The following is a 43,592-nucleotide window of genomic DNA, read 5'->3' as shown; positions in this document are numbered from 1 at the left end:
ACGTCGGCGAAAGGGAGTTATCCACAGGGACCGATCATCCGGCGAAGTCTTCCTGGGGTGGGGCCAAACCAGGCTAAACTATTGACGGCCAAAAGAAAACCGGTTTAAATAGCGGGTTCCGCGAAAACCAATTCTGTAAACCTCCGGCCATTGCCGCTTCAGCGATGATCGTGCGGTTAATTTTCGATCAGTCGATCAAGTGAGAGCAACATGAAACGTACTTACCAACCTTCCGTTACCCGTCGCAAGCGCACCCACGGCTTCCGCGTTCGCATGAAGACCGCAGGTGGCCGCAAGGTCATCAACGCACGTCGCGCGAAGGGCCGCAAGCGCCTCGCCATCTAAGGCAGGCGAGCGGATTGCGCGCTCCGTCTATGCCAGGCGAAGCCCGCGGTGAAGCGGGAGCTGCTGGGGCGCCGCAACAGGGCTCGGTTCCGTTGCGAGCGCAAGCCGCCTTCCCCAAAGCCGCAAGGCTACTGAAAACGGATGAATTTTCATCCGTTTTTCGTTTGCGCCCGTGGCGCCGCACCGCGCACTTCGTGGTGTACGGCCGGCCCACCGGCAATGACGCTCGCTTAGGTCTCGTGATCGGCAAGAAGTATGCGCCGCGCGCGGCCACGCGTAATCTGGTGCGTCGACTTGCGCGCGAAGCCTTCCGGCTGCGTCGCGCGGAGTTCGGCGGTTGGGATGTGCTGTTGCGTCTGCACACGCGCTTCGACAAGAAGGCTTTGCCGAGCGCCTCGTCGCCGCCGTTAAGGGCGCTGTGCCGCAGCGAAATAGAGGCGCTGCTCGATAAAGCAGCGCGCGAAATTGTCCGTCGCGAGTCGCCGCCCGCGGAAGCGCCCAAGACGGAATGACGCTCACGTGACTGCCCGCTTTGCAGTACAGGCCGCTCCGGCAGCCATGCTGCGCGGGCGTCGCCCGGTACTCCACGTTGCGCGGCGCTGTTAGGCCGCACCAGTCATGCAAACGGTACTCATCGCTTTATTGCGTTTCTATAAGGTTGCCGTCAGCCCCATGCTCGGCAACCGGTGCCGTTTTTACCCTTCCTGTTCTGATTACGCGCGCGAAGCAATCCAGTATCATGGCGCCGCGCGCGGGACTTATCTCGCCGCCAGGCGTATTTGCCGCTGCCACCCGTTTTCCGCGGGCGGCATCGATCTCGTCCCGCCTCCTACTTCTGAAAAGCGCTGACGCGCCGTTCCATCGACACTGAGACAACGCATGGATATCAAACGCACCGTCCTATGGGTCATCTTTTTCATGTCAGCGGTCATGCTGTTCGACAACTGGCAACGCGACCACGGACGCCCGTCGATGTTCTTCCCGAGCGCCAACCCGACCAAGACCGTCGGCAGCGCCGCTCCGGGAACCACGACGCCGGGAACCCAATCCGCCGATCTGCCGGCCACCAACGCAGCGCCGGGCAATGCGCCGGCTGCCGCGGCCCAGGGCCAGTTGATCAGCTTCAGCACCGACGTCTATAACGGCGAGATCGACACCCGAGGCGGCACGCTGTCGAAGCTGTCGCTTGTCAAGCAAGGCAACGGCAAGCAGCCCGATCTGGTCATCACGCTGTTCGACCGTACCGCGAACCATACGTATCTGGCGCGCACCGGTCTGCTCGGCGGCGATTTCCCGAACCACACCGACATCTTCACGCCGGTGGCGAACCAGCCACACGATCTGACGGGCGACGCCAAGTCGTTCCAGCTCAGCCTCGAGTCGCCGGTCAAGGGCGGCGTGAAGGTCATCAAGACCTACACGTTCACGCGCGGCAGCTATGTGATCGGCGTCGACACGAAGATCGAGAACGTCGGGACCGCACCGGTCACGCCGTCGGTCTATATGGAACTGGTGCGCGACGACACGCCGGTGGAAACGCCGCGCTTCTCGCACACGTTCATCGGACCGGCTGTCTACACCGACCAGCACCACTTCCAGAAGATGACGTTCAGCGACATCGACAAGAACAAGGAAGACTTCGTCAATTCGGCCGACAACGGCTGGATCGCGATGGTGCAGCATTACTTCGCGTCGGCGTGGATTCCGCAGCAGGGTGCGAAGCGCGACATCTATGTCGAGAAGATCGATCCGACGCTCTATCGCGTCGGCGTCAAGCAACCGGTGGCGACCATCGCCCCGGGCCAATCGGTCGATGTGTCCGCGCGCCTGTTCGCCGGTCCGGAAGAAGAGCGCATGCTCGAAGGCGTCGCCCCGGGTCTGGAACTGGTCAAGGACTATGGCTATGTGACGATCATCGCGAAGCCGCTGTTCTGGCTGCTCGAAAAGATCCACAGCTATGTCGGCAACTGGGGCTGGTCGATCATGCTGCTAACGCTGCTGATCAAGGCCGTGTTCTTCCCGCTGTCGGCCGCAAGCTACAAGTCGATGGCGCGCATGAAGGCGATCACGCCACGCATGCAAGCCCTGCGCGAACGCTTCAAGGGCGATCCGCAGAAGATGAACTCGGCGCTGATGGAGCTGTACAAGACCGAGAAGGTCAATCCGTTCGGCGGCTGTCTGCCGGTCGTGATTCAGATTCCGGTGTTCATCTCGCTGTACTGGGTGCTGCTGTCGTCGGTTGAAATGCGCGGCGCGCCGTGGATTCTCTGGATTCACGATCTGTCGCAACAGGATCCGTTCTTCATCCTGCCGGTGCTGATGGCCGTCTCGATGTTCCTGCAGACCAAGCTGAACCCGACGCCGCCGGACCCGGTTCAAGCCAAGATGATGATGTTCATGCCGATCGCGTTCTCGGTGATGTTCTTCTTCTTCCCGGCCGGTCTGGTGCTGTATTACGTGGTGAACAACGTGCTGTCGATCGCCCAGCAGTACTACATCACGCGGATGATGGGTCAGTCGAAGACGAAAGCGGCCTGATTGATGTCTTGCCTGCGGCGGGCGGCGGTAGCGCCCGCTGGCTGACAGGCAGAAGCAGAAGCTGGCTGTAAAGAAGCCGCCCGGTTTGCGCCGGGCGGCTTTTTTTATGACTCGGCCGATGGGCCCTTATCTTTCGATGCGTCTTCAGGCGCGGCGCCGGCTTCCTGTTGCGTGCCGCCGTCAAATTCAGTGATCAGTTCTTCCACCAGATTGCGCTGCTTCGGCGACAAACCCGCGAACCGGTTAGCCATCTGCGTAACCAGCTCGATCGTTTCTGGCGTCATCGGATATTTCTCGCCACGGGCAAGCGGTTTAGTCTTGCCGGACGGCGCGGGCCCATAGTGCAGCCAGTGAACGTCCTTTTGCAGCCACGTCGCTAAAACCTGCAACTTATCGCGCTTTGGAATCGTCGTACCCGCGAGCCATTTGTGCGCGGTTTGCGGTGAGACGGCAGGGCCACTGCTATAAAGCAGATTGAATTCCCTGGCCAAATCAGTCCCACCCTTAATATCTTTGGGGAGTGAGTCTTTCAGCCGTTTGGCGAAAGCTGCTTTTTCTTTGGAGGTCGGCATGGGCCCGATTGTGCAATTCGGCGCATAATCAGTGGACAACCAAACACGCAACTTTATAGCTCTAATAAGCTATTTTTAGCCTGAAATCGCCACCTAATAACGCGTTTCGCGATTTCTTCGATTACCATCTTTTCCTTGTGCAGAGCGCGTTTTAGGCATTCTGCTGCGTCGATTAGTCGCAAATTCATCTTAGGCTATCTTAGCTTGTGCGAGATAAATCCTTATTTGTCTTATGAAACTCGGGCCGCACCAGGAATCAGGCCCTGATCCAGAGCCAGAGAATGCTCCGCGTTACAATGCCCGGCGCCCGCTCCTGCGCATTCAATCCCTTCTGATAGCCTCGCTCCCATGCTCTCCACCGATTCCGATCCGATCGTCGCCATTGCCACCGCACCCGGCCGAGGCGGAATCGGGGTCGTGCGGATTTCGTGTGGCCGTGCCGGGGAAGCCGCCGCACAACCGCTGATGCAAGCCCTCACGGGCCAGGCGCTGGCGCCGCGTCACGCGAGCTATGTGCCGTTCCTCGACGACGCCGGCAACGCGCTCGACCGCGGCATCGCGCTGTACTTCCCCGCGCCGCACTCTTACACCGGCGAGCATGTGGTCGAGCTGCAAGGCCACGGCGGTCCGGTCGTGCTGCAACTTGTGCTGCAGCGGTGCATCGACGCCGGCCGTGCGTTCGGTCTGCGTCTGGCCGAGCCGGGCGAATTCACGCGGCGCGCGTTTCTCAACGACAAGCTGGATCTGGCGCAAGCGGAAGCCGTCGCCGATCTGATCGAGGCCAGCACCGAGGCCGCCGCACGCTCGGCGGGCCGCTCGCTCGACGGCGCGTTTTCGCGCGACATCCACGCGTTGGTCGAAGAAGTCATCACGCTGCGGATGCTGGTCGAAGCGACGCTCGATTTCCCGGAGGAAGAAATCGACTTTCTCGAAGCCGCCGACGCCCGCGGCAAGCTCGCGCGGATCCGCGAGCGCCTCGCGCACGTGCTGAGCGAAGCGCGCCAGGGCGCGTTGCTGCGCGAGGGTTTGTCGGTGGTGCTGGCGGGACAGCCGAACGTCGGCAAGTCGTCGCTGCTGAACGCGCTCGCCGGCGCGGAGCTGGCCATCGTCACGCCGATCGCCGGCACGACGCGCGACAAGGTCGCGCAAACGATCCAGATCGAAGGCATTCCGCTGCATGTGATCGACACGGCCGGCCTGCGCGATACGGAAGATGAAGTGGAAAAGATCGGCATTGCGCGCACGTGGAGCGAGATCGAACGCGCGGACGTCGTGCTGCATCTGCTCGATGCGCGAACCGGCATGACCGCCGAAGACGGAACGATCGCTGGCCGTTTCCCGAGCGGTGTGCCGGTGGTGCGCGTGCTGAACAAGACGGATCTGACCGGGCTCGCGCCGACCGTGATACCGCTGGACGCGGATCTGGATCTCAGCGAAGTACGGCTGTCGGCGAAACAGGGCGATGGTGTTGCGTTGCTGCGCGAGGAATTGCTGCGCATCGCCGGTTGGCAGGCCGGCGCGGAGAGCGTCTACCTCGCGCGCGAGCGGCATCTGATTGCGCTGCGCGCGGCCCAGGAACATCTGGCGACGGCTGCGGCGCACGCCGATCAGAATGCTCAAGCGCTGGATCTGTTCGCCGAGGAGCTGCGGCTCGCGCAGGACCAACTGAACTCGATCACCGGGGAATTCAGCTCGGACGATCTGCTCGGAGTGATTTTCAGCAGGTTTTGTATCGGCAAATAACCTGTTGCCAAGCGACGCCAAAGCTCCACAAGTCAGGCCGTCTAAAAGACTTATACCATCTGAGTTTTCCTCCAACTTTCACCAAGCTTCCGTAATAAACAGCAACGAGCTCTTGGCACACAAAAGCGGACTCCCCGAAATCGCGTGTGCCACAGACAACCCTGATCCGCAGCCAACCCCTGTACAAAAACACAGTATATGAGTCTACAATGACCCGCAACTGTCGCCAAGCTATGGCAACCCAACATATCGCATGACGAGGCAGGAGCCGCCTATGTTGAATAGCAAGCCCATCACAGCGCTGCACCACCACACATTCGAGAGCATTAAACAGGTAACCGAGGACGGCGCAGAGTTTTGGTTCGCGCGAGACCTTGCGCCTCTGCTTGACTACCCTCAGTGGCGCAACTTTGTGCCGGTGCTGGAGAGGGCGCGTGAAGCCTGTCGCCAAAGTGAACAACAGGTGGAATACCATTTTGCGGACATTCGCAAAATGGTCGAGATCGGCTCCCGTGCACAAACCCAGACTGAAGAAAAGCTGCGGCGCGAGGCGGTCAAGGGTAAGCAGCACGCTAACCAGACGCACTTCGAGGTTGGCAGCAAGGTGCGCCAGACGATCCAGGAGCTTGGCGGAACCATGCCCGAAAATCTGCCGACTCCGGAAACAAGCATCAAGCAGGTTGAGCAAGCGCAGAAGAAGCTGAAGAAATGAAACCCGGCCTTGATGGCTGACGATCAAACCGCGCCCACATCGAACCAACCGCCGAACCCGGCTTCGCTTGAGCGCCAGTCCGCGATGCGCGTTACCCAGCGCGGTACGCACGGAAACTCTAGTCATTCCTTTGGTACACAAAAGACAGCCGGTCTAAAATCACCGCTGCCCGCGCATCACCGATCCGCCATGCCCAAACTAGCCGCCCCCCTCACCGAATCGCAGATTCGCGCGCTCGAACCGCGCGCCACCCGGTATTGCGTCGCAGACGGCAACGGCCTCGTCATCGAAATCATGACGACGGGCACCAAGGTCTGGCGCTTCCGCTACTCACTGAACGGCAAGCGCCAACCGCTCGTCACGATCGGCGACTACCGGATGATTTCGCTGCGGGTCGCGCGCGCCAAGGCGCAGAAGTACGCCGACATGGTCGCGAGCGGCGCCTCGCCGGTGGCGACGGCGCGCCGCGACCGCGGTGTGGAGAGCAAGGTCGAGGTGCTGCGCGAGGGCGCGGAGCTCTATCTCGCGACGGAGATGGCCGGCAAGTCGGCGGAGTATCAACGCACCACGCGGCGCGCGCTCGAAAAAGATGTTCTCCCCGCCATTGGCGCGAAGCCGATCAAAGCCGTAACGGACGACGACATCCGCGCGATATGCGATCAGATCAAAAGCCGCGGCTCGCCCAAAATGGCGCTGCACACGCGCAACGCGGTCAAGCGGCTCTATGAGTACCTGATCGTCAGGCAACTCGCTACGGCCAATCCGGCGGAACTCATCCCGGCCCGCTTCATCGCGACGCCGGACAGCCGCACCCGCGTGCTCGCGCCAGACGAAATGGGCACCATGCTGCGGGCGATCTATGCATCGAACATTCGACGTCCATTGAAATTGGCTTTGCACCTGCTCGTGCTGACGATGGTGCGGAAATCGGACATCGTCGAGGCCGCCTGGTCCGAATTCAACCTCAACGCAGCGCGCTGGACGATCCCCGCCGCGCGGATGAACAAGGGCCGCGAGCATGTGGTGTATCTCTCGCATCAGGCGGTCGCCCTGCTCCGCGAGCTTCAGGACACGAAGACCAGCCGGAATTTCGTATTCCCGAGCGTGAGGGGCGACGATCGGCCGATCGCCAAAAGTACACTCAACCAGGCCGTCAAATCGCTCGGACTCGACGTGGAGCATTTCGTCCTACATGACTTTCGACGTACCGCCGCGACCCACTTGCGCGAAATGGGGCAGCCTTCGGACGCGATTGAAAATGCGCTGGCGCATACCGTCAAAGACATCCCGGGCGGAGACGGCCACACTGAGCATGCCGCGGAACGGCGTCGAACCTTGCAACTGTGGGCGGATTTTGTCGACGCCCAGATCGAGAGCAGCCGACAACACGTGTTCGCCTAAGTACGGGAAGTGCGGCAGGTGTCGCAAACGCTGCAGGGGCAGGTATCTTGCCCGTAGCCTCAGTGCGCTTCGGCATCGGCCAGCGGTACGTTTGATGGTACACAGTTAAATAAACGTCATCCACAAACACCTGTCTAGAAAAAGAAAACCAACTTATTCACTAGGTTCTCAGTCGCCCTGCGTCGCGCCCCGCCAGCCCATTCACATCGATCCCGCCGTGCGGCCAGCCACCCCACCAAAGCGTCCTTTTTTCCCGCCGTTCATCGCCTAAACTAAAGCATCCATGCACGTCGGGACGGAGGCTCGCATGTCTGAATCATTAATGGCTTATTTGTTGGGACCTTTGGTAATGCTGGTAGTCGGTGTGGCTATCTGGGCCGCGTCCCACTATCGCCAGAAGACGAAGCCGGAGCGCCTCGAGCGCTGGCTCGACACGCACTATGCGGAGTGGTTGCACCATAAGCACTGATTAGAGACACCCAACAAGACAAGGCCGTCGCACCTGCGACGGCCTTTTTCGATGGTGCGCGCGAGCATCCAGGCTGCGCGCGCCAGCGCACGTCACTGGCCAGATTTACCAGCCCGGTTGAGGCTGCTGCGGATACTCATATTGTCCGGGCGGCGGCGCACCGCACGCGACGTATGCGCGCTGGTACTGGTCATAGCAGTATCCCGGCGGCGGCCCCGCATACACGGGGGCCGGCTGATACACCGGCTGCGCATAGACCGGCTGCTGGTAAGCAACCACCGGCGCCGGATTCAACGCGGACGTCACCACCGCGCCCAGCACGGCACCACCGATCAGCGCACCGACCACATCCCCGCCATTGCCATGAGCCGACGCCTGACCCGCTACGCTCAGGCTCCCAACCATCAACAACGCCACCGCAATCTTTTTCATGTTTCGCTCCCGCCGTTCAGGCATGGAGCAGATTGTGTAGGGCCCGTGCGGAAATAGATGCTGCAGTTGGTAACCGGGCATTACGGGTGTAACGCCGGGTGTGGGCAGGCGCCACATCGAACGCCATCCATTCCCACGATCAATGTAAAATTCGCCGCATGACCCGTCGGACAAATCCGACGACCCGCAAAGCTTTCCGATCCATCGACCCCGAGACCTACAAGTCGACATCGGGCGTCGAGACCAAACCAAAAAGTTAAGGGGCGTGCGCGTGAAACAATGGACCATCCGGCAACGGATTCTGTGCAGCTTCGGGATCGTGCTGATCGTGATGCTGGCAATGGCAACCGTCACTTTCGAGCAACTCGGCGGCATTGACCGCGACGCGAAGAGCCAGCAGCAGGACTCGATGCCCGGCCTCTACTACGCGACCGCCATGCGCGGGGCCTGGCTCGAGAACTACACCGTCACGCAACGTCTCATCTATGTCGACGCGGACCCCGATTCCGTCAAGCGCGACACCGCGCGCCTCGTAGAGACACAGCAAACGGAGCAAACGCTGCTCAACGATTACAGCGGGACCCTCTTCCGTCAGGACGACCGTGACATCTTCAACGACTTCCGGCAGCAACACACGCAATACCTGCCGATCCAGGCGTCGCTGATGGCCGCCCTGCCGACCTCGAAAGAGAACGCCGTGCGCATCTTCAACACGCAGCTCACGCCGATCTGGGAAACCGGCCGGCTCTCCCTGCGCAAGCTGGTGGACGAAAACAAGACCTACGCTGACCAGTCCGCCGAAAGCATCCGCAACTCGGTGGAGACGACCCGTATCGTGCTGCTCGTGATGCTGCTGATCGCCGCCGTCGCCGCCTTGCTGGCCGGTTACTGGCTGCTGCGCGCGGTCACCACGCCGATGGCGAAGGTGCTGCAAGTCGTCGACATCATGCGCACGGGCGATCTCACGCAACGTCTGCAACTGAACCGCGCGGACGAAATCGGCGCGCTCGAAGCGGGTTTTAACCGCATGACCGACGAACTCACCGCGCTGGTCGGCCAGGCGCAGAAGTCGGCGGTCCAGGTCACCACGTCGGTGACGGAAATCGCCGCGACCTCGCGCGAGCAGCAAGCCACCGCGAACGAAACCGCGGCGACCACCACCGAGATCGGCGCCACGTCGCGCGAAATCTTCGCGACCTCGCGCGATCTGCTGCGCACGATGAACGAGGTCTCCGAAGTGGCCGGCCAATCGGCGGCGCTCGCCGGCACCGGCCACGCCGGTCTCGCCCGCATGGAAGACACCATGCGCCTCGTGATGGAAGCGGCCGGCTCGGTCAATGCGAAGCTCGCGATCCTCAACGAGAAAGCCAGCAACATTAACCAGGTCGTTGCCACCATCACCAAGGTCGCGGATCAAACCAACCTGCTCTCGCTGAACGCGGCGATCGAAGCAGAAAAGGCAGGCGAATACGGCCGCGGCTTCGCGGTCGTGGCAACCGAAATTCGCCGCCTCGCCGATCAAACCGCCGTGGCGACCTACGACATCGAACAGATGGTCAAGGAGATCCAGTCGGCGGTAGCCGCGGGCGTGATGGGCATGGACAAGTTCTCCGAAGAAGTGCGGCGCGGCATGCTCGACGTGCAGAACGTGGGCGGCCATCTCACACAGATCATCCAGCAGGTGCAGGCGCTCGCGCCGCGCTTCTCGATGGTCAACGAGGGCATGCAGACGCAGGCTACCGGCGCCGAGCAGATTACCCAGGCACTGACGCAGCTCTCGGAGGCCGCGCAGCAGACAGCGGAATCGCTGCGCCAGTCGACCCAGGCCATCGACGATCTGACCCACGTCGCCAATAATCTGCGCACCGGCGTGTCGCGCTTCAAGGTGGTGGCCTGACGCGCCGCGGCGGGCTCGTTCAGACACGCACGTTGAAGCAAACCGCCCGCACGCCACACCATCCACTCCACCCAAGCTCACGCCGATGCTCTTCATCCTCTTCACGCTCGATAGCGAACGCTACGTGATCGACGCGACGCAGGTGGAGCGTCTGATGCCGCTCGCGCCGCAGTCGCCGCCCAAGACGATTCCCGGCGCGCCGTCGTGGGTCGCGGGCGTGCTCGACCACGAAGGGGCGCCGTTGCCGGTGATCGATCTGCCCGCGCTCGCGCTCGGCCGCCCCGCCGCGCAGTTGATGTCGACGCGCGTCGTGCTGGTGCGCTATCCCCATGCGGGCACCGTGCGCTTGCTCGCGCTCCTGCTCGAAGGCGCAACGCGCACCATCCGCCTGCGCGTCGACGCGTTTCACGATGCCGGCATCGACACGCCGCACGCGCGCTATCTGGGCCCGGTCGCGAGCGAAGCAGGCGGTCTGGTGCAATGGATTCGCGTCGAGCATCTGCTGCCCGACGCTGTCAAAGCGCTGCTGTTTCCCGAGGCGCACGCATGAACGCGCATCACGACAACGCGCCGCTCTATCGACGCTTCGTCGATCTGCTGCATCGAACCATCGGGCTCGATGCAGCCTCGCTCGGTCATAACGCGATCGAGCGAGCAATCGATCAGCGCGCTGCCGCCTGGTGCGCGAACGGTCACGCCGGCGCCACGCTCGCCGACTACTGGGACGCAGCGCAGGCATCGCCCGCCATCGTGCAGGCGCTGGTGGAAACGGTGGTGGTGCCGGAGACCTGGTTTTATCGCGACGCCGATGCGTTCAGAGCGCTCGCGCGTCTCGCGCACGAACGCCTTGACGAGCGCGGCACCGCGCTGCCGTTGCGGATTCTGAGCCTGCCCTGCTCGACCGGCGAAGAACCGTACACAATCGCGATGACGCTGCTCGACGCCGGCATCGGCGCCGCGCACATGCGCATCGACGCAATGGATATCAGCGAACGCTCGCTGGCCGTCGCGCAGCGCGCCGTGTACAGCCGCAACTCGTTTCGCGGCAATGCGTTTCCGTTTCGCGACGCCCACTTCACGCGTACAGAAGACGGCTGGCGCCTCGCGCCGCGCATCGTCGACGCGGTCCGGTTTTCGCGCGCCAACCTGATGCAACTCGATGCCACGGCGCTCGGCGTCTACGACTTCGTGTTCTGCCGCAACGTGCTGATTTACTTCGGCCGCGACGCACAACAGGCAGCCTTGCATGCGCTCAACGACGTGCTGGCCGAAAACGGCACACTGTTCGTCGGACCTGCGGAAACGGGGCTGCTGATGCGTCATGGCATGCAGTCGGCGAAGATTCCCCTGGCGTTCGCGTTCCACCGCGCCGCGCCCGCTGAAGCGCAGCTTGGCGGCGGGCACACCGCGCCGCTCGCCAGCGCCGCCGCACTCGCAATGACGCATTCGCCGGTGCCCGCGCTCGCGCCGCCGCAAGTGTTCTCAGCGGAGCCTTTCGCGTGGCCCGATCCGGTGGCGCGCACGTCGTTCAGCGCTGGCTCAACGCACTCGCCGTTGAACGGAATTTCTCCGCGCACGCCGTCGGATGGTATTTCGCAGCACACGCGGTCGAATGACGTTTCGCAGCACAAGCCATTGAACGGTATTTCGCAGCGCACGCCGAAACCGTCCGGGACCGTTCCGCAGCTGCACGACCTGACGAAGCCGCAGATCACCTCGCCGACCAACACCGCACGCAACACGCTGCAAGCCGCGCATGCGCTGGCCGATGCGGGCCGACTGACGGAAGCCGCGAACGCGATCAACGTCTATCTGGAACAACACGCACCGCACGCCGAGGCGTTCTATCTGCTCGGTGTGCTAGCCGACGCCAGCGGCGATACGAACCTCGCACGCAGCCAGTATCGCAAAGCGCTCTATCTCGACCCGCAGCACGGCGAAGCGCTCGCGCATCTGGCGACGCTGCTGGAACTCGAAGGCGATCGCCACGGCGCGCGTCTGTTGATGGAGCGCGCATTGCGCGCACAGGGAGCGCAACGTGGTTGAGGACCGCACGGTGACCTTCGACGATTGCTGGAACCGCATCGGCGTACGCGGCGATTCGTCGTGCGAACGGCTGGCCGAATACGTGCGCTGCCTGAATTGCCCGGTGTTCGAAACGGCCGCGGCCAAATTGCTGGAGCGTCCGATTACGCTCGTGGATCTCTCGCAGCATGACGCCGACACGCCGGCGCTACAGCGACGACATGATCCGCAAGGAGCGAGTGAGTCGTTCCTCATCTTCCGTATCGGCGGCGAATGGCTCGCCCTGCCGACGCCGATCTTCAAGCGAATCGTGCAGACGCGGCCGATTCATACGTTGCCGCACCGGCAGCATCGCGCGGTGCTGGGCGTGGTGAATGTGCAGGGCGACTTGCTGGTATGCCTGTCGCTTGCGCATCTGCTGGGTTTCGAGGCCGACACCAGCGCGGACAATGATCAAACGCGTCACGAACTGCCGCGTTTGCTGGTGGTTTCGCGCGCCGAAGAGCACGCGGTGTTGCCCGTCGATCAGGTCGACGGCGTGCATCGGATCGCGCTCTCCACCTTTCGCCCGCCGCCCGCGACGCTCTCGCACGCGGCCGCTGCGCATACGCGCGCCGTGGCCCCGTGGCGCGGCATGACGGTCGGCCTGCTCGACGCCGACGCATTGTTCGATACCTTGAACCGGAGTCTCGGATGACGGACGACCCGCGCCGCCCGTCGCTGATCGATCTCTTCCGCGAAGAAGCGCGGACCCAGGCCCGCGTGCTCAACGACGGCCTGCTCACCCTCGACCGCGCACCACGCGACGCCGCCGCACTCGAAGCCTGCATGCGCGCCGCTCATTCGCTGAAGGGCGCGGCGCGTATCGTTGGTGTGCAGGTCGGTGTCGAACTCGCCCACGCGATGGAAGATTGCTTCGTCGCAGCGCAGGAAGGGCGCGCGTCGCTCGACGCCGCCTGGATCGATGAGTTGCTGCGCGGTGTCGATATCGTTGCGCGCATCGGCAATGACGAGGACGAGTCGGCGCGTGACGCGGTCAGCGCGTGCGTGGCGTCGTTGCAAGCGCGTATGGCGCGTGTCGTGCCGCATGGGGCGGCAGTGCCGCAGGCTGCTGCTATGCCTGCCGCGAGTCTTGCGCGCGTTGCCGGGCCTGCATCTGCATCCAGCGTGGCCGCCAAACCGCGCACCGCATCCGCCGACGCTGACCATGACGCCGCATTCAATCTGCTAGCCCACGCCCTGCGCGCCGAAGCGACGCCCGCCTCAGCCGCACCGGCCAGCACGACTGCGGGTGGGTCCAAGTCCGCCTCTGCAATTCAATCTGCTTCTGCAAGCGCCTCGGCGTCCGACTCTGCAACCCCACCGGCTCCTGCAAGTGCCTCTGCGTCGTCGGCCGCAACCGCATCCACCTCGACCGAAACAAGCCGCCAAGCAACAGACCCCGGCCGCATGCTGCGCGTACGCGCCGACAACCTCGACCGGCTGCTCTCCTTATCCGGCGAGTCGCTGGTCGAATCGCGCTGGCTCAAACCCTTCGCGCAGTCGATGCTGCGCGTCAAGCGCGTTCAACGTGACGGTTCGCGCGCGCTCGATCAGTTGCACGAAACGCTCGCCGACCTGAAGCTCGACCCGCGCGCGCACGCCGCGCTCGAAGAATTGCGCCGCCTCGCCGCGGAATCGCAGCATCTGCTCGCCGAGCGTCTGGCCGATCTGGAGAGCTTCGACCGCCGCTCGACGCATCTGTCGCAGCAGCTCTACGACGCCGCGCTGCAATGCCGGATGCGCCCCTTCGGCGACGGCACCAGCGGTCTCGCGCGCATGGTGCGCGACGTCGCGCGCGCGCTCGGCAAGAAGGTGCGCTGGCAACTGGTCGGCGAATCGACTCAGGTGGACCGCGACATCCTCGATCTGCTCGAAGCGCCGCTCGGCCACCTGCTGCGCAACGCGATCGACCACGGCATCGAAGCGCCTGCGGTCCGTCTCGCGCACGGCAAGTCCGAAGAAGGCACACTTACGCTCGACGCGCGCCACACCGCCGGCGCGCTGCTCATCACCGTCACCGACGACGGCGCCGGCATCGACCTCGACGCATTGCGCGCGTCGATCGTCCGCAAAAAACTGGCGAGCGCTGAAACGGCCGCGCGCCTGTCCGAGGCCGAACTGCTCGAATTCCTGTTCCTGCCCGGCTTCTCGCTGCGCGATCAGGTCACCGAGGTCTCGGGCCGCGGTATCGGACTCGACGCGGTATACGACGTCGTCAAGCGGGTACGCGGCACGGTGCGCATCACGAACGACCCCGGCGTCGGCACGCGTGTGCAGTTGCAGCTGCCGCTCACGCTCTCGGTGATCCGCAGCCTGCTCGTCGAAGTCGCGGGCGAGCCGTACGCGGTGCCGCTCGCGCATGTGAACCGCACGCTGCACGTGAGCCGCGCGGAGATCGAATTGCTCGAAGGCCATCAGCACATCGCCTTCGACGGCCACCGCATCGGCGTCGTCACCGCGCATCAGATTCTCGACACCGCGCCGCCCGCCAACGAAGGCGATACCGTCAGCATGATCGTGATCGGCGACGGCGAAGAAACCTACGGCGTGGTGGTCGATCGCTTTCTCGGCGAGCGGATGCTGGTCGTGCAGCCGCTCGACCCGCGGCTCGGCAAGATCCGGAACATCACCGCGGGCGCGCTGATGGAAAACGGCGACCCCGTGCTGATCGCGGATGTCGACGACTGGCTGCGCTCGGTCGAACGGCTCGTGGCGGGCGGCGATCTGAAACACACCCAGCACGGCACTGCCCTCGCTGCCCGGCGCGTCACGCGGCGCGTGCTGGTGGTCGACGATTCGCTCACCGTGCGCGAGCTCGAACGCAAACTGCTGGCGACGCGCGGCTACGACGTGACGATCGCCGTCGACGGCATGGACGGCTGGAACGCGGTGCGCGGCGAGCGCTTCGACCTCGTGATTACCGACATCGATATGCCGCGCATGGACGGCATCGAGCTCGTCACACTCATCAAACGCGATCCGCAACTGCAGTCGCTGCCGGTGATGATCGTCTCGTACAAGGATCGTGAAGAAGATCGCCGCGCCGGCCTGAACGCGGGGGCGGATTACTATCTGGCGAAAGGCAGTTTCCATGACGAAGCATTGCTCGATGCAGTGCGCGATCTGATCGGCGAAGCTTACGGTTAAACCCACGGGTAAAACGGATGAAAATCGGAATCGTCAATGACCTGCCGCTTGCCGTCGAAGCACTGCGCCGCGCGCTTGCCGCGCGTCACGACTACGAGGTGCTGTGGGTCGCGCAGGACGGCCAGCAAGCGGTCGATTTCTGCACTGCGCAGCGGCCCGACATCGTGCTGATGGACCTCGTGATGCCGAACGTCGACGGCATCGAAGCCACACGCCGCATCATGGCGAAGGCGCCGTGCGCGATTCTGATCGTCACCGTCGACGTGGGCGCGAACGCGTGGCGCGTCTACGAAGCGATGGGCGCGGGCGCGCTCGATGCGGTGGACACGCCCTCGCTGAGCGGTCCGGACGCGCACAAGAGCATCGCCACCCTGATCGCGAAGATCGACCGCATCGCCGCACTCGTCACGGAGCGCAGTGCGCCGGGCGCAGCGGCGGCGGCGGGACCGAAAAGCGCGACGAATCGCGACACGCCGCTGGTGGCGATCGGCGCTTCGGCGGGCGGCCCGGCAGCGCTTGCCACCCTGCTCGCCGGCTTGCCGAAGGATTTCGCGGCGGCCATCGTCATCGTCCAGCACGTCGACGCGGCTTTCGCTGCCGGCATGGCCGACTGGCTGAACCAGCAGTCGGCGCTGCCGGTGCGGATCGCCGGCGAAGGCGACCGGCCGCAAGCAGGCATCGTCCTGCTCGCCGCCACCGACGATCATCTGCACCTGAAATTGCCCAACGTGCTCGGCTACACGAAGGTGCCGGCCGAAACGCCCTACCGGCCTTCCGTCGACGTGTTTTTTCACAGTATCGTGGCACGCTGGCCGGCGCGGGCGATCGGCGTGCTGCTGACCGGCATGGGCCGCGACGGCGCGATCGGACTCAAGGCGATGCGCACCAAGGGATACCACACGATCGCGCAGGACGAGGCGACGTGCGCCGTGTACGGCATGCCGAAGGCGGCCGCGGCGCTCGACGCCGCCGCCGCGATCCTGCCTCTGCCCCGTATTGCCGCTGCGCTCGCCGCCGCCGTCGACACACGTTGAGGCCAGGCAGGCGCACACTAGCCCGCTACGATTTATTGACATTCATTCTGGCTGACCAACATGGACACTTCCAAACCGCATCAGAACGCCACCGCGCCGGACCTCGCAGAACACGACGCGAACGCGCAGGCGTACGCGGAGGACGCGCCCAACAGCGCCATCGACGACGCATTGGCGCGCATCCTCGGCAATCCGCCCGCAGCCGAGTGCCCGATCATGGTGTTGCTGGTCGACGATCAGGCGATCATCGCCGAGGCGATCCTCCAGGCGCTGGCCGGCGAAGGGAGCGTCGACTTTCACTACTGCGCGTCCCCTGAGGAGGCGGTGCGCTGCGCGGAGGAAACCCGCGCGACGGTAATCCTGCAAGACCTCGTGATGCCGGGCACCGACGGCCTCACCCTCGTGCGGCAATACCGGCAGAATCCGGCGACGCGCGATATTCCGATCATCGTGCTGTCGACCAAGGAAGAGCCGCTGGTGAAAAGCGCGGCCTTCGCTGCGGGCGCCAACGACTACCTCGTGAAGCTGCCGGATCGCATCGAACTGATCGCGCGGATTCGCTATCACTCGCGCTCGTATCTGAACCTGCTGCAGCGCGACGAGGCCTATCAGGCCTTGCGCCAGTCGCAACAACAGTTGCTCGCGACCAATCTGGAACTGCAGCGGCTCACCCATTCGGACGGTTTGACGGGTTTGTCGAATCGCCGTTACCTCGATCAGTACCTGGCCGCCGAATGGCGTCGCGGCACGCGCGACAAGACCGGCCTCGGCTTTCTGATGATCGATGTGGATAACTTCAAGGCTTACAACGACACCTACGGGCACGTCGCCGGCGACGAAGTGCTGAAACGCGTCGCGCACACCATCGAGTCGTGCCTGGGGCGTTCGCCGGATCTCGCGGCACGGTTTGGCGGTGAAGAGTTTGCGGTGGTGTTGCCGGGCGCGTCGGCGGGTGGCTTGCGCTTGCTCGCCGAAAAGATGCGCCTTGCAATCGAAGCGCTCGCCATCCCACATGCAGGTTCGACGAGCGGTGTCGTGACGATCAGCATCGGCGCGGCGACGATCGTGCCGTCCGCAGCCGAACCGGTGACGACGGTGATCGAAGCCGCCGATGTCGGACTGTATCGGGCGAAGCGGGATGGCAAGAATCAGGTGGCGATGAGCGGCTGAAGCGTTGTCAAACGGCGGCACCCAAGTCCGCTTCGCCACGATTTCCGGGCCGCCTGATGCTAAACGCGCACCAGGCGGCCACCAGCGCGCACCAAGCCGCGGCTGATCCGCGTGTATAACACCCGGCCGGCACCCTATAAACCCGGCAACTACCGCCGCCGTCAGGCGCGTCAGCGCCGTCGCGTTCGGGTCGATCATGCTTTTGAGTTGATCCACGTCAGAATCGATCAGCAAATCCATTGCATCGACGTTTCTCCGCAGCGATCAAACGCGCCGCGCGCGCGTTGTAACAGAGGTAGTGGACAATATCGCCGACAGCATCTCGACTTTGAACCGTACGGCAACTTAGAGGACGCGTGATGAACTACGACGACAGCAATCCCTTCGCGAAGATTCTGCGTGGGGAACTACCCTGCATCAAAGTGGCGGAAAGCGATGCGGCGCTGGCCTTCATGGATCTGATGCCCCAAGCCGATGGGCACGTGCTGGTCGTTCCGAAGGAAGCCGCGATCGAGATTTTCGATTTATCAGATGAATCGACGGTGGCCTGCATGCGCATGACGCAGAAGCTCGCCATCGCCGTTCGCGCGGCCTTGCGCCCCGACGGCGTCTTCATCGGACAATTCAACGGCGCCGCGGCGGGACAAACGGTACCGCATGTGCATTTTCATGTGATCCCACGCTGGGAAGGACAGCCGCTGCGCATGCATGCGCGCGAGGTCGCCGATGCGGCCACGCTCGAAGCGCTGGCCAAGCGCATTCGAGACCATTGGCGCGCCCATTGACACCGGATGCGGCGCAACTGGTCACGCCCCGTAATATGTGTAAAGGCCGGTGAAATCAACCCCACGCGCTGTGCGGCTAGACTGGCGTCTGCCTTGTACCCACAAGGCATTGAGTGTGGATTTCTTTTTGGCCTGCCCGAAACGGCAGGCTTTTTTATTTGTGGCTCTTTTGCGGATCCAATTCGCGAACCGCCCTTGCCTCGCAACGACGCTTGCAGCGCTATGACGCATGCGGCCGGCCAACGCGACTCGAACGACTCAAACCCGATGCCGCGAGCGGCGCAGCGGATGCCGCCAGTCGATACGGCGAGGTTTCCCAGGTTCAAGATCGATCTCATGCAGATGCCGATGCTCCTGCCATAATTCGTCAGAAAAAAGGAACGCGACGATTAGCAGCGGGATGACCAGAAAGGCGCCTAATATCAATTGCTCGATCACGGTAGCCTCCATCGCAAGAGCATGATTTCATTGTAGAGCACCGCTTGTGCCCACACGGTGCAGTGCCTCTCACAAATTTGCGATCGCCGGTCTGCGACAATGCGAGGCCTCGCCCTCGCTGGACCCGCAGGAAGTTTTTCGGCAATGGCCGCTGTCACAATGCGTTGCGCATGTGCATGTTCCAGTCCGAGTTCTTCGAGGGCAATCAGCACGGCAGAGTGACCTCAAGTCATGTCGTGTCGTCCAGGGACGCCATGCAGCGTCGCCTGGCGCACCTGGCACCGTTTATCTTCTGCACGTATACCGTTATTTCGTGATTTCTGATTAGTCGGGCGAATGACTTTGTGTGCATTGCACCAAATGCATCCGTGCATTGTATTAATTCACTTAATTTGTGCCTCTCGTTTACGCCAATACGCACCGCAAAGCTTTACTGGTTAAAGCGATGCGGCCCGCGTGTCTTTTAGTTATCCGTTTCAATCCGCCCTGTTTAAGCTGCTGCCCAAGGTTTAAGCGGGTGCGGCAGATGGTGCGACAATTCGCCGCTGTTGCGACCGCACACAAGATGTGCTTGTCGTTCTCTCGCATTCTCCTAGAGTGCGAGATGCGGGTTCGACGTTAAAGTTAAATACATAGCTAACCTGAGTATTAACCCGCACCGGAGGAAAATATGAAAATGCGAATCGCCCTTCTTTTCGCCATTGCGGGTTTGGCTGCCGCTTCTGTTCAGGCGCAAGACTCCATGGTCAAGCCGCAGCAAACCATCCAGTTCAAGGCCAATGCGTACGGCTGCCTGTCGAAGGATAAACTCGACGCCGCCGATCTGCATGCGCTAGCCGGTGAGCAGCAAAAGATGCAGGAATTCTTCTCCGGATATCAGTGTGTCTCAACGCCGGAGAACTCGAGTTTCCGCGTTGTGCGCGTGGTCGGACACGATGTCGAATTCGTGAACGCCGCGAATAGCGATACGCAAGGCCTCTGGGCAAACGATCGATTCATCAAGCAATAAGCTGTACGCCAACGCTCCGGTGGAACACCGGGGTTTGACGGGTTTTGATTTACGCCATCAATCCTCTGACTTGAAGCCAGAGGCTGTGAACCTGCGAGTTATAAAACGGCTGGGCTTTACGCGCCCGGCCGCTTTTATTTCCGCTCGCTTTTTCCATGATGCGAAGCAGATAAATAAAGCCGATGCGGGCTTTCGATCCCCATCGGCAATACGCCTTCTCGCAAAGCGCAGAAAACGTCCCGCCGTTCAAACGGCGATCAATGCGAGTCGCGCGGCACCGGCGCGCCGCTCGATCCAACCAGAAAGTCGAGATCCGCGCCCTGGTCCGCTTGCAGCACGTGTTCGACGTAGAGCTTGTAGTAACCGCGCGCAGGCGGCGCAGGCGGCTGCCACGCGGCGCGGCCATCGGAAATACGCACCATGTCCGTAATGCCTTTTTGCAGCACCTTCTTCGGCAACGGCATGTTGCCGACTTCCGCGAAGCCCGGATAACCCTTCGGCCCCGCACCCTTGAGCACCATGATGCAGTGCTCGTCGATGTCGAGCGATTCGTCGTCGATCTTCGCGTGCAATTCCTCGATGTTCTCGAATACCACAGCACGTCCGCGATGCTTCAGCAGATGCGGTGTCGCCGCCGAAGGCTTGATCACCGCGCCGTTCGGCGCCAGGTTGCCCTTGAGCACCGGCAATGCCGGCCTTCGGCTTGAACGGCTCGGCGAGTTCGCGAAAATGCGCGTTGCAAGGCGTCAGTTCGGACCATGTATTGCAGATGTATCAGGAAGCTCAGAAAGTCCCCGAATGGTATGAGCCGCCCCGATAACTTTCCAATCCCTTTTTCGGCCATCCAGATATCAATTTCGATATGCGACCATGGCGATCGCCAGCGTGAAAAAATGTTATCCCCAGTTACAAATCTGGGCGGAAGTCGAAACGTCAGACATGATGCTGCCGAAGCTCGCCGAAGGCGAACTGGACATCATGATCGGCCGGGTATTGGAGCGGCAAAACCCGTTCAGGACCGAGGTCCGCTACGAACCGCTCGTCGACGAGCCGCCGTGCGTGGTGGCGCGTCCCGGCCATCCTTTCGAAAATGAAACAGGTTTGACACTGCGCGGAATCGTCAACGCGAGCTGGGTTTTGCACCCGCCTGGTAGCGTCTTGCGCCATCGCTTTGATCTGATGTTTTCGCAGATCGGACTGAATCCGCCGCAAAACGTAGTCAATACCAACAATTTTCTGGCGATTTCGAGCTTATTGCTCCAAAGCGACATGTTGGCGGTTTTACCCGATGAAGTGGCGCGCCAGTACCAACAGTACGGTGTTCTCAAGCAGGTACCGATCGATTTACCGTGCAAAATGGATACATTCGGTATCATCACGCGGCCAGTCGCACCTGCTTTCGCTTGCGGCCTCCATCGTGCTCGAAGCCTTGCGGGAAGCCGCGGGCGAGGTCTACGGCAGCGCTTTCGAGCCGGCAGTGGCGCGATAAATGCTTCTCCCGTTGCGATAGTCGCAGTTGCAGCCGGCTTCGGCTCGGGAGGGACACGCGATGTACAACAAACACCGAACACGGCAACGCGCCGTCGACGACTCTTTTTCTGTTCGCTCCGGTGGAGCGAGCGCCTGGTTTATTAACGGCATGGCTCTCAAATCGACGATTTACAAGGCAGAACTCCAGATCGCCAACATGGACCGGCACTACTACGCCGACCATTCGCTGACGATCGCCCGCCATCCCTCGGAAACCGACGACCGGATGATGGTCCGCGTCGCCGCGTTCGCGCTGTTCGCACAGGAGCGCCTCGAATTCTGTAAGGGTTTGTCGGACGTCGACGAACCGGACCTCTGGCAGAAGGACCTCACCGGCGCGATCGAAACCTGGATCGAGGTCGGCCAGCCGGACGAACGGCGCATTGCCAAGGCAAGCGGACGCTCGAACGAAGTGATCGTGATCGCCTATGGCGGCCGCACGTCGGATATCTGGTGGCAAGGGGTGCGCAGCAAGGTCGAACGCATGCGCAATGTGACGGTCTGGACGCTGGGCGAAGACGTCGCCGCCGCGCTTGGGTCGCTCGCCGAACGGACCATGCGTCTGCAATGCACCGTGCAGGACGGCGAAGCATGGCTCGGCAGCGCCGAGGCCGATGCGGTGAAGATCGAGTGGACGGTGTTGAAGGCGCCCGCCGACGCTTGATAGTTACAACGACGTCGCACGCGCCGCTTCGGGTGGCCCTTTGAGCTCGACCATATTGCCTTCCGGGTCGAACAGATACAGCGACTGCCCAAACCCGTCCGCGCCATAGCGCAAAGCCGCCTCGCCAGGCCGCGCGCCGTGTTGGGCCAGATGAGCCGTGAGCGCCTCGGCGTCGAACGGGTCGACGCGCAAACACACGTGGTCCATATTCCGCCCCGCGCCCGGCACACCGTTTTCGGGGTGATCGAGCTCCGCACCGACCTTTAACAGGTCGATCAGCGAGCGCCCCGCGCGCAATTGCGTCAGGCCCAGATCGGCCTGCTCCTTCTCAACGCTGCAACCGAGCACTTCGCAATAAAAACGCGTCATCTCCGCAACGTTCGACGCCCGAATGACGATGTGATCGATCTCGCGAATGTGGATTTTCATGTCGAACGCCCCTTGGCTGGTTCGCAGAAATGGATGAACAGCCACCAGTGTAGAAGAAAGGAAAGGGTAGCGAGAGCGGGTGATGAACCGGCTCCGAGGGACAGATATGAAATGTTCAGACGAAAAAAAGCCCGCTCTATGTGGAGCGGGCTGAATCCATATCAGGAGGAGACATGGAGGAGACAGGTACTAATATACACATCGGGCCGATGCGACGCAATAACTTTTTAAGGGAAAACCCGATATCGGGCCAAATTGTCGCAGTTTGAGGCTAACCGAGCGCCTGCGGGGCTCGATGCCTACGAGGGAGCGAAATGACAGAGCAAGAACCGGGGCGTAGTGTGTTGGCATGCGGCCTACATTGGTGAGCATCGACACCGCCTTTCCGGGACCATCATGAACCGCAGCGACCGTACCGAGACCAGCAACGAAGCCGCCGTCAGCACTCCGAGCTGGGCCACCGACGCCGAGCGTTGGAAAGCCGTCACCTGCCGCGAGCCGCAGGCCGACGGCGCGTTCTTCTACGCCGTCAAAACGACGGGCGTGTTCTGCCGCCCGTCATGCGCGTCGCGCCAGCCACGCCGCGAGAATGTCGTTTTCTTCACCGACGCCAACGCCGCGCGCGCCGCGGGCTATCGCGATTGCAAGCGTTGCCAGCCCGGCGGCCTGCCGCGCGAGCTGGAAATCGTCAATCGCGCTTGTGCCGCGCTGGATGCCGATCCGCAACAACGCCTCACGCTAGCGCAATTGAGCGACGCGGTGCACGTCAGCCCATTCCACCTGCAGCGCCTGTTCAAACGCGTGGTGGGTGTGTCGCCGCGTCAGTATCAGGCCGCGCAACGCGGCGCCGCGCTGCGCGATGCGCTGCAGAGCGGGTCGGACGTGACGCGCGCTACGCTCGACGCCGGCTTCGGCTCGCCATCGCGGATGTACGACAGCGCCTCGGCGGAATTGGGGATGGCGCCATCCGCGTTCCGCCGCAAAGGCGCGGGGCTCACCGTGCGTTACGCCAGCGCACCGACCTCGCTCGGCTTCGTGCTGGTCGCCGCAACCGACAAAGGCATCTGCAAGATCGGTTTCGGCGACGATGCCGTCCTACTCGCCGACGAACTGCGCGGCGAGTTCGCCAACGCCGAGCTGGTCGAGGACGCAGCGCGGCTCGCACCGTTCATCGCCCAGATCGACGCCTATCTGCGCGGCACGCGTCAGGACTTCGATCTGCCTTTGGATATTGCCGCCACCGCGTTCCGGCAACGTGTATGGGACGCGCTGCGGCGCATTCCCTACGGTGAGACGCGCAGCTATTCCCAGATCGCGGAAGCGGTCGGCTCACCCCGCGCCGTGCGCGCGGTGGCGAGCGCATGCGCGACCAATCCGGTCGCGTTGGCGATTCCATGCCATCGCGTCGTGCAGAAGGGTGGAGCGCTGGCGGGGTATCGCTGGGGCCTGCCGCGCAAGGCCACGCTGCTCGATAACGAAGCGCAGCACGCACCTGTCGTTCCGCTCGATGAACCTGATCGCCGCGAGCACGCGGCCATTGCTGCCACCACCAACCTGGACCACGCCGCGTGAGCACGCTTGACGACGTCGCAATACTCGAACTGCCGTTCAAAGCCCCCTTCGACTGGCCGCGCCTGCTGCGCTTTTTCGGCGGACGCGCGACGCCGGGCGTCGAAGCGGTCGAAGCCGGCGCCTATCGCCGCGCGATCGATTGGGCCGGCGACAGCGGCACACTGAGCGTGCGCCTGCATCCGCGCAGGCGCTGCATCGTCGCGAACATCGAAGGCCCCGCGAGCCGTCATGCCGACGCGCTCGCCGCGCCGATCGCGAGGATGTTCGACCTGCACGCCGACCCGAAGAAGATCGGCAACGAACTGGCCGCGGACCCATGGCTCGCGCCGCTGATCGAAGCCGTGCCGGGCTTGCGCGTGCCGGGCGCGTGGTCGGGCTTCGAACTGGTGGTGCGCGCCATTGTCGGGCAGCAGGTCAGCGTGAAGGCGGCGACCACGATCATCGGGCGATTGGTGCAGCGTGCCGGCGTGCGCATCGAAGGTCATCCGCATGAGAACACCGCCTGGCGCTTTCCGACGCCCGCCGCGCTCGCGGCTGTGGATCTGGAAAAGATCGGCATGCCGGGTAAACGCGTAGCCGCATTGCAGGGCTTTGCGCAGGCGGTCGCTTCAGGCGACGTACCGCTCGACAGCAGTGTCGCCGATGCCAACAGCCTGCGCGCGGCGTTGCTCGCACTGCCTGGCATCGGTCCATGGACAGTCGAGTATGTGGCGATGCGCGCATGGCGTGACGCGGACGCCTGGCCCGCCTCGGACCTCGTGCTGATGCAGTCGATCTGCGCGCGCGACCCGTCGCTCGCACGGCCCACGCAGCAACGCACTCGCACCGACGCGTGGCGGCCGTGGCGCGCGTATGCGGCGATGCATCTGTGGAACGAGGTAGCGGATCGGGCAGGCGCCGCGCGCGGCGGCTGAGGTAGTGGATTCAGGCCAGGTTGTGTCGTCCGAGGGCCGGCCGAAGCGGCCTCAAGCAGGCCTCGTGGCGAGATGTTAAAGTGCCCGCTACCCAAAAATTCCGCCGAACGTTGTCAACCGCGCAGTGCTGCACCTAAGCAGCGAAGCGGCACATGGCGGCCGACAACGCCCGACTCGCATCAATGCCAAACACGACACCTTCTCGTACGAACGACGCGTTATCTCACCGCCTGTCCGTGCTGACCTCAGGCCCGCAGCGCGACGCGCTGATACGCGGCCTGCGCGGCATCGAAAAGGAGAGCCTGCGCGTGACGCACGACGGCAAGCTTGCCATGACGCCGCATCCGCGCGCGCTCGGTTCGGCGCTCACGCATCCGTCGCTCACCACCGACTATTCCGAAGCGTTGATCGAACTGATTACGCCGGCCGAGCACGACGTCGCGATCACGCTAGAGAAGCTCGATACGCTGCATCGTTTCGTCTACGCCGAACTCGGCGACGAGATCCTGTGGAACAACTCGATGCCGGGCCGGCTGCCTGAAACGGACGAGGGCATTCCGATCGCGCATTACGGCACGTCGAATATCGGCAAACTGAAGTACGTGTACCGCATTGGCCTCGCGCTCCGTTACGGCCGCACGATGCAGTGCATTGCGGGCGTTCACTACAACTATTCGCTGAACGAAGAAGTGTGGCGGGCATTGCATGCCGACCAGCAATCCACGGCGAACGCCGTCGATTTCCAGTCCGATCGCTACCTCGCGCTGATCCGCAATTTCCGCCGCACCAACTGGCTGCTGATGTACCTGTTCGGCGCATCGCCGGCGCTGGATCGCCGATTCCTGCGCGATCGCCAACACACGCTCGAAACCTTCGACGCCGACACGCTGTATCGCCCCTACGCGACCAGCTTGCGCATGAGCGACCTCGGCTACTCGAACACCACCGCGCAAGCCGCGCTGTGCGCCGACTACGACACGCTGCCGGGCTACCTCGACGCGCTCGCGAAGGCTGTGAGCCAGCCGTATCCCGCGTACGAGGCGATCGGCACACAGCGCGACGGGGAGTGGGTGCAGATCAACACGAACGTGCTGCAGATCGAAAACGAGTTCTATTCGACGATCCGTCCGAAGCGCGTCACGCATCCGGGCGAGCGTCCGCTGCATGCGCTGGCTGCGCGTGGCGTGCAGTATGTCGAAGTGCGCTGCATGGACATCGATCCGTTTGAGCCGACCGGCATTTCGCTGGAGACGTCGCGCTTCCTTGATGCTTATCTGCTGGTCTGTGCGCTCGACGACAGCGCGCCGCTGCCGCCGGACGCGTCCGCCGAGGCAAATGAGAACTTTGGCCGCGTGACGATGGAGGGCCGCAAGCCGGGGCTCGAACTGACACGCGACGGCAGCCCGATCGCGATGATGGATTGGTCGAACGAATTGCTCGTCAAGATAGACACAGCCGCGGCAACGCTTGACGCATTGCACGGCGGCGACGCACACGCACGCGCCGTGGCGGTTCAGCGCGCGAAGCTGGCGGATGTATCGCTGACACCGTCCGCGCGCGTGTTGCAGACGATGCGCGACAAGCAGCAGAGCTTCCTTGCGTTCGGCCTCGAGCAAAGCGAAGCGCACGCCGCCTATTTCCGCTCGCGTCCGCTGGATGCTGCGCAGGCCAAAGAATTCGCCGACCTTGCTGCGCAATCGCTTGCAGAGCAGGCCAAACTCGAACGGGAAGAGGTGGGTTCATTCGACGCATTTGTCGCGGCATACCGGGCGTACACACTGAACCGGTTTAGCGTCTAAACGACGAAACACAGGCAGCGCCGGAAAAAGCGGCCCAGAGGGCTAATGCCGTTCAGCCAACACTGAACGGCATTATTTTTTGCGGAGCAAGAATCGGCACCGAGGGCCGCTTTTTATTCTGTACAGGTAACGTCTATGCCAAGCGACGCTGGACGCCTGACCATACCGGCAAAATCTCCACTCGCACTCGTTTTGACGATTCGCTGATGCTATGAAACACCGTGCCGGGGATGCGGTCCAACTTGGATGACAGGTCCCGGAGAGGGAGGCTTCAACGTGATGAAAAAAGGTCTGTTGGCCGTATTGTGCCTGGTGTCGGCGGCGGGCTGTTCGACGCAGGGGCAGATCGATCCGGACATCATGCAGATCGCGACCACGCCGTTGACGTGTTCGACCAAAGCCGAGTGCGATATCTGGTGGCAGCGTGCACAGACGTGGGTTGCGGGCCATTCGAAGTACAAAATTGAATCTGCGACTGACACGCTGATCCAGGCGGCGGGCCCGGACGGCGGCAAGCGCGCGCTGGCGTACCAGATTACGCGCACCGCGAACCCGGACGGCACGGCAACGATTGGTTTCGCGGCGCATTGCGATGGATCGATGGGGTGCAAACCGAACCCATGGGAGGCGGGCGCCGACTTCAAGGAATACGTACGAGGCAGTGCGGCGGGCGCGCCGCAGAGCGGCGAAAAACAGTTGCAACCGGCGCCGACGGCGATGCACCCGGAGGCATCGGGACAATCGATGCCCGGCACGAGTGGGGAAGCGGTAACGCAGTGAAGAAGGGGAGGAAACGGTAACGCATTCAGCGAGGAGAAAGCGCTCACGCATGAAACGCGAGTGTGGCGCTGGGTAACCCGCCGCGCAAAAGCGCGGCGAATGGTTTTAAGAAGTACGCTTCGGCGCGCGCAGAAAAAACCTCAATGCCCCATAGAAGCGCCCACCCCCTTCCGTGGCTTGGTAACCCAGACAAGCAAAGCCAGAACAAGAAATGCCGCACAAGAAATGCGGAAAAAATCATTAGTGGCCATCATATAAGCCTGCGCCGTAACGACCTGATTCAACTGAGCCGTGAGGCCATCCCCAGAAAGCCCGAGCCCGGCCAACGCATTGGTATAAGCATTGGTATTAGCCGCATAGACATTTACCGAATCGGTCAACATCGCATGATGATAGATCGTGTCATTTTCCCAGTAAGTCGTACTAATAGCCGTCCCGATCGCCCCGGACAGAGTCCGAAAAAAGTTCGACAACCCAGAAGCACTGGCGAGCCGATCATCCGACACGCTGGACAGCGTAATGGTAGTCATCGGCACAAAGAAGCAGGCAACCCCAATACCCTGCACCAACCGCGGCCAGATCACATGATTGAACGGCACATCGAGCGTAAAGGTCGAGTTCCAGAACGACACGAACGCAAACACGATGAACGCAAAACTCGCTACCACGCGCAGGTTCAGCCGATGCATATTCTTGCCGATCATCGGCGATAAAAACAGCGCCAGAATGCCGACCGGCGCCGTCGCCAAACCGGCAATCCCCGCGGTGTACCCCATCACCGTCTGCAGCCAGAGCGGGAAAATCACCACCGACCCGAAGAACGCCATAAACCCGAACGAAATAATCACCACGCCGAGCGCGAAGTTGCGATCCTTGAATAAGGAAAGATCGACGACAGGTTCCTTGTCCGTCATCTCCCACACCAGCAGGAACGCAATCGACACCACCGCGATAATCGCCAGCGTGATGATGAACGTCGAGTTGAACCAGTCGCGATCCTTGCCCAGATCGAGCACCATCTGCAGGCACGACACACCGATCACGAGCAATGCGAGGCCGATCGCATCGATCCTCTGTTTGGTGACCTTGGTCTCGCGGCCGCGCAGCAGCAGGAACGCGCACACCGCCGAGAACAAGCCGATCGGCACGTTGATATAGAAGATCCACGGCCACGTGTAGTTGTCGGTGATATAGCCGCCCATCACGGGCCCGAAAATCGGCGCGCAGATCACGGTCATCGCCCAGAGGCCGAGCGCGAGCCCGCGCCTTTCCGGTGGGTATGAGCGCATCAGAATCGTCTGCGAGAGCGGCACCATCGGGCCGGAGACGAGCCCTTGCAGGAGCCGGAACGCAATCAGCGACTCGAAGTTGTGCGCAAAGCCGCACAGCGCCGAGGCGATCGTGAAAAGCAGAACTGACAGCGTGAACAGCCGCACCTCGCCGACGCGCCGCGCAAGCCAGCCGGTCAACGGCACCGCGATCGCCGAGGCCACGGAATACGATGAGATGACCCAGGTGCCCTGACTGGTCGCCACGCCGAGACTGCCGGAAATGGTCGGCACCGCGACGTTCGCGATCGACGTGTCGAGCACTTCCATGAACGTGCCGAGCGCGAGACCGACCGTGAGCAACGCCAGCGCACCCCCTTTGAGCGGAGCGGGTTCGGCGGCGGGTAGGGCTTCGGCGGGAGCCGTAGCGGCCATATGTGTTTCTCCTCAGCTGGGAAAGCTTGTCGCGACAGCTTTATTGCGCCCTCCAAACGGTGCGCTTATATGCCGGAACACCCTCTGCCCAGACAGATATCTTCAAACGATGGCGCTTTCAAAAACGCCTCTTGGTTACTGCCCGTCGTGATCGGGCAGCGGCTCTGCGGGTGATGCTTCCTCCGATTCCTGCGACGGTCCGATTCCGCAGCAGGCGCTTGCTCCCTCGCCGATGCCGTTCGCGATGAACCGGCCGAGCAGGTCGAGGAGGGCGGCGTGGTCCGCGGCGGAAAATCCGCGCAACTGCTCGTTCAGCACGGCGGCGCCCAGACCGGGCAATTGCCGCGCGGCTTCGTGGCCCTGCGCTGTCAACTCCAGCTTGACCATCCGGCGGTCGGCGTCGCTGCGCGTGCGCACGATAAAGCCTTTCTTTTCAAGGCGATCGAGCAGACGCGTCATCGATCCGCTGTCGTAAGACATGACGCGCGACAACTCGAACGGCGTGCTCGCGCGTTGCGCGGACAACACCAGAATCACGCCGATCTGCTGGGCAGTCAGTCCTAACGGTTTGACCGCGCGGTCCATTCGTTCGACAAGCACGTTTCGCGCTTTCGTCAGGTAATAGCCAAGACTCGATTCGAGGTGAATCTCATCCGCTTTGTAGGGGCCGTCAGTCATCGTGTATCCGGGAACATTTGAACATCGGCAAGCAGAACGAATTCTAGCTGCCTAAGCAGACAAGTCAAACGTGATTTCGCGTAGCGCGAACAGCGCAAAAAACAACACTGCCCTTGCGGGCGAAGCAAAGTATCTTGAAATTTAATTGCATAGTCAATATTATTGCAGGCAACGAGTTACGCGCGACCCGCGCCACCCGAGACCATGTTCTGATCGATTGTCTGCACGCCGCAAAGGCGCCGTGCGAAAAGGATTTCCCCCATGCTGTACCTCAAAAACACCCTTGGCGGCTTGAGCCGCTCCCTGACCGATTCCGCGCTAAGCAGCTTTCAAGGGCCGCATCGCTGGTGGAAACTGGCGTTGTTCGCCGTGCTGTTCGTGCTGCCCGGCGGATCGGTGGGGGTCGCGGTGTTTGCGTGGATGGGGCATCGGCGGGGGCAGAAGGAAGCCAACGCTGCCCCAGCGGAACCGGTGCGGTTCGCCATTGCGGCGGGGAGTGTCGCGACGGCCGCTGCTGCCAGCCCGGCAGGTGCTTGCGCGGCACGCTCCGGCGCGCCGTGTCGGGCTGCGGCTGGCAAGCTCGCCCGGCAGACTACGTCTGCGGATTCACGGGTCTAATTCTCTTCTCGCAGAACCGGTCCTGGTTGCCTGTGCGGCGCTTTCCGCCGCCAAAGCCAACCAGCCCGGTAACAGCACGTAACCATCCCGACACCCTAAGTAACACACCTCCGCCTCCCCCCGCATTACCCTTTCAGTTTCCCGCGCCCAAGTGGCCCCATACGCTAACATTCCGGCAGAGCCATGATCTCGCCCGGCCAGCAGTGCCGCCATCGGCCGCACTGCGGCGTCCAGAAGGAATCCATTGCATGCAGTTTGATCGAACCGCGCGCGCGCGGACACTTGCGCCGCGCGCCCTGACTATCGCGGTAGCGGCGGCCCTCGCCGCCCTGCTGGCCGGTTGCGCGGTCGGCCCGGACTACAAGCGGCCCGCGGCCGAGATCCCCGCTTCCTACAAGGAAGCGGCGCCCGGCTGGAAAGTCGCTCAGCCGGCCGATCGGCAAGACCGCGGCGACTGGTGGAGCATCTACGAAGACCCGCAACTCAACGCGCTCGAAGACAAGCTGAACGCGTCGAACCAGACCATCGCCCAATTTGCCGCCGCCTATCGCCAGGCGCGAGCGCTGGTTGGTGAAGCGCGCGCGGCGTATTTCCCGACCATCGGTGCCTCGGCAGGCGCCACGCGCTCCGGCAACGGTTCATCGTCCAGTGGCAACTCGACCACCGCCTCGAGCCGCTCCCGCGTCAGCAACAGCTTCAACCTGCAACTCGACGCAAGCTGGGAGCTGGACCTGTGGGGTTCGGTCACCCGCTCGGTTAATTCGCAGAAAGCCGGCCAGCAAGGCGCCGCCGCCGATCTGGCGAATGCCCGGCTGTCCGCCCAGGCCACACTCGCGCAAACCTATTTCTCGCTGCGTTCGCTCGACTCCACCCAGAAGCTGCTCGACGACACCGTGGCAGCCTATCAACGCTCGCTGCAGCTCACGCAGAACCAGTACGCAGCAGGCGTCGCCGCACGCTCGGACGTGATTCAGGCGCAAACGCAGTTGCAATCGGCGCAAGCGGCCGCGATCGACAATGGTGTGCAGCGCGCGCTGGACGAGCACGCGATCGCCGTACTCATCGGCGAGCCAGCCTCGACCTTCTCGATTGCGCCGATGCCGCTCACCGCCACGCCGCCCGCCGTGCCCGCGCAGATGCCGTCGGCGCTGCTCGAGCGGCGCCCGGATATCGCATCGGCCGAACGCAAGGCCGCGGCGGCGAACGAACAGATCGGCGTTGCGATTGCCGCGTTCTTCCCCTCGCTGACACTGTCGGCCACCGGCGGCTTCGAAAATTCAGTGTTCTCGCAATTACTGACCGCGCCGTCGCGGTTCTGGACGCTCGGCCCGCAACTCGCCTCCACGGTCTTCGACGCCGGCTTGCGTGAGGCAAAGACCGAAGCCGCTCGCGCCGCTTACGATCAGAACGTCGCCACATACCGTCAAACGATTCTGGCCGCATTCCAGGACGTCGAGGACAATCTCGCCTCACAGCGCATCCTCGAACAGGAAATCGTCGTGCAGCGGCAAGCGGTGGATTCAGCTCGCCAGGCGCTCGCCATCGTCACCAACGAGTACAAGGCCGGCACGGTCGGCTACGTCAACGTGCTGACCGCGCAGACCACGGCCTTCCTGGCCGAGCAGAAGCTGGAGACCATCGCAGGGCAGCGGATGGTGTCGTCGGTGGGTCTGGTGAAGGCGCTCGGCGGTGGCTGGGATGTGTCGCAAATGAACCGCGAGACGGGCGATGTAGCGGCGCCCGCGCCAGTGCCGGCAGTGCCGGCAGCGCCGGCGACGCCGGTGGCGCAAAGCGGAGCCACGTCGCAACCGGCGCAGAGCAACTAGGCGCGCGACTCGTAAAGTCAAAGTAAAAGCAAAAGAGGCATGGCCGCGAAATGCAGCCATGCCTCTTTTTTACGACCCGCGCCTCAGTGCACGAACGTCAACGCGACCGTATCCGGCCCGCTTGGCCGGCCCAACAGATTCAGCAGTCCCGCGAGGTTATCGTGCGCTTCCGGGGCGGCGCTGGCCGTCCCATGAAACGATGTAGAGACTGCCGACACCGTCCCATTGCCGGTCAGCATCAGCGGTCCCTTGAGCGTTGTCAGATCCAGCGTGGACGACGCCCCCTGCGCCTGGAACAGCAGCCGGTAAGAGCCCAGCGGCTTGACCAGCGAGACGCGCGAACTGACGTCGTTCAGGGTCACGGTCATCAGGCCGAACGCCTCCTGATTGAAGCTGCGCCAATCGGACCATGCGAGGCGCACGTCGCCTTGCAGATCGAGCGTGTTGAACGGTGCGCCGAGGCCGCTTAGCAGCGAAGCCGGCACCGCCATCGCGCCCGGCGTGACGGTGGCGCTGCGCGGGGTGATGTCCACGGTGATCGGGTCAGGCATCGCTTCGCTGTGCCGCATGATCATCCGCACACGGCCGGTGAAGAGCGGCCAGAACGCCGTGCGCCATTCGATCCGCCCCGGCAGCAGAGTCGCCGCACTCATGTCGGAACCGGCGGTGAGCATCAGCGTGGCCGAACCGCGCCACAGCGAGCCGGCCGGGTCGACGAGATTGACGTGACCACGGGCCTGTTTGGCGAACTGCGGCGTAATCCAGGCGGCCGGCAACAACGTCAGCATCACGGCCGCGCTGGCCAGCACCGCGACCGCCAGCCAGGGTAGTGCGACACGCAGGCGCCGCATCCAGTAAGTCATGCGATATCCTGTAACGGCGCGGTCATTTCGCGGTAGATGGCTGCAACGACGCCGTCAGATCCACCTGGCCGTCTTCCGTGAGGGCGGTCACGTGCGCCTCGGCGACCTGCACCTTGAACTGCTTGCGCGCGTCGTCGACCCAGCTCGTCCACGCGGGGAACGACGCATTCTTCATCTGGATCTGCACCGCGTTGCCGATCACCTGCACCTGCGTCGCAGCCAGGCCGTGATCGCTGAGCGAGGCAGTGAGCGCATCCTTCAGCGCAGCGCCGGTCGGCGCGACCCCTTGAGCCGCGGCGGAAAGCTGGCGCGCTTCATTCGACTGCGCGGTCATCTGCGCCAACTGCCGCTGCAAGGAGGGCAGCGATTCGCGCAGATGCGCGCGGCCATCGTGCGCCGGAGCCCACAGCACCGACCATGCGATCACCACGGCCAGCACTCCGCCGCCCCATGCCAGCAGCGTTTTTTCGCGCTCGGTGCGCTGGTCCCAGAATCCAGCCCAGCTTTGGGCGAGTTCAGCTTTCATTGTCCGTTCCTGATGGTCCACTTGCCGGTGTCGCTGTCGATCGCGCCGGTGAGGCCGTTGCGCGCGAGGCGTTTGGCGAGATCGGCATCGGGTTTCACCTCGGGCTTGAAGGTCACATCGAGCCGCCGGTCGTGATAGTCGAGCGCCGCGATGCCGTTGACCGGCACCGGCGCCAACGAACGCGCGAGACCATCGGCGAGCGACAGAAAATCGTCCGGCGACAGTTCACCCGCCGCCACCCGCAACTGCTGCAGCTGGCGCGACATCTGACCGGGCGCATCGAGCACGACCGTCGTCTTGGGGAAGGTGTTGAGGAGCAGCTCGGTCATCTGCGTGTTGATCGCGTCGCGCTGGCGCGCGAGCATCAGCCACTGCACGTTCGCGCCGACAATCGCGATCACCAGCGCGCCGACCGCCAGCACGACCGGCAGGCGCAGACGCCACAGCGTCGCGCGGTCGAGCCGCCACGGCTGCGAGGCAAACTCGAACTGACACAGGTCGAAGCGGCACGCCAGCGCGCGGCGGGCGAGTTGCTCGAACGGCAACGGGCTGGCGCCGTGCACGTAAGCGGCAAGCTTCGCCGGGCTGGTTGCGGCGAGGCCCGGCTCGTTGCCGGGCACCTCCGTCAGCATATACAGCGAGACCGGCGCAGCGCCGGCGAGCGCGCTGAGGGTCGCGTTCACGGCGTTAGCCGGCACCGCCAGCCCCTCACCCTGGACGCCGCGCGCGATGGCCAGCTCGACGCGTGGCGCGCCGTTGACCGCCGCGCTTTCGACCGCGCCTTCAAGTAAGAATGCCGGTGCAGTCTGAACAACAGCGCCGAGTACGGCCGCCACCATTGGCAGCACCGGCGCGACGCCCGGCGCCACCACCGGCGCCACGCCCGGCAGCGAGGTCGCCACGCTAGCGGAGCCCGCCATCGCCGGCTCGCCCGCGTTGACCATTTCCGCGACTTCGGCGGGGGTGTCGAGCGTGGCGGTTTGCGGCAGACAACGCGTGACCGGCACGGCGCGCAAGCTGCGGTGGCCGGCTGCGGCGAAACCCTCGCAGATGAAGCGGAACCAGCCGCGGTCGACGATCGCGAGCAACTGCCGGCCGCCCGCGAGCGGTTGCGGATCGACGGCGATGTGACAGGTTTGCGGATCCTGGATCAGCTGATCCTCGACGATATTCGGCAAGGCCTGACGCAGCCGCGGGCCGCGCAATGGCGGCAGCTTGGCGGGCATCATCAGCAGATCGCGGGCGGCGACCATCAGCACCGTCGACGAGGCGCGCGGCAGCAGCGCGAGCGCCGAGCGGCCCGCGCGCTGGGTGCGGCCCGACTTGTCGAGCAGCACAAACGGCAACTCCGGCAGTTGCCATTCCTGCGACGGCACCGCCGGATCACGCGGCGGCAATAGAACGATCAGTGTGCTCAAAGGGCACTCTCTCTGGGAAAGGCGTTATTCATAGTTGGTCCTGTACCCGCACGATACGCGTAGTGTGAGTCAATGCGTCGCGATAGACGAGGGTCGTGCGGTCCACTTCTGCGCGTTCGTGCTGCACACGGCCGTGGATCAGAAAGTAGCTCGTGTTGACGTCCATTTCACTCGGATCGATCGCGACCGACTGCACGCCGGCGCCGCGCAAGGCGAGTTGCACATCGCTGACGTTATGGAAAAACACGGTCTGCCGACGCGCGACGAAGGCTTGCGCGGCGGACAGACTCATTCCCGGCACGATCGCCGCGATGACTTCGGCGGAGGCCGTATTCACGTTGACCGCCGACACCGTCGGCAGCACGGTGACGAACGGCCGCAAGCGCGCGACCACTTCCGGCGTATAGCCGGGGATATCGAGGAGCGAATCGACGCTGGTCAATTGCAACGGCGCGACGGCCGCGTTGTCGTCGCCATCTTCGATACCGGGTTTGTCGGTGAAGCTGCCACCGGTGGCGCCGCCGCCCGCGGTGATCGGGGTCGCCGCTGCCCCGGTGGCGGAAGTGACCGTCTGGAACCGAGTCGCCGATTGCGCGAGACTCGCGCGTACCTGGACGGCGGTGGCTTTCGCCAGTTGGCTGTTTATGCTGAGGGATACGAGCAGGCGCTGATAGGCGCCGATTTGCTCCGTGTCCAGTTGCACGACACCGGGGGCTGGGCTCGAGACCAGATTGCGGAGGTTGAATTTCGCCTGGGCGTCTTCGATTGAACCTGAGAGGTAGGTTTCCTGGCCTTGCTCGGCGCGCACTTCGCCTATTTGCCCGAGGAAATCCGACAGACGTGTTTTGGCGATGGGGACGCCCCATAGGCCCCCTAAGTAGGTGATGCCCGCTGAGGTGTCGCCCTCCGAGCGGAGGATCAGGCGCGTCCAGTCTAGCGCGCCGCGGGAGACCCATTGCGCCTGGGAGAGGAGGCGCTGGTTTTCTATCCTTCGGATTTGGACTTGCTGGCGCCAGAGCATGCCCGATACTAATATCGCTGATAGCGCGACTACTAGTAGGGCGCTGATGATGGCTGCGCCTTGTTGGTTTGCCTGCGGTGGCTGGTTTGGTTGTTTGCCTGCGGCGTTGGTCGTTTCCTGGCTTGTCTGCCTGGTCGGCGCTTTTGTCTGTGCGCTTGCGGCGTTGGCCTTTCCTTGGCTTGTCTGCCTGGTCGGCGCTTTTGTCTGCGTGCTTGCGGCGCTGGCCTTTCCTTGATTTGTTATTGGTCTATTAGCGTTCCCCCTGTGCGGGGGGGCACCTACTTTTCTTTGCCGGCTGCAAAGAAAAGTAGGCAAAAGAAAGCAGCTCAAACCGCCAATGCTAAGCGGGAACCGTAGCTCAGAACCGCCAGTGGCTCCGTGGAATCCGTGTTCTCTCACATTCGGCGCTAGTGACAAGGGAGTCATACTTCCGGCGGCGCTACGCGCGCCGAAGAGTACTTCAGAAAACCAGGGGCCGGATTTTCGCGCAGCGGGAGCTTTCGGCTCCGCCTCGGTGAGGCGCCTGATTAGTTGGTGGCGAGTTGCATGAGCGCTCGAGGTGCAAGGCAGCAATGGCGAATGGGGTGGGACCGAGTGAACCACTGGTTTGTTGAATTGCTCTTCCGGCGAGCACACCGTGCGAGACGGGAAGTATGACTCCTTTGTCACTGATGTCTGAAGGGGCACGAGCACGGATTCTACGGAGCCACTACCCTCTCCGAGCCACGGTGCCCACTTAGCATTAGCGGTTTGAGCCGCTTTCTTTTGCCTACTTTTCTTTGCGGCGGCAAAGAAAAGTAGGTGCCTGCCCCGCACAGGGGCGACGCTAATAGACGAAAAACAATTCAAGGAAAGGCCAACGCCGTAAGCGCACAGACAAAAACGCCGAGCAGGCAAATAACAGAACGAAAGGCATGCCCGCAGGCACCCAGCCACACAGCGTCGCGGAGACAATACAAACAACGAAGAACCCAACCGTCGCGGAGACAAAAAAGAGAACTTCATATCATTCTCCGACGAGAAAAACCCGCGTAACAGGCCGCGCCAACGCCTTCCCCCCAATACTGACTTCCAGCCCAGTCACCGACCGCGGCAGCGGCGCATTCCCCAACTGGGGCACCTTCAAATTATTGTTGTTCTCCGTAATCGCACTCTGCACATCCTCCATCTGCGTGGTCCAGCCAACCTTCGGCACATAAAGACGAGCCGAAATAGCACCGACGCCCCCCATCAAAGGCACCGACGTCCAGCCCCCTCCCTCGCCACCGCGCAGCGCGCTGCGCAACTCGCCCACATTCCCCAACGGCGGCGACGCATACCGAATCACACGCCCCTCGGACACGCGATACCTCACCACCTGCAAACGCGGCGCCGTCCCCGGCAATACCATCTCCCGCACAATTTGCAGCACGCTGCCGCTAACCGACACGGCCGCCTCCCCCGACTCATCATCCGACACGGCCTGGCGCGCGTCGAGCCGCATCTGGTCGAATAGCTGCGCAAAGACGCGCTCGTCTTCCATCGCGTTCGTAATCGTCTGCCGGCCACGAATGATCTGGTCCAGCCCGCGCCACGACAGCACGGCAATCACCGCCATGATCGCAATTGCGACCAGCAACTCGATCAGCGTGAAACCACGCGCGCCCGATCGGCCGCGGCGCTTAGAGCGAACGGTTGTTTTCATTCGCGACCACCGTGACCATCTGAGCGAGATTGCCGGAACGCCCAGGCGTCGTCACCATCACTTCCACTCGACGAAACACCGGATTCGGCGTCGCCGTCACTTGCTCGGTACAGATCAACTGCAAATTGCCCTGCGAGCAGTCAAAACTCGTCGAGCCGACGTTCGGCCAGCCATGCGTCAAATGCAATTGTGCCAACGTATTGTCCGCGCTCCATCCCGCCAGCAGACGACGATGCAAATCGGCTTCGCCGTTCGCCAGACTCCCCACCGCGCGCAACGACGCCGCCAACGCAATCGCGATGATCGCCAGCGCCACCAGCACTTCGATCATCGTAAAACCGCGCTGCGATAAGCGCGCGCCCATGTCCCTGCAACGCCGCATCTCAGTGCACCTCATAGCGGCCGTTGCCGGTGCCGACGATCGTCGCGCGCCCCGCCGCCGAAAACAGCGTGATCTGCACAGGCATGTCGATCGCTTCGGTACCGAACACGACACGGCTCGGGTGCGAATCCGACCCGGGGTAATCGATCGTGACGCCGGTCACACCACCTTCCCAGTTGCGCGGCCCGAGCAGATCGTCATGCAGCGGACGCCAGCCGTCTTCGGTACGCAGATCGAAACGAAAGCCGCCGTCGAGCGGTTGCCATGCGATCGGCCGTGCGCGCACCTGGGCTTCGTCGCCGGCCGATTCGAACAGCAGCGCGAGACGCTGCGCCTCTTCGTTCAGATCGGTGCGCGGGTTGCGGGTCATCGTGAGCGCTGTCAGTGACACCAGAATGCCCGCGATCACCAGCACCACCATCATTTCCAGCAGCGTGAAACCGGCCGCACGCTTCCAGTTGCCCGCGCTAAACCCACGTGCGCCACGCGGGCCGCGCACGCGCGCGCCGCTGCACGCCGTGCCCGGCAGCGGGGCCGTACACGGAGTGTCCACACGGGACTTGCAAGCGGACAGTCGCATAGTGCCGGCCACGAACGATCAACTAAAGATCAGAAAACAATGCGTCGACAAGACGCGCGGTGGATCGCCAAAGAGCAGGGCGATCCGGCGCGCCTGACAATCAACGGCGCTTAATAAACTACTGAAGAACGACTGAACTACCAGACTACTGCCACGAACCTATGTCGGCATCGTTGCCTTCGCCGCCCGGTTTACCATCCGCGCCATAGCTGAACACGTCGATTTCGCCATGCACGCCAGGGTTCAGATACTGATAGGTATTGCCCCACGGATCGTTCGGCAGACGTTCGAGGTAACCGCCGTCCTTCCAGTTGTTCGGTACCGGATCAGTGGTCGGCTTTTCGATCAGTGCGCGCAGGCCTTGCTCCTGAGTCGGATAGCGGCCGTTATCCAGACGGTAGAGTTTCAGCGCCTGCATCACCGTGCCGATGTCCTGCTTGGCCGCCACGCGGCGCGCTTCGTCCGGACGGCTCATGATTTTCGGCACGATCAACGCGGCCAGAATGCCCAGAATCGCGATCACGACCATGATTTCAATCAGCGTGAAACCGCGTTGACGACGGCTGCGCAGACCCGCGATTTCGGTACGGCGAGTGGTCGACAGTTGCATAGCTTGCTACCTCTTTTCGGGTGAAATTTTCGATCGGGCGGGATTCGCGTGTCAGACAATCAGGGTGCCATCGAACACGCCCGGCCGGTCATTTTAATGTCATGCTCTTGAAGGGTTGCGAGAAAACGCCGCGCAGCGCCAGGTTAGGGGCACTTTGCCCCAACGCAATTTTCACAATAGTCCGTACAATATGCGCATGAACGCCATTCAGATCCGCCTTCTGTCGCTCGCACTGTTCGCCGTGTTTTGCGCGACGCTGACCTACTGGGTCATCACGCTCTCCACGACGTCCGGCGCGCCGTTGCCCGCTGCCGCCGCGCATGCGCAGGTCTCGACCGAACAGGCCGCCACGCTGTTCGGCGGCCAGCTCACCCGCAACGCCAACCAGGACGTGCATCTGTTCGGCATCCTCGCTTTGCGGGAAGGTGCCGCGGCCATCGTCAGCGTCGGCGGCGAACCGCCACATGCGGTATCGCTCGGCAGCGCGCTCATGCAAGGCGCCAAACTCTCCGAAGTCCGCGCCCGCTCGATCATCATCGACCGCAATGGCGCGCACTCCGAAGTGTCCCTACCGGCCAATCCGGCAGGTCCTACTATCTACGTGCGCTAACCCGGGCGTTCTGCCTCGGTTCAGCTGATTGCGCGGCCGCGCAATCGAATAACTTCACCACCTTACTGCACCAGGTTGTTCAGCTCGATGATCGGCAGCATCACCGCCAGCACGATCACCAGCACCACGCCCCCCATCGCCAGAATCAGCAACGGCTCGAGCAGGCTCGTCAGGAACATCGTGCGACGCTCCAACTCGCGTGCTTCGCCGTCGGCCGCGCGGTCGAGCATGGTCGTCACGTCGCCGGTCGCTTCACCTGACCGGATCAGGTGAACCAGCACCGGCGGAAACGTCTTCGTATTGCCTAGCGCGCGCGACAGGGACGTGCCTTCGCGCACACGCACGATCGCATCGTCGATGTTCTCGCGCATCGCGTTGTTGCTGAGCGTTTCGGCAGCGGCTTGCAGCGCGCGCAGAATCGGCACGCCCGCCGCCGTCAGAATGCCTAGCGTGCTGGCAAAGCGCACCGTGTTGTAGCCGCGCACGAGCTTGCCGAGCAGCGGGGCGGTCAGCAACCACCGATCGAAGGCGAGACGCGGGCCGGGCTGCTTCAGGATCGAGCGCACCAGATACGCCAGCACGACAACACCGATCAGCATCGCCCACCACCAATGCCGCACGAAACCGGACAGCGCCATCATCATGATGGTGAGGATCGGCAGTTGCTGTTTGGTGCTGGCGAACACGTTCACCACCTGCGGCACCACGTAGCTCAACAGAAACGTGACGATGCCGAGCGCGATGAGGGTCACGATCGCCGGATATGTGAACGCGAGCACGATCTTCTGCTTGAGCGCGTTGCTTTGCTCGATGTAGTCGGCCAGACGCGAGAGCACGAGACCAAGCTTGCCGGTATGTTCGCCGGCCGCGACCAGCGCGCGATAGATCTCGGGGAAGTCTTTAGGATGCTGCGTCAGCGCATTCGCGAGCGAATGGCCGCCGAGCACTTCGGCGCGAATCGACGCCATCAGCTCGCGAATGTAGTCGCGCTCCGATTGCTCGGTCAGCACCGCGAGCGCTTCGTCGAGCGGCAAGCCGGCAACCAGCAGACTGGCCAGTTGGCGCGTGAGAATCGCCTGCTCGCGCTGCGACAACCGCCGCCCCAGCGACAAACGCTGATTGCGCTCACCGCGGGTGCGCGTCGCAGCCGGTTCGACAACAAGTGGCGTCAGTCCTTGCGAACGCAGATTGGTCCGCGCGCCGCGCGCGCTGTCCGCGTCGAGCACGCCTTTTTGCGCCTTGCCCGCCGCGTCGATCGCTTCGAAACGAAATGCCGGCATGGCCTTATGCTCCGCCTGTCACGCGGATCACTTCTTCGAGCGAGGTCAGCCCGGATGCGAGCCAGCGGTCCGAATCTTCGCGCAGCGTGCGCATGCCTTGCGCGCGGCCCGAAGCAAGAATTTCCGCATCGGATGCATTGCGGTGAACCAGCGTGCGGATTTCGTCGTCGATCAGAAGCAGTTCGTATACGCCGCGTCGGCCTGCGTAGCCGGACTGACCGCACTTGTCGCAACCGACCGGATGCCAGCGCACGCTGCCATCCTCTTCAACGCGCTCTTCGCGGCACACTGGGCACAAGCGCCGCACCAGCCGCTGCGCCAGCACGCCGAGCAGCGATGACGCCAGCAGATAGGGCTCGACGCCCATGTCCGTCAAACGCGTGACGGCCGAAGCCGCATCGTTTGTATGGAGGGTCGCCAGCACAAGGTGACCTGTCAGCGATGCCTGCACTGCGATCTGCGCGGTTTCCAGGTCGCGGATTTCACCGATCATGATGACGTCCGGGTCCTGCCGCAGAATCGAGCGCAGCGCCCGCGCGAAGGTCATGCCGATCCGCTCGTTGACCTGCGTCTGGCCGATGCCGGACAGGTCGTATTCGATCGGGTCTTCGACCGTCATGATGTTGGTGGTCGCGGTTTCAAGCCGTGACATCGACGCGTACAGCGTGGTCGTCTTACCCGAGCCGGTCGGCCCGGTCACCAGCACGATGCCGTGCGGTTTGCCGATCAGCTTGTCGAACTTGACGAGCGTATCGGGCGCCATGCCGAGCGCTTCGAGATTCAGGCGCGAGGCGTCCTTTTCCAGCAGACGCAGCACCGCTCGTTCGCCGTGACCGGTGGGCAGTGTCGAAACCCGCACGTCGACCGGACGTCCGCCGACGCGCAGCGTGATCCGGCCATCTTGCGGCAGACGCTTCTCGGCAATGTCGAGCTGCGCCATGATCTTGATCCGCGAGATCAGCGCGCCGTGCAACGCTTTTTTCGGCCGCACGACATCGCGCAACGTGCCGTCGACACGAAAGCGCACCACCGACGACGTCTCGAACGGTTCGATGTGAATATCCGAGGCCTGTTCGCGTGCCGCTTGCGTGAGCAGCGCGTTGATCATGCGGATGATCGGCGCGTCGTCTTCCGACTCGAGCAGATCCTCGACCTCGGGAATGTCCTGCATCAAACGCGACAGATCGACTTCGCCTTCCACTTCGCCGACCACTTGCGCCGCGCTGCCATCCTGGCGCGCGTAAGCCTGGTTGATCGCCTGGGCCAGTTCGTCGGGCGGCACACGCACCACGGACAACGCGCCAAAGTTGCGCGCGACTTCGGCAAGCGCCGCATCGTTGGTGCGTTCGCTGATCCAGACTTCGAAGCTGTCGGCGTGCTGATGCGCGACCAGAATCTGGCCGCTGCGCGCGAAGCCGTAGGGCACGAGTCGCGCGGCAACCGCCGACGGCGCACTGCGTTCGGCATGTTCCGCCACGACTGCGGGCGGAATCGCCGAGGCTTGCGTCGGCGCGCCGGCTCGCGCCGCGGCTGCCGGCGCAGAAGCTGACGGCGGCTTGGACGGCGTGCTCACGGCTGGGCTCCGGGCGACGCCGTGGACGGCGCCATCGGTACTGGGTTCGTCTGCACAGCGCCGCCATTCGTGACCGGGTTCGTCTGCACAGGGCCACCGTTCGTGACCGGTGCCGGAGCGGAAACTGGCGGCGGCGCCATCTGCTGACGACGCATCTGGTCGAGATTAAACAGATTCATCGCGGGCGATCCGCCCTGGCTCGGGCCGATCGGCATCGGCGGAACCACCGGATCGTCCTTGTCCTTGATCAGGTTGTTGTCCGACTTGTACGCGCCCTGCACGCCCTGAATGTAATCGTAGCGGTTCGACGTCACGGCCTGCGCCGTGTCGCGATCGGTGATGATCACGGGACGCAGGAACACCATCAGGTTGGTCTTCTCGCGAGTCTTCTGTTCCGAGCGGAACAATTGGCCGATCCAGGGGATATCGCCCAGCAGCGGCACCTTGCTGTTGCTGACCTGGTAGTTGTCCTGCATCAGGCCGCCCAGCACGATGATCTCGCCGTTGTCGGCGAGCACCGTCGACTGGATCGAACGCTTGGTGAACTGCGGGCCGGCCGGGTTGGTCGCCACGTTGGTCGTGCCGTTCACGATCGCCGAGTCTTCCGTGTAGAGCTGCAGCTTGAGAATCCCGCCGTCGGTGATCTGCGGTTTGATGTGCAGTGTCAGACCGACATCGACGCGGTCAAAAGTATTGAACGCCGAGCTCGGGGTGGCGCTCGTGAGGTTCGAATACGAACCCGTCTGGATCGGCACGTTCGTGCCGACGACGAT

43 protein-coding genes and 2 pseudogenes (1 of these 45 cut by a window edge) are annotated in these 43,592 nt (G+C 63.1%); 27 read left to right on the top strand and 18 right to left on the bottom strand.

Translation table 11 applies throughout. The annotated features are described in order from the left end of the window. Positions 1-210 precede the first annotated feature (210 nt). The 4 genes from rpmH to yidC all read left to right on the top strand — a co-directional run bounded on the left by rpmH (position 211) and on the right by yidC (position 2,883). Positions 211-345 (top strand): 50S ribosomal protein L34, encoded by a 135-nt coding sequence (rpmH, locus tag AYM40_RS20465; protein WP_004198824.1) that lies wholly within the window; start codon positions 211-213, stop codon positions 343-345. Between the two features lie 29 nt (positions 346-374). Continuing rightward, positions 375-857, top strand: coding sequence for a ribonuclease P protein component (gene rnpA, locus AYM40_RS20460; RefSeq protein ID WP_063497773.1), 483 nt, complete (start codon positions 375-377; stop codon positions 855-857). Between the two features lie 106 nt (positions 858-963). Next, positions 964-1,194: a membrane protein insertion efficiency factor YidD gene (yidD, locus tag AYM40_RS38730; protein WP_007180115.1), complete on the top strand. Its 231-nt coding sequence runs from the start codon at positions 964-966 to the stop codon at positions 1,192-1,194. Positions 1,195-1,224: 30 nt separating this feature from the next. After that, positions 1,225-2,883, top strand: coding sequence for a membrane protein insertase YidC (gene yidC / locus AYM40_RS20455; protein WP_063497772.1), 1,659 nt, complete (start codon positions 1,225-1,227; stop codon positions 2,881-2,883). Positions 2,884-2,987: 104 nt separating this feature from the next. Here the strand turns inward: yidC and AYM40_RS20450 are convergent, their stop codons facing one another. Beyond that, positions 2,988-3,455, bottom strand: coding sequence for a hypothetical protein (locus tag AYM40_RS20450; RefSeq protein ID WP_063497771.1), 468 nt, complete (start codon positions 3,453-3,455; stop codon positions 2,988-2,990). Between the two features lie 348 nt (positions 3,456-3,803). Here AYM40_RS20450 and mnmE point away from each other — a divergent pair, with 348 nt between their 5' ends. From mnmE to AYM40_RS41955, 4 genes are all read left to right on the top strand, one after another. Further along, positions 3,804-5,198 carry a tRNA uridine-5-carboxymethylaminomethyl(34) synthesis GTPase MnmE gene (gene mnmE / locus AYM40_RS20445; protein ID WP_063497770.1) on the top strand — a complete coding sequence of 465 codons (1,395 nt, stop codon included), beginning with the start codon at positions 3,804-3,806 and terminating at the stop codon, positions 5,196-5,198. A gap of 274 nt (positions 5,199-5,472) precedes the next feature. Then, complete coding sequence (locus AYM40_RS20440; RefSeq protein WP_063497769.1) at positions 5,473-5,910, top strand: hypothetical protein; 438 nt, start codon at positions 5,473-5,475, stop codon at positions 5,908-5,910. Positions 5,911-6,099: 189 nt separating this feature from the next. After that, positions 6,100-7,311: a tyrosine-type recombinase/integrase gene (locus AYM40_RS20435; RefSeq protein WP_063497768.1), complete on the top strand. Its 1,212-nt coding sequence runs from the start codon at positions 6,100-6,102 to the stop codon at positions 7,309-7,311. A gap of 307 nt (positions 7,312-7,618) precedes the next feature. Beyond that, on the top strand, positions 7,619-7,780 hold the full coding sequence (locus AYM40_RS41955; protein ID WP_166618149.1) for a hypothetical protein: 162 nt from the start codon (positions 7,619-7,621) through the stop codon (positions 7,778-7,780). A 105-nt stretch (positions 7,781-7,885) separates the two neighbouring features. On the opposite strand, the gene AYM40_RS20430 is transcribed toward AYM40_RS41955, so the two are convergent. Beyond that, positions 7,886-8,212 (bottom strand): hypothetical protein, encoded by a 327-nt coding sequence (locus AYM40_RS20430; protein WP_063497767.1) that lies wholly within the window; start codon positions 8,210-8,212, stop codon positions 7,886-7,888. Positions 8,213-8,483: 271 nt separating this feature from the next. Between AYM40_RS20430 and AYM40_RS20425 the strand changes: the two genes are divergently transcribed. The 8 genes from AYM40_RS20425 (at position 8,484) to AYM40_RS20390 (ending at position 18,312) form a co-directional block, all read left to right on the top strand. After that, the gene (locus tag AYM40_RS20425) at positions 8,484-10,109 is read left to right on the top strand and encodes a methyl-accepting chemotaxis protein (protein ID WP_063498134.1); all 1,626 of its coding nucleotides are present in this window, start codon (positions 8,484-8,486) and stop codon (positions 10,107-10,109) included. Positions 10,110-10,194: 85 nt separating this feature from the next. Further along, a complete protein-coding gene (locus tag AYM40_RS20420; RefSeq protein WP_063497766.1) occupies positions 10,195-10,659 on the top strand; it encodes a chemotaxis protein CheW in 465 nt (154 codons plus the stop codon). After that, entirely contained in the window at positions 10,656-12,155 is a 1,500-nt protein-coding gene (locus AYM40_RS20415; protein WP_063497765.1) for a CheR family methyltransferase, read from the top strand. Before AYM40_RS20420 ends, AYM40_RS20415 begins: the two co-directional genes overlap by 4 nt. Then, complete coding sequence (locus AYM40_RS20410) at positions 12,148-12,831, top strand: chemotaxis protein CheW (protein WP_063497764.1); 684 nt, start codon at positions 12,148-12,150, stop codon at positions 12,829-12,831. The genes AYM40_RS20415 and AYM40_RS20410 overlap by 8 nt, the downstream gene beginning before the upstream one ends. Next, positions 12,828-15,323: a hybrid sensor histidine kinase/response regulator gene (locus tag AYM40_RS20405; protein ID WP_063497763.1), complete on the top strand. Its 2,496-nt coding sequence runs from the start codon at positions 12,828-12,830 to the stop codon at positions 15,321-15,323. Before AYM40_RS20410 ends, AYM40_RS20405 begins: the two co-directional genes overlap by 4 nt. 17 nt (positions 15,324-15,340) lie before the next feature. Further along, a complete protein-coding gene (locus AYM40_RS20400) occupies positions 15,341-16,357 on the top strand; it encodes a chemotaxis response regulator protein-glutamate methylesterase (RefSeq protein WP_063497762.1) in 1,017 nt (338 codons plus the stop codon). A gap of 60 nt (positions 16,358-16,417) precedes the next feature. Next, the gene (locus AYM40_RS20395; protein WP_063497761.1) at positions 16,418-17,527 is read left to right on the top strand and encodes a diguanylate cyclase; all 1,110 of its coding nucleotides are present in this window, start codon (positions 16,418-16,420) and stop codon (positions 17,525-17,527) included. A 359-nt stretch (positions 17,528-17,886) separates the two neighbouring features. Then, complete coding sequence (locus tag AYM40_RS20390) at positions 17,887-18,312, top strand: HIT family protein (protein WP_063497760.1); 426 nt, start codon at positions 17,887-17,889, stop codon at positions 18,310-18,312. Between the two features lie 258 nt (positions 18,313-18,570). On the opposite strand, the gene AYM40_RS38725 is transcribed toward AYM40_RS20390, so the two are convergent. Beyond that, positions 18,571-18,750 (bottom strand): hypothetical protein, encoded by a 180-nt coding sequence (locus AYM40_RS38725; RefSeq protein ID WP_082855189.1) that lies wholly within the window; start codon positions 18,748-18,750, stop codon positions 18,571-18,573. Positions 18,751-19,420: 670 nt separating this feature from the next. On the opposite strand from AYM40_RS38725, the gene sap1 reads away from it, so the two are divergent. Next, complete coding sequence (gene sap1 / locus AYM40_RS20385; protein WP_063497759.1) at positions 19,421-19,759, top strand: surface attachment protein Sap1; 339 nt, start codon at positions 19,421-19,423, stop codon at positions 19,757-19,759. A 257-nt stretch (positions 19,760-20,016) separates the two neighbouring features. On the opposite strand, the pseudogene AYM40_RS20380 reads toward sap1, so the two are convergent. After that, positions 20,017-20,470: pseudogene (locus AYM40_RS20380) on the bottom strand (dihydroxy-acid dehydratase); the annotation flags it as partial. A gap of 162 nt (positions 20,471-20,632) precedes the next feature. Between AYM40_RS20380 and AYM40_RS20375 the strand changes: the two are divergent. Together AYM40_RS20375 and AYM40_RS20370 are read left to right on the top strand one after the other, a co-directional pair. Next, positions 20,633-21,248 (top strand): annotated as a pseudogene (locus tag AYM40_RS20375) (LysR substrate-binding domain-containing protein); the annotation flags it as partial. A 150-nt stretch (positions 21,249-21,398) separates the two neighbouring features. Next, positions 21,399-21,953, top strand: coding sequence for a YaeQ family protein (locus AYM40_RS20370; RefSeq protein WP_063497757.1), 555 nt, complete (start codon positions 21,399-21,401; stop codon positions 21,951-21,953). 3 nt (positions 21,954-21,956) lie between these two features. On the opposite strand, the gene AYM40_RS20365 is transcribed toward AYM40_RS20370, so the two are convergent. Beyond that, positions 21,957-22,382, bottom strand: coding sequence for a VOC family protein (locus AYM40_RS20365; RefSeq protein WP_063497756.1), 426 nt, complete (start codon positions 22,380-22,382; stop codon positions 21,957-21,959). Between the two features lie 396 nt (positions 22,383-22,778). On the opposite strand from AYM40_RS20365, the gene ada reads away from it, so the two are divergent. The 4 genes from ada (at position 22,779) to AYM40_RS20345 (ending at position 27,447) form a co-directional block, all read left to right on the top strand. Further along, entirely contained in the window at positions 22,779-23,954 is a 1,176-nt protein-coding gene (gene ada / locus AYM40_RS20360; RefSeq protein WP_063497755.1) for a bifunctional DNA-binding transcriptional regulator/O6-methylguanine-DNA methyltransferase Ada, read from the top strand. Beyond that, complete coding sequence (locus tag AYM40_RS20355; RefSeq protein WP_063497754.1) at positions 23,951-24,868, top strand: DNA-3-methyladenine glycosylase family protein; 918 nt, start codon at positions 23,951-23,953, stop codon at positions 24,866-24,868. The genes ada and AYM40_RS20355 overlap by 4 nt, the downstream gene beginning before the upstream one ends. 182 nt (positions 24,869-25,050) lie before the next feature. Beyond that, complete coding sequence (gshA, locus tag AYM40_RS20350; protein ID WP_063498133.1) at positions 25,051-26,667, top strand: glutamate--cysteine ligase; 1,617 nt, start codon at positions 25,051-25,053, stop codon at positions 26,665-26,667. A gap of 279 nt (positions 26,668-26,946) precedes the next feature. Beyond that, entirely contained in the window at positions 26,947-27,447 is a 501-nt protein-coding gene (locus AYM40_RS20345; RefSeq protein ID WP_063497753.1) for a hypothetical protein, read from the top strand. A 140-nt stretch (positions 27,448-27,587) separates the two neighbouring features. Here the strand turns inward: AYM40_RS20345 and AYM40_RS20340 are convergent, their stop codons facing one another. Beyond that, entirely contained in the window at positions 27,588-29,150 is a 1,563-nt protein-coding gene (locus AYM40_RS20340) for a DHA2 family efflux MFS transporter permease subunit (RefSeq protein ID WP_063497752.1), read from the bottom strand. Between the two features lie 135 nt (positions 29,151-29,285). Continuing rightward, positions 29,286-29,828 (bottom strand): MarR family winged helix-turn-helix transcriptional regulator, encoded by a 543-nt coding sequence (locus tag AYM40_RS20335; protein WP_063497751.1) that lies wholly within the window; start codon positions 29,826-29,828, stop codon positions 29,286-29,288. 261 nt (positions 29,829-30,089) lie between these two features. Here AYM40_RS20335 and AYM40_RS20330 point away from each other — a divergent pair, with 261 nt between their 5' ends. Next, positions 30,090-30,446: a hypothetical protein gene (locus AYM40_RS20330; RefSeq protein ID WP_063497750.1), complete on the top strand. Its 357-nt coding sequence runs from the start codon at positions 30,090-30,092 to the stop codon at positions 30,444-30,446. Positions 30,447-30,694: 248 nt separating this feature from the next. Further along, positions 30,695-32,272 (top strand): efflux transporter outer membrane subunit, encoded by a 1,578-nt coding sequence (locus AYM40_RS20325; RefSeq protein ID WP_063497749.1) that lies wholly within the window; start codon positions 30,695-30,697, stop codon positions 32,270-32,272. An 83-nt stretch (positions 32,273-32,355) separates the two neighbouring features. On the opposite strand, the gene AYM40_RS20320 is transcribed toward AYM40_RS20325, so the two are convergent. From AYM40_RS20320 to gspK, 4 genes are read right to left on the bottom strand one after another with little or no spacing between them, the layout of a single operon-like run. Beyond that, on the bottom strand, positions 32,356-33,135 hold the full coding sequence (locus tag AYM40_RS20320) for a type II secretion system protein N (protein WP_063497748.1): 780 nt from the start codon (positions 33,133-33,135) through the stop codon (positions 32,356-32,358). A gap of 22 nt (positions 33,136-33,157) precedes the next feature. Then, entirely contained in the window at positions 33,158-33,661 is a 504-nt protein-coding gene (locus AYM40_RS20315) for a type II secretion system protein M (protein WP_063497747.1), read from the bottom strand. Next, on the bottom strand, positions 33,658-35,079 hold the full coding sequence (gene gspL / locus AYM40_RS20310) for a type II secretion system protein GspL (protein ID WP_063497746.1): 1,422 nt from the start codon (positions 35,077-35,079) through the stop codon (positions 33,658-33,660). Before gspL ends, AYM40_RS20315 begins: the two co-directional genes overlap by 4 nt. A 28-nt stretch (positions 35,080-35,107) precedes the next feature. After that, entirely contained in the window at positions 35,108-36,151 is a 1,044-nt protein-coding gene (gspK, locus tag AYM40_RS20305; RefSeq protein ID WP_063498132.1) for a type II secretion system minor pseudopilin GspK, read from the bottom strand. Here gspK and AYM40_RS42555 point away from each other — a divergent pair. After that, positions 36,099-36,335: a hypothetical protein gene (locus AYM40_RS42555; RefSeq protein WP_162493826.1), complete on the top strand. Its 237-nt coding sequence runs from the start codon at positions 36,099-36,101 to the stop codon at positions 36,333-36,335. The genes gspK and AYM40_RS42555 overlap by 53 nt on opposite strands. Positions 36,336-37,106: 771 nt before the next feature. Here the strand turns inward: AYM40_RS42555 and AYM40_RS20300 are convergent. From AYM40_RS20300 to gspG, 4 genes are all read right to left on the bottom strand, one after another. Then, positions 37,107-37,784 carry a PulJ/GspJ family protein gene (locus tag AYM40_RS20300; RefSeq protein ID WP_063497745.1) on the bottom strand — a complete coding sequence of 226 codons (678 nt, stop codon included), beginning with the start codon at positions 37,782-37,784 and terminating at the stop codon, positions 37,107-37,109. Next, on the bottom strand, positions 37,762-38,166 hold the full coding sequence (gspI, locus tag AYM40_RS20295) for a type II secretion system minor pseudopilin GspI (protein ID WP_063497744.1): 405 nt from the start codon (positions 38,164-38,166) through the stop codon (positions 37,762-37,764). Before gspI ends, AYM40_RS20300 begins: the two co-directional genes overlap by 23 nt. A 1-nt stretch (position 38,167) precedes the next feature. Further along, complete coding sequence (locus AYM40_RS20290; RefSeq protein ID WP_082855138.1) at positions 38,168-38,746, bottom strand: GspH/FimT family pseudopilin; 579 nt, start codon at positions 38,744-38,746, stop codon at positions 38,168-38,170. Between the two features lie 145 nt (positions 38,747-38,891). Continuing rightward, positions 38,892-39,356 carry a type II secretion system major pseudopilin GspG gene (gene gspG, locus AYM40_RS20285; RefSeq protein WP_063497743.1) on the bottom strand — a complete coding sequence of 155 codons (465 nt, stop codon included), beginning with the start codon at positions 39,354-39,356 and terminating at the stop codon, positions 38,892-38,894. A gap of 196 nt (positions 39,357-39,552) precedes the next feature. Between gspG and AYM40_RS20280 the strand changes: the two genes are divergently transcribed. Beyond that, entirely contained in the window at positions 39,553-39,966 is a 414-nt protein-coding gene (locus AYM40_RS20280; RefSeq protein WP_063498130.1) for a type II secretion system protein N, read from the top strand. Positions 39,967-40,028: 62 nt separating this feature from the next. Here AYM40_RS20280 and gspF read toward each other — a convergent pair whose 3' ends face one another. The 3 genes in view from gspF to gspD are tightly spaced (at most 4 nt apart) and all read right to left on the bottom strand, a layout consistent with a single transcriptional unit that may run on beyond the window. Next, positions 40,029-41,246: a type II secretion system inner membrane protein GspF gene (gspF, locus tag AYM40_RS20275; protein WP_063497742.1), complete on the bottom strand. Its 1,218-nt coding sequence runs from the start codon at positions 41,244-41,246 to the stop codon at positions 40,029-40,031. 4 nt (positions 41,247-41,250) lie between these two features. Beyond that, positions 41,251-42,819: a type II secretion system ATPase GspE gene (gspE, locus tag AYM40_RS20270; protein WP_063497741.1), complete on the bottom strand. Its 1,569-nt coding sequence runs from the start codon at positions 42,817-42,819 to the stop codon at positions 41,251-41,253. Further along, positions 42,816-43,592, bottom strand: partial view of a type II secretion system secretin GspD gene (gspD, locus tag AYM40_RS20265; protein ID WP_063497740.1) — the 3' end only. Its footprint extends 1,569 nt past the window's final position; the window shows 777 of its 2,346 coding nt (coding positions 1,570-2,346); its start codon lies off the right edge, out of view; the stop codon is at positions 42,816-42,818. The genes gspE and gspD overlap by 4 nt, the downstream gene beginning before the upstream one ends.

Origin of the sequence: Paraburkholderia phytofirmans OLGA172, from assembly GCF_001634365.1 — a bacterium.
Lineage (GTDB): Bacteria > Pseudomonadota > Gammaproteobacteria > Burkholderiales > Burkholderiaceae > Paraburkholderia.
Note: the sequence above shows the minus strand (reverse complement) of the source record. Positions and strands in the feature narration are given on the sequence as shown.

What these genes read in the sequence shown, in the direction of transcription:
- rpmH (WP_004198824.1), top strand. Translation starts at nt 211, where the DNA reads ATGAAACGTACTTACCAACCTTCCGTTACCCGTCGCAAGCGCACCCAC.
- rnpA (WP_063497773.1), top strand. Translation starts at nt 375, where the DNA reads ATGCCAGGCGAAGCCCGCGGTGAAGCGGGAGCTGCTGGGGCGCCGCAA.
- yidD (WP_007180115.1), top strand. Translation starts at nt 964, where the DNA reads ATGCAAACGGTACTCATCGCTTTATTGCGTTTCTATAAGGTTGCCGTC.
- yidC (WP_063497772.1), top strand. Translation starts at nt 1,225, where the DNA reads ATGGATATCAAACGCACCGTCCTATGGGTCATCTTTTTCATGTCAGCG.
- AYM40_RS20450 (WP_063497771.1), bottom strand. Translation starts at nt 3,455, where the DNA reads ATGCCGACCTCCAAAGAAAAAGCAGCTTTCGCCAAACGGCTGAAAGAC.
- mnmE (WP_063497770.1), top strand. Translation starts at nt 3,804, where the DNA reads ATGCTCTCCACCGATTCCGATCCGATCGTCGCCATTGCCACCGCACCC.
- AYM40_RS20440 (WP_063497769.1), top strand. Translation starts at nt 5,473, where the DNA reads ATGTTGAATAGCAAGCCCATCACAGCGCTGCACCACCACACATTCGAG.
- AYM40_RS20435 (WP_063497768.1), top strand. Translation starts at nt 6,100, where the DNA reads ATGCCCAAACTAGCCGCCCCCCTCACCGAATCGCAGATTCGCGCGCTC.
- AYM40_RS41955 (WP_166618149.1), top strand. Translation starts at nt 7,619, where the DNA reads ATGTCTGAATCATTAATGGCTTATTTGTTGGGACCTTTGGTAATGCTG.
- AYM40_RS20430 (WP_063497767.1), bottom strand. Translation starts at nt 8,212, where the DNA reads ATGAAAAAGATTGCGGTGGCGTTGTTGATGGTTGGGAGCCTGAGCGTA.
- AYM40_RS20420 (WP_063497766.1), top strand. Translation starts at nt 10,195, where the DNA reads ATGCTCTTCATCCTCTTCACGCTCGATAGCGAACGCTACGTGATCGAC.
- AYM40_RS20415 (WP_063497765.1), top strand. Translation starts at nt 10,656, where the DNA reads ATGAACGCGCATCACGACAACGCGCCGCTCTATCGACGCTTCGTCGAT.
- AYM40_RS20405 (WP_063497763.1), top strand. Translation starts at nt 12,828, where the DNA reads ATGACGGACGACCCGCGCCGCCCGTCGCTGATCGATCTCTTCCGCGAA.
- AYM40_RS20400 (WP_063497762.1), top strand. Translation starts at nt 15,341, where the DNA reads ATGAAAATCGGAATCGTCAATGACCTGCCGCTTGCCGTCGAAGCACTG.
- AYM40_RS20395 (WP_063497761.1), top strand. Translation starts at nt 16,418, where the DNA reads ATGGACACTTCCAAACCGCATCAGAACGCCACCGCGCCGGACCTCGCA.
- AYM40_RS20390 (WP_063497760.1), top strand. Translation starts at nt 17,887, where the DNA reads ATGAACTACGACGACAGCAATCCCTTCGCGAAGATTCTGCGTGGGGAA.
- sap1 (WP_063497759.1), top strand. Translation starts at nt 19,421, where the DNA reads ATGAAAATGCGAATCGCCCTTCTTTTCGCCATTGCGGGTTTGGCTGCC.
- AYM40_RS20370 (WP_063497757.1), top strand. Translation starts at nt 21,399, where the DNA reads ATGGCTCTCAAATCGACGATTTACAAGGCAGAACTCCAGATCGCCAAC.
- AYM40_RS20365 (WP_063497756.1), bottom strand. Translation starts at nt 22,382, where the DNA reads ATGAAAATCCACATTCGCGAGATCGATCACATCGTCATTCGGGCGTCG.
- ada (WP_063497755.1), top strand. Translation starts at nt 22,779, where the DNA reads ATGAACCGCAGCGACCGTACCGAGACCAGCAACGAAGCCGCCGTCAGC.
- gshA (WP_063498133.1), top strand. Translation starts at nt 25,051, where the DNA reads ATGCCAAACACGACACCTTCTCGTACGAACGACGCGTTATCTCACCGC.
- AYM40_RS20345 (WP_063497753.1), top strand. Translation starts at nt 26,947, where the DNA reads ATGAAAAAAGGTCTGTTGGCCGTATTGTGCCTGGTGTCGGCGGCGGGC.
- AYM40_RS20340 (WP_063497752.1), bottom strand. Translation starts at nt 29,150, where the DNA reads ATGGCCGCTACGGCTCCCGCCGAAGCCCTACCCGCCGCCGAACCCGCT.
- AYM40_RS20335 (WP_063497751.1), bottom strand. Translation starts at nt 29,828, where the DNA reads ATGACTGACGGCCCCTACAAAGCGGATGAGATTCACCTCGAATCGAGT.
- AYM40_RS20330 (WP_063497750.1), top strand. Translation starts at nt 30,090, where the DNA reads ATGCTGTACCTCAAAAACACCCTTGGCGGCTTGAGCCGCTCCCTGACC.
- AYM40_RS20325 (WP_063497749.1), top strand. Translation starts at nt 30,695, where the DNA reads ATGCAGTTTGATCGAACCGCGCGCGCGCGGACACTTGCGCCGCGCGCC.
- AYM40_RS20320 (WP_063497748.1), bottom strand. Translation starts at nt 33,135, where the DNA reads ATGACTTACTGGATGCGGCGCCTGCGTGTCGCACTACCCTGGCTGGCG.
- AYM40_RS20315 (WP_063497747.1), bottom strand. Translation starts at nt 33,661, where the DNA reads ATGAAAGCTGAACTCGCCCAAAGCTGGGCTGGATTCTGGGACCAGCGC.
- AYM40_RS42555 (WP_162493826.1), top strand. Translation starts at nt 36,099, where the DNA reads ATGCCCGATACTAATATCGCTGATAGCGCGACTACTAGTAGGGCGCTG.
- AYM40_RS20300 (WP_063497745.1), bottom strand. Translation starts at nt 37,784, where the DNA reads ATGAAAACAACCGTTCGCTCTAAGCGCCGCGGCCGATCGGGCGCGCGT.
- gspI (WP_063497744.1), bottom strand. Translation starts at nt 38,166, where the DNA reads ATGCGGCGTTGCAGGGACATGGGCGCGCGCTTATCGCAGCGCGGTTTT.
- AYM40_RS20290 (WP_082855138.1), bottom strand. Translation starts at nt 38,746, where the DNA reads ATGCGACTGTCCGCTTGCAAGTCCCGTGTGGACACTCCGTGTACGGCC.
- gspG (WP_063497743.1), bottom strand. Translation starts at nt 39,356, where the DNA reads ATGCAACTGTCGACCACTCGCCGTACCGAAATCGCGGGTCTGCGCAGC.
- AYM40_RS20280 (WP_063498130.1), top strand. Translation starts at nt 39,553, where the DNA reads ATGAACGCCATTCAGATCCGCCTTCTGTCGCTCGCACTGTTCGCCGTG.
- gspF (WP_063497742.1), bottom strand. Translation starts at nt 41,246, where the DNA reads ATGCCGGCATTTCGTTTCGAAGCGATCGACGCGGCGGGCAAGGCGCAA.